The following is a 57,133-nucleotide window of genomic DNA, read 5'->3' on the forward strand; positions in this document are numbered from 1 at the left end:
TCGTAGAGGTCGCCGATGGCGATATCGTCCGCGTTGAGCAGGGTCGGGCCCGAGCGGGCGCCGCGGACGCTGTAGTTGTAGTGCTCCGCCACCGCCGTCAGGAACCGCAGCGTCTCCGGATCCTCGGACACCCGGGCCAGGCGCGCCGCTCCCACATAGAAGGTCGCGGCGACCCAGTTGGACGACATCTGCGACAGGTTGCTGCCGGTGGACAGGGCGATCGGTTCCCGGGCCATGGCGGCGATCTGCGACGAGGCGACATACTCCGCCGCAGCCAGGGCCTCGGCGCGGGAAGGCAGGCGCGCGGGATCGGTGTTGAGCGAGGGTCGGGGGCGGGGGGCCAGCCATTCGGCCTCGACACCGGGCGGCAGGGCGGACGTCGCCTGCGCCAGAACCGCCCCCTCCGGCAAGGCTGCCGCGATCGTAGTCGCCAGAGCGGCGGTGACGACGTATCTCAGGCCTTGGCGCATCAGTCCTCCACGGCGCAGGTCGCGCCTTTCATTATTTGCTCTCGCATACCATAAAATGGACTTGAGCTCGCCGCCAAGGTAACCGGTGTCTTTTTTGATGCGTCGGTTATATCCGGCAGTGTCGTAGAACAGCCGCCGGACAGGAGGGACCCATGCCCCAACCGCTCAAGCTCAATCCCGATCGGCTGTTTCCGTCCGATCCGGACACGCGCGCCGTGGCGCGGCGGCTCTACGCCGGGGTCAGGGACCTGCCGATCATCAGCCCGCACGGGCACACCGATCCGTCGTGGTTCGCGCTGAACGAGCCGTTCGCCAATCCGGCCGAGCTGCTGATCACGCCGGACCACTACGTCTTCCGCATGCTCTATAGCCAGGGGATGGCGATGGAGGACCTGGGCGTTCCACGCGCCGATGGCGGGCCCGTGGAGACCGATCCGCGCAGAATCTGGCGGCGCTTCGCCGAAAACTATCACCTGTTCCGGGGCACGCCGTCGCGGATGTGGCACGACTGGGTCTACGCCGAGGCCTTCGGCATCGACGTCCGCCTGTCGGCCGAAACGGCGGACCACTATTACGACGTCATCGACGCCGCGTTGAAGACCGCCGCCTTCCGGCCCCGGGCGCTGTTCGACCGCTTCAACATCGAGGTGCTGACCACGACGGAGTCGCCGCTCGACACGCTGGAGCATCACAAGACCATCCGGGACTCGGGTTGGAAGGGCCGGGTGCTGACCGCCTATCGCCCGGACCCGGTGCTGGATCCGGACTATGAGGGCTTCCGCGACAATCTGAAGGTCCTGGCCGACCAGACCGGTCGCGATACGCTGTCGTGGGACGGCTACCTGCAGGCCCTGCGCGACCGCCGCGCCGTCTTCGCGGAGATGGGGGCCACCTCCACCGATCATGGCCACCCGACGGCCTTCACCGCCGACCTGCCGAAGGCGGAGGCCGAGGCCCTGTTCCGGCGCGTCTCGACCGGTCCGGCGACGGCGGAGGACGCCGAGCTGTTCCGCGGCCAGATGCTGACCGAGATGGCCGCCATGTCCGTCGAGGACGGGCTGGTGATGCAGCTGCATCCCGGATCGTTCCGCAACCACAACGCCACGGTGTTCGACCGTTTCGGCCGCGACAAGGGCGCCGACATCCCGACCCGGACCGACTATGTCCGGGCGCTGAAGCCGTTGCTGGACCGGTTCGGTTCGGACACCCGCCTGACCCTGATCCTCTTCACCCTGGATGAGACCAGCTACAGCCGCGAACTGGCCCCGCTGGCCGGCCACTATCCGGCCCTGAAGCTGGGCCCGAGCTGGTGGTTCCACGACAGTCCCGAGGGCATGCGCCGCTTCCGCGAGCAGGCCACCGAGACGGCGGGCTTCTACAACACCGTCGGCTTCAACGACGACACCCGCGCCTTCCTGTCGATCCCGGCGCGGCATGACGTGGCCCGGCGCATGGACTGCGGTTTCCTGGCGAAGCTGGTGGTCGAGCACCGCATGGAGGAGGACGAGGCGCACGAGGTGGCCCGGGCCCTGACCTATGATCTGGTCAAGGCGGCCTACAGGCTGTGACCCGCCTGTCCGAAGCCGCCTTGCCCGGCCTTCCCGCCGATGTGGCCCATCCGGCCTATGACCGGGCGGCGGTGAAGACCGGCGTCGTCCACCTCGGCATCGGAGCGTTTCACCGCGCGCATCAGGCGGTGGTGTTCGACGACGCCCTGGCTGCCGGCGACCCGCGCTGGGGCGTGCTGGGCGCCTCGCTTCGATCACCGGGGGTGCGCGACCAGCTGGAGCCGCAGGACGGCCTCTACACCCTGGTCGTCCGCGACGGCGCCGGGGAGCATCTGCGCGTCATCGGCGCCTGCCGGGGTGTTCTGGTCGGGCCGGAAGACCCCGGCGCCCTGGTCGCGGCCATGGCCGACGCGGACGTGCACATCGTCACCCTGACCGTGACGGAGAAGGGCTATCGCCTCGACCCGGCGACGGGTGAACTGCTGGTCGACGACCCCGATGTCGCCGCCGACTTGGCGGACATCTCGGCGCCCCGCACCGCCCCGGGCTTCATCGTCGCGGCCCTGAACGTGCGTCGGGCGGCGGGCCTGAAGCCGTTCACCGTCATCAGCTGCGACAACCTTCCGCACAACGGCCGCCGCATTCGGGCCGCGGTGCTGGCCATGGCGCGGCGTGTGGAGCCGGCGCTGGCCGACTGGATCGCGGCTGAGGGCGCCTTTCCCCAGACCATGATCGACCGCATCGTCCCGGCGACGACATCGGAGGACATCTCGCGGCTCGAGGCGCGGCTGGGCGTCCGCGACGAGGGCATGGTCAAGGCCGAGCCCTTCACCCAGTGGGTCATCGAGAATCGCTTCGCCGGCGAGCGCCCGGACTTCGCCGCGCTCGGCGTCCAGCTGACCGACGCCGTGGAGCCGTGGGAGGACGCCAAGCTGCGCCTCTTGAACGGCGCGCATTCGGCCATCGCCTATCTCGGCGCCTTGTCGGGTCTTGAGCATGTGCACGAGGCCGTGGCCCGGCCCGCCCTCCGGGCCTATGTCGACGCCTTGTGGGACGAGGCGGAAACGACGCTGAACCCCCCGCCCGGGCTCGACATCGCCGCCTATCGCCGCGAGCTGATGGCGCGCTTTTCCAACCCGGCCCTGATGCACCGGACCCGGCAGATCGCCATGGACGGGTCGCAGAAGCTGCCGCAGCGGCTGCTGGCCGGGGCCGCCGAACGGCTGGCGGCGGGGCAGGGGATCGCGGCCATCGCGCTGGGCGTCGCCGCCTGGATGCGCTGGCAGTCGGGCGTCACCGAGAGCGGCGAGGTCTTCGTTGTCGACGATCCGCTCGCCGCCCGGACCGCGGAACTGCTGGCCGGCGCCGACAGCGATCAGGCCCGGGTCGCGGCCCTGCTCACGCTTTCTGCGGTGTTCCCGCCCGCTCTGGCGGCGGACCCTCGCTTTGTCACGGCGGTCACCGAGGCTTCCCTGTCGCTCACCATGCACGGCGCGGTCGGGGCCGCCCGCCGTGTGACGGAGAGTGCTCGATGAGCCGCGTGCTGATCCTGAACCCGATCGACGATGTCGCCATCGCCCTGGACGACATCACGGCCGGCGAAACGCCCGAAGGCATGGCGACGCCCGCCCGCGCCGACATCGCCACCGGCCACAAGATCGCGCGCCGGTCCGTGACGGCGGGCGGGGTTGTCCGCCGCTATGGCCAGGTGATCGGCCGCGCCAGCGCCGACATCACCGCCGGCGACCACGTCCACGTCCACAACCTGGCCATGGCCGACGACGGGCGCGAGGCCGAGGTCGGCGTTGACGCCCGTCCTCCCGCGCCCCTGACCGGAGCCACATTCCAGGGCATCGTCCGGCCGGACGGCCGCATCGGCACGCGCAACTTCATCGGCGTGCTGACCAGCGTGAACTGCTCGGCCACCGTGGCGCGCCGGATCGCCGACGCCTTCCCCGACTCCGGCCTGCCCGCCGGCGTGGACGGAGTGGTCGCCTTCACCCATCAGGGCGGTTGCGGCGGCTCGTCACTGTCCGGCGACGTGGAGGTGCTGCAGCGGACCTTGGCGGGCTATGCGCGGCATCCGAACTTCCATTCGATCCTGATCGTCGGTCTGGGCTGCGAGGCCAACCAGATCCCCGACTGGCTGTCCCGCTCCGGGCTGGCGGCGGGTCCGAACCTGCGCACCCTGACCATCCAGGAGGCCGGCGGCACCGCCCGCGCCATCGAGGCCGGCGTCGGCGTGGTCCGCGAACTGGTCGAGGAGGCCGCAAGGGTTCAGCGCCGGCCGGTCTCCGCCGCCCATCTGACGGTCGGCCTTCAGTGCGGCGGTTCGGAAGGCTGGTCCGGCGTCACGGCCAATCCGGCGCTGGGCGCGGCGGTCGACCTGCTGGTCGCCCACGGCGGCTCGGCCATGCTGTCGGAGACGCCGGAAATCTGGGGGGCCGAACACCTGTTGCTGCGCCGCGCGGCCTCGCAGGCGGTGGCGGACAGGCTCAACGCCCGCCTCGACTGGTGGCGGGATTACGCCGAACGCCACCAGATGGAGCTCAACAACAACCCGTCCCCCGGCAATCTGAAGGGCGGCCTGACCACCATCCTGGAGAAGTCGCTGGGCGCGGTCGCCAAGTCGGGCTCGACGCCGCTGAACGACGTGATCGGCTATGCCGAACCGCTGCGGGCCAGTGGTCTCAGCTTCATGGACAGTCCCGGCTATGATCCGTGCTCGGCGACCGGGCAGATCGCCTCGGGGGCCAATCTGATCGTCTTCACCACCGGGCGCGGCTCCGTCTTCGGCGCCAAGCCGGCCCCATCGATCAAGGTGGCGTCCAACGCCAGGTTGGCCAGCTGGATGGACGAGGACATGGACATCGACGCCTCGCCCGTCCTCACCGGCGCGACCGTGGCCGAGGTCGGCGAGGAGATCTTCCGCAAGATGCTGGCCGTCGCCTCGGGCGAACCCTCGAAGTCCGAGGCGCTCGGCATCGGCGACAACGAGTTCGTGCCCTGGGCGGTGGGCGCCTACCTCTAGCTGGGTCCGCGCGCTTGCTCTCGGCAACCCATCCGTTATCGTGGGATTGATAGGCACAATATGGAACGCCGCGCCCAGCGGCGGAGGACGCGCCCATGCATCGCCGGCACATGCTGCAACTCGGATTGACGGGCGCGCTCGCCTCGGCCGCCCCGGTCTGGGCCCAGGTTTCCGGCGCGACGCTGAACGCCTCGGACTTCGGCGCGGCCGGAGACGGCGCGACGATCGACACGCGCGCCATCCAGGCCGCCATCGACGCGGCGGCGGCGCAGGGCGGCGGCACGGTGGCCCTGAACCCGGGCCTCTATCTGTCCGGGTCTCTGTTCGTGAAGTCGGGCGTCACCCTGGCGATCGGCCGGGGCGCGATCCTCAGGGGTCTGCGCGACCTGTCCGCCTATCCGATGGTCCGCACGCGCGTGGCGGGCATCGAGATGGAGTGGCCCGCCGGGCTTCTCAACGTCTATCGCGAGCGCAACGCCCGGATCACCGGCGAGGGCACGGTGGACGGGGATGGCAAGGTATTCTGGGACAGCTACTGGGCCATGCGGCGCGACTACGACCCGCGCGACCTGCGCTGGGCGGCGGACTACGACTGCCGGCGTCCGCGCCTGATTCACGTCTATGACTCGGACCAGGTGGAGGTCTCGGGACTGAACCTGACGCGGTCGGGGTTCTGGACGGTGCACGTCTGCTATTCGCGCGACGTCACGGTGTCCGACCTGATCGTACGCAACAACATCGGCGGGCGGGGACCCTCGACCGACGGCATCGACATCGACTCGTCCGAGCGCGTGCTGGTCGAGCGTTGTGATCTGGCGGTCAACGACGACGCCATCTGCATCAAGGCCGGACGCGACTGGGATGGTTTGCGCGTGGCGCGGCCCTGTCGCGAGGTGCGCGTCCGCGACTGCGTGGTCCGCGACGCCCTGGCCGGCATGACCTTCGGCAGCGAGACGTCGGGCGGGTTCGAGGACATCGAGGTGTCCGGCCTGCGCATCGAATATCCGGTGCCGCTGGGCATATTCTTCAAGTCCGGCCACACCCGCGGCGGGACCATCTCGAACATCCGGCTGAACCGGATCCACCTGCAGGACGTGGCCACCCTGTTTCGCGTCAATCTCAACTGGTACCCGAGCTACAGCTACGCCCGGATCCCGCCGGAGATCACCGACGTGCCGGACTATTGGCGCGCCCTGGCGACTCCGGTGCCAAGAGAGCAGGGCATCCCGCACATCCACGATGTCCGTCTGTCGGACATCAAGGCGGTGGGCGGCAAGATCGGCTTTGAAGCGGCCGCCTATCCCGAAGCGCCGCTGCGCGATTTCACCTTCGAGCGGCTGGACTGGGATGTCCGCGAGGCCGGCTCGATCGCCAACGCCGAGAACTGGCGCTTCGTCGACTGCAATATCGACACCCTGGACGGGACCGGGCCGAAGATGACGGACTCGCGCAACGTGACCGGCCTGCGGACCCGCGCCGCCTGAGGCCAGCCAGAAAAAGAAGGCCCGGAGCTTTCGCTCCGGGCCAGTCAATCGCGCTGAAAGCATTCAGGGAGGGAAGGATCAGTACTTCCAGCGCAATCCCACGGCGACTTCGCGGCCGGTGTGACGGTAGTCCGACACGCGGTCCGTCGCATCGACGTAGCGGTCGACGTACTCGTCGGTCAGGTTGATGCCCTCGAGCGAGAAGGTCAGGTTGTCGGTGATGTCGTAGGACATCGAGAAGTCGACGTTGAGCGTGTCGTTGACGCCCTCTTCCGAGTTGCCGTTGCTGCCCGGGAAGGACAGCAGATACTGGCTGCGGTGCGCGGCCGAGACGCGAGCCTGGAACGGTCCGTCCTCGTAGTAGAGGGTCGCGTTGTAGGTGTTCTTCGACTGCCCCGTCAGACGGTTCTTGCCGGCCGTTCCATAGCTCACCTCGGAGTCGACGTAGGTGATGTTGCCGATGAAGCCGAAGTTCGACCAGAAGCCGGGCAGGAAGGTGAACGGCTGCTGGTACTGGATCTCGATGCCGTTCAGGGAGCCGCCTTCGCCGTTGAGCCTGCGGGTGACCTGGAAGACGTCGGTCGGCTGGGCCGCGCCCTGCAGCAGTTCGTTGGGCAGGCCCAGGTCGCTCCACACGACGGACTGCGTCACCGAGGTGATGAAGCTGGCGATGTCCTTGTGGAAGACCGCGACGGCCAGCAGGCCCTCGTTCTGGAAGTACCATTCGATCGAGGCGTCGTAGTTTGTGGCGCGGAAGGGCTGGAGGAGCGGGTTGCCGTAGGACACCGTGCGCGTCGTCGGGGACACGCCGCCGCCCGGGGTCAGGTCGCCCAGCGAGGGACGGGACATCACCTTGGCGGCGGCCAGGCGGATGAGCAGGTCGTCGCGCGGTTCAATCACCAGGTTGAAGGACGGCAGGAGATCGTCGTAGGCGTTCGTGGCCGTGACATAGTTGTAGCTCGGCGGGGCGCCCGCCTGGGTGACGGTCTGCCAGCCCCTCGATTCGACTTCGGTCCGGGCGTAGCGGAGGCCGAGGTTTCCGCGCACCGTCATGTTGGCCATGGTGGTGTTGAAATCGTTCTGGAAGAAGACGCCCTGGTCCGTCTCCTCGACTTCCCGTTCGCTGCGGTTGGCGACCAGCGGATCGTCGTAGATGCTCAGGAACTCGGCGATCTTGCCGATGTCGGGGATGATGTAGTTCAGGTTCGACCCCGCCGGCACGCCGATCCCGCCGTCGATGCTGACGACCCTGCCGATCGAGTCGACGTCGGTCAGCCGGTCCGCGCCCGAGGGGCTGGTGATCGCCCGCGCCAGGCCGAAGTTTTCGAAGCCGTAGGTGCGGTACTCGCCACCGAACTTGAACGTCAGCTCGGGCGTCGCGTCATAGGCCAGCGATCCGGCGGCGACATTGTTTTCGAAATTGCCGCCGCTGCTGCTGCGCGTGGCCTGGACCAGGGTGAACCGGTCGCCCGAGGTGACGTCGAAGCCGTAGTTGATCATCGGCAGGCGATCATTGTCACGGAAGTCGATGGTGTAGCCGTTCACGCCGCTGGCCTCGAAGGCATAGGCGACGTTGAGCGGCGTGCGCGCTTCCGATCGGTTGGCGCCGATTTTCAGATTGCCGTGCAGGCTGTCCGTGAAGTCGTGCCGGACGTTCAGCGACGCCTGGTAGAAGTTGCTCTCGTTACGCGTGAAGCCGTTTTCCGAGCGGACAAGGACGTTGTCGTAGACGCCGTAGGACAGGATGTTCTTTTCGGGATCGATCTCATAGTCGCGCAGGATGACGTTGTTCACGGCGGCGCGGCTGAAGGACCAGGCCTCGAGGTTGGGGCTCTCCAGTTCGGAGTTGAACCGCGACCACAGCATGTCCAGCACCACCTCGGTGCGGTCGCTGGGACGCCATTGCACCGAACTGGTCAGGCCCAGCCGATCCTCCTGGGTGTTGCCGAAGGTGTATCGCGGAATGCGCGGATAGAAGGCGTTCAGGACCTCGGTCCGTTCGGCGCTCGTCGTGCAGGGCGTGCATCCGCCGAAGTTCTGGCCGACGCCGTAGGCCTGGGCGGGATTGCCCTTCTGCCAGCGGGTGGTGTTGAAGCTTTCAAGGATCGGCGAGCGTTCGGAATAGGCGACCGACACCAGGGCCCCGAAGGTCTCGTCCTCGTTCGACCAGCTCAGCAGGCCGGCCAGGCGGGGGACGGTCGTTTCCGACAGGTCGTTGTATGAGCCCTGCACCGACATGGCGGCGTTCAGTCCGCCGCCGCCGAAGTCCAGCGGACGGCCGGTCTGCAGATCGACCGTCGAGCCCAGCGACCCTTCCTCGATTTCGGCCGACTGGGTCTTGCGGACCCTGATGCTGTTGAACAGCTCCGAGGCGAACATCGAGAAGTCGAAGCTGCGGTTACGGTTGCCGCCGGAGGCCGCCTGGGCCTCGAGGCCGTTGATCCGGGTCCGGGTAAAGTCCGCGCCCAGGCCGCGCACCGAGATCGTCGTGCCCTGGCCGTTGACCCGGTCGATGGTCACGCCCGGCAGGCGCTGGATGGCCTCGGCGAGGTTCTGGTCGGGGAAGTCGGCGATGTCCTCGGCGAGGATGGCGTCGACTGCGCCGGCCTCGCGCCGCTTGATGTTCAGCGCCTGCTGAAGGCTGGACCGGAAGCCGGTGACCACGATCTCCTCGACCTCGACCGCTTCGGCGTCCTGGGTCGGTTCGGCGACCGGGGCGGCGGGGGCCGTCGGCGGGGTTTGCGCCATGGCCGGCAGCGCGGCCGCCAGGGCGAACGCGGACACGCCGGCGGCGCACAGGGCTCGGGTAGTGATGGGTCGCATGCTGTTTCCTCTCCCCGACCCGGCGCTCTGGCACCGGTGTCATTTTTTGGTATTCTGTCGCGCATAATCGGATGCGGCGAGTTCCACTTCTTGCAACAGCTTCTCGCTTTTTGCAACATGGAGCCGGAGCTGCCGCGTGACGGTTGGCCGACGGGAGAGAAATATCGTGAAAATCAAAGCCTTGGGCGGCATCGCCCTGCTTGCCCTGATGAGCGCCTGCGCCACCGGATCGCAGGCGGGACTTCCGGCGGCCGGCGAAGAGGGGCGGCCGCTGGCCTTCCCGGGAGCCGAGGGCTTCGGTCGATTCACCACCGGCGGCCGCGGCGGTCGGGTCATCAAGGTCACCAATCTGAACGACGCCGGAGAGGGCAGCCTGAGAGCCGCTCTTGAAGCGTCAGGACCGCGGATCGTCGTCTTCGACGTCGACGGCACGATCCCGCTGACGACCGACATCATCGTGCGCAACGGCGACCTGACCATCGCCGGCCAGTCGGCGCCCGGCGGCGGGATCACGCTCAGGGATCACGCCATCCAGATCAACGCCGACAACGTCATCGCCCGCTACATCCGCGCGCGCATGGGCGATGAGGCGGGCGCCGAGAGCGACGCCTTCTCCCTGGGCGCGGGCGAGAACATCATCATCGACCATGTCTCGGCCAGCTGGGCGAACGACGAGACCCTGTCGGTGACCCAGCGCTACGTGCCCGGCGGCGAGATCCGGCATCTGACCAATGTGACCGTGCAGTGGTCGATCATCTCGGAGGCGTTGAACAACGCCGGTCACGAGAAGGGCGAGCACGGCTACGGCAGCCTGATCCAGGGCAGTTTCGGCGCGAAATACTCGTTCCACCACAATCTGTGGGCCCACCACCAGGCGCGCATGCCCCGCATCGGCAACTACGCGGCGGCGACCGAGGATCCTGAAGGCGTGATCTACGACTTCCGGAACAACGTCTTCTACAACTGGGGCGACGGGGCCACGACCGACTTCTACAACTGGCAGACCGGTCTGGACCGCGGCTACAACATGGATCCCTTCTACGGGCGGCCGGACAACCAGAGCCGCTGCGCCGCCGGGGCCAACCTGAATTCGAACTCGGTGACCAGGGCGAACCTGGTCAACAACGCCTACATCCAGGGCGCCAACACCTGCGCGCCCCTGACGATGTACCTGCGCAACCGGGGCGCGGCGGTCCATCTGTCCGGCAACACCATGGACGGGGTGGTCATGCCCGACCAGAACGCCTCGGTGATCTCGTCGATGGGCGAGGGGTGGAAACGCGACGAGCCGTTCGAGTTCGCCGGCGTCCGCACCCAGACCGCGGCCGAGGCCTTCGAGGCGGTGCTGGCCGGCGCCGGGGCGTCGAAATGGCGCGACCCGGTCGACGCGCGCGTGGTCCAGACCGTGCGGGACCGGTCGGGTCGCATCATCAACTCGCAAGCCGATGTGGGCGGCTGGCCCGAACTGCCGCGCGGCGAGGTCCAGCCCGACGGCGACGGCGACGGCATGCCGGACTCCTGGGAGCGGGTGAACGGGTTGAACCCCGCTGACGCCGCCGACGGTCCGGCCGACCGCGACGGCGACGGGATCACCCACGTCGAGGACTATCTGAACAGTCTGGTCAGCTGACCGCAGCGCGCGGTGAAGGTGAGGGGCTCCGGCGCAAGCCGGAGCCCTTTCCATACGGGCGCCCGTCAGGCGGTCCGCGCCACCTCCGCGGCGTAGACGTGGTTTCGGCCGTGCATGTTCGACACGAACAGCACCCATTTCCCATCGGGCGTGAAGGTCACATTGGGCTCGAGCCGGTAGTCGTGGCGGGCCATGTCGACCAGCCGTTCGGTGCGCAGATATTCGACCGAGATCAGGCCGTCCTGGTCGCTGTCGGGATCGCCGTCAATGACCGGTTCGGGACGCAGCAGCACCAGCCATTTGCCGTCGGGCGCATGGGCGACCATGTCCGCGTCGCCGCCGTCGCCGGCGAAGACGGTCCCGTCCGGCGCGCTGTTGAAGTGGACCGACCAGCTGTTCTGTTCGACCCGGCGATAGATGCGCTTGCCGGTCTCCAGATCGACCGAGGCGACCCAGAACACCTGGCCGCGCGGGGTCTGCAGGTCGTACATCACCGCCTTGCCGTCCGGGCTGAACCACTCGTGGCCGAAGATCTCGAAATTCATCGTCCGCCGGTGCAGCATCCGCAGGTCCGTGCCGTCGGTCCTGATCGTCCACATCCGGTCGACCCGGTGCCACGGGCCCTCGTGCGAGAAGATGATCCGGTCGGGATCGGTCGGCGAGAACTGCGGATGGTTCAGCCAGTCGGTCGCCGAGTGGATGACCCGGCGTTCGCCGGTGCGCAGGTCGACCACGAACAGCTCCATCGGCACGCGGGCGGCCCAGCGCTGGAGCATGCGCACGCCCTTGGCCTTGGCGAAGTTCAGCGGCTTCCCGTCGGGTCCCAGCGCCGCGTACTCGGCCTGACCGGCGCGGCGGTTGCGGGGATCGGCGGCGTCAGGCTGTAGCGGCGGGGCGCCATAGGCGACGGTGCCGACCACCAGCGTTTCATCCGCGTTGATCGAGCTGAACTGCCCCTGCTCGATACGGGCGACGCGGCGAGTCCGGCCGCTGTCGACGTCGACGGCGTAGAGGGTGCGGGACCGGTCGGTCGGCTGGCCCTCGCCGGGTTCGGAGACGGTGTACCAGGCGGTGCGGGTCTTGCGCCCGGTCACCATCAGGTCCGCGTTACCGTCTGGCACCAGCACGGAGCGGCGGAAGCCGTTGTTGAGCTCGACCTTGATGATCCCCTCGGAGGACGAGAAGACCAGCACGTCGCCCTCGGGCGTGAAGCTGTTGCGGTAGAAATAGAGCTTGTTGCCCCCCTCGTCGCCGGACAGACGCACAACGCGGTGGCCTGTCTTCGGATCGATCCAGTCGGCAGGAACCGGACCGTCCCAGGTCGGCCACGGCGGCGGCGCGTCGCCGACCTGATGGATCGGCGGTGCAGTGTTCGGGGCCGGAAAGACCGGCGCGCCCGTCGGCGAAGCGATCGGCGCCGTCTGGGCCTGGACCGCGCCCGCCAAGGCGCCGACGGCCGGGGCGGCGAGCAGCGCCTTGAGGGCGGTGCGGCGGGACGTCGTCGCGAACGTCATGGGGCGTTCCTCCGTGTTTCGTGGATCATGGCGCGGGCGTCAGACCTTCGACGCGGACGGTCCAGCCCTCCTTCGGAAAGCCCGGGGCGTGGCCGGTCGAGCCGTCCCAGCCGCCGGCCATCAGACCGACGGCCATCAGCAGCGAGCCATTGGACGGGAAGTAGGTCTCGGCGGCGCGGCGATAGCCCGGCCCGTCCGGATTGACCGCCATCTCGACCCCGCCGGCCCCGGCCGAGACCGGAACCAGTTCATCGGCATGCTCGTCCAGATGCACGCGCGGGGTCATGCCGGTCGGGCCCCACTGGTTGTTCTTCAGATCGGCGAACAGCCAGTCGACCGCCTTGTCCGGTTCGCCCAGCCGGGCAGCGGTCATGGCCATCATCGGGAAGTCCCAGCCCCAGGTCTGGCGGATGTCCCAGTTCGCCTCCACCGCCTCGAAGGTGCGGCGCATGGCGTCGGGATCGATCCGCGCGCCGGGGATGAAGCCGTAGGCCATCAGGAAGGAGGGATGATCGCGGTTCCTGCACTGCGGCTCGGCGGCGTGCCGGCGGCAGGCGTCGGAGGCGGCCGTCTCCCAGAAGTCGGGCACGTTCTCGACCGGCAGGTAGAGGCCGTCCTTCATGGGGGGCGGCGCGATCCTCGCCAGCGCCGCGTCCCAGTCGGCGCGACGGGGTTGACCCCTGCGCGCGCGCCAGGCCTGGGCGGTCTCCAGGGCCCAGCGGAAGTATTCGACCTCGAACGTCGGATTGGTCGTGGTCAGGGGATCGTAGTTTTCCTGCGCCGGGATCATTGGAGGGCCGAGGTTCAGCCGGCCGCCCTGGTCCAGCGGCCATGAGGCCAGCAGGTCCGCCGACGCCTCGACCAGTTCTCCATAGCGGTCCAGCAGGGCCAGATCCTTCTCCGCCCGCCAGACCAGTTCGGCCAGCAGGATCGGGTGCGGCTGCTGCCACATGATGAAGGGCGAGACGAGGCTGGGGCTGTTGCGTCCTTCTGGCCCGGCCATCTTGGGCCACCAGGCGCCTCTCACGCCGTGGCGCGCCGCCTCGGCCCGGGCGTTTTCGAGATTGCCCAGATACCAGGGCAGGCTGCGTTCCAGCAGATCGGCGTGACCCCACATGGCCTGCCAGCCCGAGTGCCACGGGTGCATCTCGAGATGGAATTTTCCGTACCAGCTGTTCGAGAACAGGCCTTCTTCCTGGGGCGGCAGCTCGCCGGCGCCGTTCACGGCCGAGAGGTACTGGGACAGCACCACGCGGCGCTCCAGCTCGGCCGCGCGCGGATCGGTGCTGCCCGAGAAGTCGACCGCGCCGCCCCGGCTCCAGAAGTCGCGCCAGTGCGCCGTCGTCGCCCGGACGCTATCGGCGAAGGCGGGCGTCGGGACGTTGCTGTTCTCCCGGTCGAAGCGGACCATGACCGTCAGGCGTCGCCCGTCTGTCGGGGTGACCTGGAAGTCGGTGTCGCCGGCCCGCCCGATGCGGCCGTCGGTCACGATGGCGGAGACGTAGTTCGTGTCGTCGATGGTGCGACGAATGCGCGTTTCCTGCGCCGTCTGCGAGACGATGGAGAGGCTTTGCGCGCCTGTACTCTCGAACGAGGTCGGGTCCGGATTGATGGCCGGATCGACCGCCGGATAGCGCACCTGCACGCCGAGACCCCGTTGCTCGACCAGCGTCGAGGCGATCTCGACCATGACCATGTCGAGGGTCGGGTGGACCCGCGTCGTCACCTCGACCGGCTGGCCGTCATAGCTGAACCGGCTGGTCAGGGCGCCGGTCCACATGTCCAGAGTCTGGCGCGTGTCCGCGACCCGGGCGAACTCCAGCGGCTGGCCGTTCGTGAACGTCAGTCCGATGCGGCTGAGCGAGAACCGGTGGGGATTGGCCCTCAGCCAGGTGAAAGCCGGATTGGTTTCAGCCTCGGCCCACGAGCGCATCCAGGCGTAGGGCTGCTCGCCCCGGTTAGGGACCGGCACATTCACCAGCCCGTCCTGCTCGATGTGGCCCTCCGGGTTCGGGAAGGTATGCCAGGCCCATTGGGCCATGGTCAGCAGCGGGGCGAGCTCGGAATACTGCTCCGGGAAGGTCTGCAGTCCGGTGATGTCGGCGGTGAAGCCGATGTCGCCATTGCCCAGCATAACCGGCGCGTGGCGGTCGATGGCCGTCAGCGTCGGATTGTGGCGCGTGACAAGGGCTTGCCGGTCGATCGGCGCGGCCGGCGCGATCGCCGCCGCTGGCTCGACCGTCTGCGCGCAGGCGGCGGTCGGTCCGGCCAGCAGGGTGAAGGCGAGCAGGGCGGTGCGCAGGCCCATCAGATCGCCTCCCTGCGGCCGAGGCCCGCGCCCTTCCAGCCGTACCAGGCCACGACCGCGAAACAGGCGGCCGGCAGCAGGAAGGCGACATTGGCGCCGTAGAGATCCGCGATCTTGCCCATCGGCCAGGGCAGCAGGACGCCGCCTCCGATAGCCATGACCATCAGCGAGGACGCCCGCTTCGTCGAGGCGCCCAGACCCGTGGTGCCGAGGGCGAAGGTCGTGGCGAACATGGTCGACATGAAGAAGAAGACCGCCACGAGCGCGATCGGCGAGACCTTCTCGATCCCCGCCGCCACGATCAGGGTCAGGACGACGTTGATGACGCCATAGGTGGTCAGCAGGACCCGCGGCCTGACCTTCAGCAGCAGCCCCGTCGCGGCGAAGCGTCCGACCAGATAACCGATCGCGGCGAGCGACAGCATGAAGGCCGCCTGCTGCGACGTCAGGCCTTCCCAGTTCTGCGTCGCCAGATTGAGGAAGTAGGCCCCGATGCCGACCTGGGCGCCGATGTAGAGCGCCTGGGTGATCACGCCGGCGATGAAGTGCGGCTGCCGCGACAGGGGCTTGGCGGGCGCGTCGCCGGGCATGGCGTCGCCGTGGTCGGACAAACCGGTCTCGGGCAGGCGCGCCCGCCAGACGGCGATGGCGAAGGCGACCACGCCGATGGCGATCAGGCCGTAGACGATCTGGATCGAGCGGGTCGCGCCGCCCAGGGCGGCCGTTGTGGTCGGGCTGAAGAAGACCGCGCCGCCGATCAGGGGTCCGAAGAAGACGCCCAGGGCGTTGAACGACTGCGCCAGATTCAGGCGTTGCGACGCCCTGGCCGGGTCGCCGAGCACGTTGACATAGGTGTCGGCCGAGGTCTCGAGCACGCACAGGCCGGCGGCCAGCACGAACATCGAGCCGACGAAGGGGACGAAGGCCCCGGCCGCGGCGGCCGGGATGAACAGCAGGGCGCCGACCGCGGTGACCACCAGGCCGGTGACGATGCCGACCTTGTAGCCGCGCGCGTGCAGCAGCATGCCGGCCGGGAAGGAGAGCAGCAGATAGGCCCCGAAATAGGCGATCTGCAGCCAGGCGCTGTCGGCCTGGCTGATCGAGAGCGTCTCCTGGAAATGCTTGTTCAGCACGTCGAGCAGACCGTAGGCCAGGCCCCAGATCAGGAAGCAGGCGATGGCGAAGGCGAGGGGGCCCTTCAGCGAACCGCCTGGCACGGCCAGGCCGCCGGGGGTGTGGGCCGCGTCGGTCTCGATGACCATGTAGTCTCTCCTGGTGTCCTCTGCGGCCTGTCCGTCTTGGCGCGGATTGCGGCGGGTGAAAGTCAGATGCGGTAGATCGCCTCGGCGTTGGCGGCGAAAAGGCGGTCGCGCTCGTCGGCGCTGAAGCTGGCGGTGATGGCGTCGAAGGCGGAATAGAAGGCGTCGAACGTTCCGTGGACGCTTTCGACCGGGAAGTCCGAGGCGAACATGGCGCGCCCGGTCCCGAAGGCGTCGATGCACTCCAGCACGACCGGGCGAAGGGACTCCCTCGTCCACGCGCGGTCGGTGATGCCCAGGCCCGAGATCTTGATCGAGACCTGCGGCTGGGCGGCGAGCAGGCGCAGGCCGCTCCGCCAGCGCGCCATGCCCGCCTCGTCGCGATCGGTCGGCAACCCGGCGTGATTGACGATCATCGGCACGTCCGGATGGTGCGCGGCGATCCCGGCGGCGGTCTCCATCTGCGACGGATAGAGCTGAAGATCGAAGGACAGGCCATGACGCGCCAGTTTCGAAAACCCGGCGACCCAGGCCGGATCGACGAGCAGGTCGCGGGCCATGTAGGTTTTCCGTGGGTTCTCGTGCCAGCAGACGATCTGGCGGACGCCCCGCACATTCGGCCGGGCGGCATGGGCTTCGAGCAGGGCCTCCAGATCGGGATCGAGCAGATCGGCGCCCGCGACGATCGCTTGCGGATAGCCACAGGCGTCGGCCATGGCCTGCAGCCAGTCGGTCTCGCCCAGCTGCTGGCCGCGCGGCATCCCGGCCTCGACGTGCACGATCTTCTCGACCCGCCAGCCGGCCGAGTCGGCGAGGTAGTCCTTCAGCAGATAGTCCCGGCCCGCGATGGGGCGCATGTCGCCGGCGGGATTGTTCGGCAGGGGATCGTCCTGCAGCCAGCCGTAACGCGCGCGGGAGAGGTCCCACAGGTGGACGTGCGGATCGACGATGCGAAGGTCCCTGCCCACCCGCCGGCTCCTAATAGGTCGTCCGCCCGCCCGACGTGTCGAAGGTCGAGGCGGTGGTGAAACTGCATTCCTCGGACGCCATGAAGCACACCATGGCGGCGCTCTCCTCGACCTCGCCCAGACGGCCCATCGGGATCCTGGAGCGCATGTAGTCGACCTGGCTCGGCGGCAACTGATCGAGGATCGGGCTTTCGAAGGTGGCGGGCGTCAGGCTGTTGGCGATGACGCCCCTGCCGGCCAGTTCCTTGCCCAGGGATTTGGTGAAGCCGATGACTCCGGCCTTGGAGGCGGAATAGGCGCTGGCGTTGGGATTGCCCTCCTTGCCCGCGACCGAGGCCACGTTGACGATCCGGCCGTAGCCGTTCGCCAGCATGTAGGGGACGATCGCCCGGCAGCAGTAGAAGACGCCGTTCAGATTGATGTCGACCACCCGTTTCCAGCTTTCGATCGGGAAGTCCTGCACGGCGGTGGTCGCGCCGGTGATGCCGGCCGAGGCGACCAGGACGTCGACGCGGCCCAGCGCCTCGTTCGACGCCCTGGCGGCGTCGGTCACCGCATCGGGGTCGGCGACGTCCAGCGCCACGAAATGGGTCGCGCCGATCTCGGCGGCGACGGCGGCGAGGGTCTCGGCGTTGAGGTCCCACAGCGTGACCTGGCCGCCCTCGGCGACGATGCGCGCGGCTGCGGCCTTGCCGAGGCCGGAGGCCCCGCCGGTGACGACCGCGGTGCGGCCGTTGAAGCGTCCCCGAAAAATGCTCACGCCGCCCCGTCCTTCGTCCAGGCGACGACCGGCTGGCGCTGCTGACCCAGTTTCTCGATGCCGAGGGCGATGACGTCGCCCGCCTTGAGGAAGACCTGCGGCGTCCTGCCCTCGCCGACGCCGGGCGGAGTGCCCGTAGTCAGGATGTCGCCGGGCTCGAGGGTGATGAATTCGCTGACGTAGCTGACCAGCTGTTTCACGTCGAAGATCATGGTCCGCGTATTGCCGGTCTGCATGCGCTGGCCGTTCAGGTCCAGCCACATGTCCAGGTCCTGCGGATCGCCGACCTCGTCGGCCGTGACCAGCCAGGGGCCGACCGGGCCGAACGTATCGCAGCCCTTGCCCTTGTCCCACTGGGTGCCCTTCTCCTTCTGGAAGGCCCGTTCGGAGACGTCGTTGACGAGGACGTAGCCGGCGACATGGTCCAGCGCCTCGGCCTCGCTGACGTAGCGGGCGCGGGTTCCGATCACGACGCCCAGTTCGACCTCCCAGTCCGACTTTTCCGACTCCCGCGGGATCATCACCGGATCGTCCGGGCCGCCCAGGCAGGAGATGGCCTTGGTGAACAGGATCGGCTCGGTCGGGATCGGCAGGTTCGATTCCGCGGCGTGGTCGGCGTAGTTGAGCCCGATGGCGAGGAATTTCCCCACGCCCGACACCGGCGCGCCGTAGCGGGGCTGACCGTCGACCAGCGGAAGGGAACCGGTGTCAATCTCGGCCAGCCGCTTCAGCCCCCCGGGCGAAAGATGATCGGGCGTCAGATCGGTGATCACGCCGGACAGATCCCGGATGCGGCCGTCCGCGTCCAGCAATCCGGGCTTCTCCTGGCCCCGGGGGCCGTAGCGCAGCAGTTTCATTCGAGGACCTTGTCTTTAGCGCGCGTAGGGACGGTGCAGGGCGATGTCGCGGTTCAGTTCGACGCCGAAGCCGGGCGTGTCCGGGACCTTCAGGCGGCCGTTCACGGGCACGGGCTCGCCGATCAGCTGGGGATGGAACATCGGCACGACCTCGTCGGCCCCGGGCGCCATCATCAGGAACTCGGCGAAGGGGCTGTTATGGCGGGTGACCACGAAGTGGTAGCTGTAGACCGACGAACCGTGCGGGATCATCAGCACGCCCTTGGCGTCCGCCAGGTCGGAGATCTTGATCAGTTCGGTGACCCCGCCGCACCAGCCCACGTCGGGCTGGATGATGTCGCAGCACTCCATCTCCAGCAGCATGCGGAACCCCCAGCGGGTCGCCTCGTGCTCGCCGGTGGTGACCAGCATTCCCGGCGGAGCCGCCTTCTTCAGCGCCTGATAGCCCCAGTAGTCGTCGGGGCTCAGGGCTTCCTCGATCCACTTCAGCCCGTAGTCGTGCGCGGCATGGGCCAGACGGGTGGCGTAGTTCAGGTCCAGCGCCATCCAGCAGTCGAACATCAGCCAGAAGTCCTCGCCGCAGGCGTTCCGCATTGTCTCCAGTTCGGCGAGATTCTTCCCCAGGCCCTCCTCGCCCTCGGCCGGGCCGTGGTGCAGGGGCATCTTGCCGCCGATGAAGCCCATCTGCTTCGCCAGATCCGGTCTGGCGCCGGTGGCGTAGAAGGTCAGTTCGTCGCGCACGGCGCCGCCCAGCATGGCGAACACCGGCTCCTGCCGCAGCCGGCCCAGCAGATCCCACAGCGCCAGATCGACGCCCGAGATGGCGTTCACCACCAGCCCCTTGCGGCCATAGTACTGGGTGGAGAAATACATCTGGTCCCAGATCTTCTCGACCTCGGACGGATCGCGGCCCTCGAGGAAGCGGGCCAGATGCTTCTCGACGATCCAGGCCGCCGGCTCGCCGCCGGTGGTCACCGCGAAGCCGACGACGCCGTTCTCGGCCTCGATCTCCACCACCAGGGTGCCGAGGACATTGATGCCGAAGCTGCGGCGGCTCTGGCGGTATTCGGGATACTTCGCCATCGGGGTGGCGATATGGTCGTCGATCCAGTGGCCGTCGGCCTGGTCGTGATAGTCGGCGCCGCCGCCGCGCACTACGAAGGCGCGCACATGCTTGATGCGGGGCAGTCGGCTCACGGGCGGCGTCCGGAAATCTGGCGATCCGCTCCCATCATGCGGGATATCACTGGCGTTCCTCCGTGCGCCGCGTCAATAATGTTGGCCGGCGACGGGCCCACTTGCGCGGTTTGCTACATTCTGAGAATGAGGATTACGAAATGGGACGGACGCCGTCAATCAAGACCGTGCAGGTCGAAGGGGAGGAGGAGGCCGGCGCCAAGGCGTCCGGCAGCCAGACGCTCTTGCGCGGCCTCGACGTCGTGGAGGCCCTGATCGAACGGCCGCTCCCGCTGGCCGAATTGTCCGAAAAGCTGGAACTGACCCGGAGCACCACCCACCGGCTGGCGTCGGCCCTCGTCGACCGTCGCCTGCTGTCGTTCCGTCCGCGCGAGGGCTACAGCCTGGGCCCCAAACTGCTGGAGCTCGGCCACGCCGCCAGCCAGCAGATGCACCTGCCGCGCGTGGCGCGGCCCTGGCTGGAGCAACTGTCGGCGGCGACGGAGGATACGGTCCATCTCGGGGTCCTGGACGGCCGTCAGGCGCTTTACCTGGACAAGGTGCCGGGGCGCCGGCGAATCAACATCGGCTCCCGGCTGGGCGAGCGGCATCCGATCGCCTCCACCGGGCTGGGCAAGGCGCTGATCCTCGACAAGACCGAACCCGAATGGATCGACTTCTACGCGCCTGAGGGCGCGCCGGTGGACACGGCCGCGCGCGCGGTCTGGCTTGAGCGGATGCGCAGCTACGCCCAGAAGGGCTACGCCTTCGACCTTGAGGAGAACGAGGATCAGATCCGCTGCGTCGCGGCGCCGATCCGGTCCGTCGACGGCAAGATCGTCGCGGCGCTCAGCGTGTCCTCGGCGGCCCAGTACATGTCCGATGCACGGATGGCCGAGTTGACGAAGACGGTCAGGGACGCCGCTGACGCGATCAGTTGCGACCTCGGCTGGATGCCCAAACCCTCGATCTGACCAAGGCTGGAGCCCGCATGCTGCTTGAAGACAAGGTCGTCCTGATAACCGGCGCATCGCGGGGGATCGGAAGGGCGACCGCGGTCGAGGCCGCGCGACAGGGGGCGAATGTCGCCCTCAACACCTTCAATGACGACGCGGCCGCCGCCGGGGTGGTTCGCGAGATCGAGGCCTTGGGACGCAGGGCGATCGTCGTCGACGGCGACGTGGCCCGGCCGGACAGCGCGACCACCTTCGTCAGCGCGGCGGTCGACGCCTTCGGCCGGGTCGACGTCTTCGTCTCCAACGCCGGCATATGCCCGTTCCATGCGTTCCTCGACATGCCGGTCGAGACCCTGCGGCGGACCATGGAGGTCAACCTGCACGGTGCGTACTTCATGACCCAGGCGGCCGCGAACCAGATGGTCCGTCAGGGGGAGGGGGGCTCGATCGTGGCGATCAGCTCGATCTCGGCCCTTGTCGGCGGCGCGATGCAGACCCACTACACGCCGACCAAGGCCGGGGTGCACAGCCTGATGCAGTCCTGCGCCGTGGCCCTCGGGCCGCACCGGATTCGATGCAACTCCGTGCTGCCGGGCACGGTCGCCACCGACATCAACAAGGATGATCTCGCCGACCCCGGGAAGCGGCGATACATGGAAGGGCGCATCCCCCTTGGCCGACTGGGGCAGCCGGAAGATATCGCCTCGGTCGTCGTCTTCCTGGCGTCGGACATGGCCGGCTACATGTCCGGCGCGGCGCTGCTGGTCGATGGCGGCGCCTTCGCCAACTTCCAGTAGGCCGCCGATGATCATCTCCTCACCCGACGACTATCGCGAGGCCGCGCAACGCCGCCTGCCGCCGTTCCTGTTCCACTATATCGACGGCGGGGCCTACGCCGAGCAGACCCTCAGGCGGAACGTCGAGGACTTTCAGGCCGTGGCCCTGCGCCAGCGCGTGCTGAAGAACATGGCCGACCTCAGTCTGGAGACGCGGCTGTTCGACGAGACCCTCCGGCTGCCGATCGTCCTGGCGCCGGTCGGTCTCACCGGCATGTTCGCCCGGCGCGGCGAGGTGCAGGCGGCCAGGGCCGCCGCGTCGCGCGGCATCCCCTTCACCCTGTCGACCGTCTCGGTCTGCCCCATCGAGGAGGTGGCGCCGGCCATCGACCGGCCGATGTGGTTCCAGCTCTACGTCCTGCGCGACCGGGGCTTCATGAAGGACGCGCTGGAGCGGGCGAAGGCGGCCGGGGTGAAGACGCTTGTGTTCACCGTCGACATGCCGGTGCCGGGCGCGCGTTACCGCGACGCCCGGTCGGGGATGAGTGGACCGAACGCGCCGGTGCGCCGGATGGTGCAGGCGATGACCCATCCCGGATGGGCCTGGGATGTCGGCGTGCGGGGCCTGCCGCACGATCTGGGCAACGTCTCGCGCTACCTCGGCAAGGCCACGGGCCTGGCCGACTACATCGGCTGGCTGGGCGCCAATTTCGATCCGTCGATCTCGTGGAAGGATCTGGAGTGGATCCGGGAGTTCTGGGACGGCCCCATGATCATCAAGGGGATTCTGGATCCGCAGGACGCCCGCGACGCCGTGACGTTCGGCGCCGACGGCATCGTGGTGTCGAACCATGGGGGGCGGCAACTCGACGGCGTGCTGTCCACGGCCCGCGCCCTGCCTGCGGTCGCCGGGGCCGTGAATGGTCGACTGCGCGTGCTCGTCGACTCCGGAATCCGCAACGGGCTGGACGTGGTCCGCGCCTTGGCGCTGGGGGCCGATGCGGCGATGATCGGCCGCCCGTTCGTCTACGCCCTGGCGGCGGGCGGGGAGGCGGGCGTCGCCAACCTGCTGGACCTCATCGAGACGGAGATCCGGGTCGCCATGACGCTGACGGGGGCGACGTCCATCTCCGCGATCGGGCGCGACCTGATCGCCGACGCCTGACCCCGGCATCCCTTCGGCATGTTCAAGAAGGGTATGAAAGGCGTCTATCAGCACTGCTCCGAGAAGCACCTGAACCGCTACGTCACCGAGTTCGGCTTCCGCCACAACACCCGCGCCCTGCTCGGCTTCAACGACACCATGCGCACCGATCTGGCCATCCTCGGCGCCGCCGGGAAGCGCCTGAACTATCGGCGGACGAAGCCTACGTTCAGGTTTCAGGCGCTCCGCCTCGCCCGCCTTCGCAAGAAGCGCGGCAAGGGCTAGGGTTCGCGCCTTATCGAGGGAGGGCGGAATGGCTGTTGAGGAAATCCGGTGCGCCGTGTGCGGCTTCACCGCGACTCACATTTCGGTCGGCGGGCGCGGGAAAATGGAGATCAACGCTATCGAACTTCTTCAAACCTGCCACCTCGCCAAGCAGGAATCGCCCTTCAATATGGACTGCAAGCACCTGAACGAAGCGCTTACTCGGCCCCGGCGGGCGTAAACGACCACGGCAGAACCTCGCGCCCGCCGACGTCGGTGTCGCGCGCCTCAATCGTTATCGTGCCGTCGAGCGCCGCCTTCGGCTTCGCAGCTTTCGGCTTGTGCGGCTTCGGCGGGGTGTTCAGCATCCGCTTGAGCACTTCGTCGCGGCGCTCGGCTACGGGATCTGGGTGATCTGTCATGCCTCAACCTCTGTCGCACTACGAGAAGCCTGGTAGCCAGCGCCCGCTCCTCTTTACTTCAGCCAGGGTCTCAATCCGAGAGCGGCCTGAGCACGCACTGCTGGCGATGACTATCGTGGCGAAAGCGGCTGAACTGGACGCCTACTTGTCCGGCCTGATGATTACTTTCCTCGGTGCCAAGGCAACGCCGGCCTTCGCAATGTTCGACGCCATCCACCAGACGGCTCAGAATGCTGGCCTTCGGGCGATCGCCAAAACCGTCCTCTCAAAGGAGGATCATGACCTTTTCAGCGCCCTTCTGCTACTCAGGAAAACCGCTGAGGGGCATCGCAACCGCCTAGCCCACTGGATATGGGCCTACTCCGAGGACATCGAAGACGGATTGCTCCTAATAGACCCGCCGGACAATTTTGCCTTTGCTGTCCGAAATTATGAGCGGCTATCGGCGGGTCAGCGGTTCTCGGGTGGGGGTGACGGGCCAGACCGCAGCAAAATACTAGTCTATACCAAACAAGACCTTCAAGACGCAGTCGAAATGTTTGATCGGGTTCAGAGTTGGTTCATGGTCTTTAAAACACATGTGGACCGACATCTGCAAACAGAGCCCCTGCTATATCGGGTGATGCTATCCGACACTGAGTTTCGTCAAGCACTCGCCCGTGTGCCGGGCGCAGCTCTTCCGCCAGCTCCGCTATCACCGCGAAAGAAGCGGCCTCGACCTGCTGACGAGTAAGGCGCTTCGACGCTGAGGCCGGGGCTGTCATAGGGTTATTCCTCGGTTTGCATAGTGCATGGCTAGGATTTTATTCGCATTGCGATCTTGACCGCTGGGCCTGTCGCTCCATTTCACACGGGCGTGGCCCATGGCCGCGCGGGGTCTTTGACAGGGGGAGCTACGGGCGCGGCGGGTCAGCGGCGCTTTCGCGGTGGAATTTCCGATAATCTGGCCGCGCGGCGCGTCCTCGCCCGCCATGGCGACGCCGCACCGCACGGAATTACCTGCGGTTTTTTCGGATTTGTCCGAAATGGCCGAAGTGTCCCACCAATTTTCGCGGACACTTTCCCGTGGCGGATCGGCGGCGCCGGCGGCTGGCTCGTGGCTACGGAACAGGGCCGGCCAGCGCCTCGATCAGGTCGCCCATGTTGCGCACGAAGGCGGCGGTGGAGATCACCTCGACCGGATAGTCGGTGCGCCAGGGCGAGGTGTCGTAGATGTCCCCGACATTGGTGGATTGGTACTCGCCGCCGGTCACGGCGGCCGGCGCCTCGCCGATCCAGGGGTTCGAGACGTTGGTCATCGGCGTCGGCCAGTAGCCGCGCGCGTTCAGGCCCGAGACCAGTTCTGCCGAGCGGCCCGCCGAGGGCGCCTGCGGCCGGCGACCCTCGGTTCCCATGTCGCGGAAATTGACGTCCCGGAGCGTGAAGTATTTCGGCAGGGTGTTTGTCCGCGGCCGCGCCAGCAGGGGCGAGGTGCGCCGGATCTCTTCGCTCGACAGCGCCTGGACCTCGGCCAGTTCGGCGCGAAGGGCGGCGGTGTCGAGGTTCCGGAACGAGCCGTAGTGGCCGATGACGCGGTCGGGGTTGGCGTCGGCGTAGTATTCGCCGTTGGTCGCGTTGGAGCCGCGCCGGTGGATATAGACGGGGGTGTTGGAGCCCTCGAGGATGAAGGTCGGATGGGTCCGTCCCGGCGCCCGCAGGGCCGGCGGAACAGCCACCTCGTCCAGCCAGTCCAGCGCTTCCGGCAGGCGCGCGAGGTATTTCCGGTCGCCCGTCAGGCGATAGAAGCCGATCATCGAACGGATGTTGCTGGCGGTGGTGTGGGTCGCGAAGCCCCTGGGTTCGTAGGTGCGCGCCCCGGCCGGCTTCAGCGTGTCGGGGAAATGCTGCAGGCCCCAGGCGGGCTGCGGCGCCGGCTGCTGGGTCTCGACGAAGATGTCCATGCCGCGACGGATGGCGGCGGGCAGGCGGGCGTCCCCGAGCGCCTGATACGCGTAGAGCAGAAACTCGATGTTCTCGCCGGCGACGTCGTCGTTGAAGGTGATGTAGCCGGTGTAGTCCTCGTGCCCGTGCAAGCCGGCGTTGGCGACCCGCGGGAAGCGCTGCGGCCAGCCGCCGTTCGGGTACTGGCTGTCGAGGACGAAGGCGATGGCCTTGTCCAGGGGCGCCTTGAAGCGCCGGTCGCGCTTCGCGAGGTACATGCGCAGCATGAGCTGGGAGGCCTCGGCCGTGCCGGCGTCGTCGAAGGTGGCGTTGCCGTAGTAGCGCTGGAATTCCTCCAGCCGCCAGGCGTTCTTGCCCACCGTCTCGTACCAGCGGCGCAGCGAGTCCTCGCCGGCGGTGTCGATGACGTAGTTCCACCCGCCGGCCGGGTGCTGGCCGCGGATCAGGGCCCCGGCCGCGGCGACGGCCGCGTCGTAGAACTGTTCATCCCCGGTGGCGTGCCAGGCGTCGAGGAAGAGGTGCCCCACCGTCGCCGTGCCGGGAGGCTGGACCCAGATCATGGTCGGCAGGGCCTCCAACTCGCCCCAGCGGCGCGAGAAGTCGGGCAGGACATTCCAGACGTAGCCGCCGCCGACCGCGACCTCGTCGGTCATGAAGGCCGTCGCCCGCTTCATGGTCGCCAGGATGCTGGCCCTGTCGGGCGCGGACCGGGCGAGCGAGGGCGCGGCGGTGGCGGCGAAGGCCGTCGCGGCGGCGGCCGAGAGCAGGGCGCGGCGGTTCATGGACGACGACATGGCGACCTTCCCGAAGAATGTTCCCACGATACGGCTCTGCGGCCGCCTCAGCGAGACTGAAGCACGATTGACACCGGTTTCCTAGTCGCGGGAACCCATCGCGTCCGACGGATCGTTCGGAGGCTTGCGCCACCGTCGTCAGCGCTTGATGTCGAAGCCATCCGCGGACATGGCGGCGCGAACCTCGTCGGCGGTGAAGAGGTTGAAGTCGCCATGGACCGAGTGTTTGAGCCCGGCGGCGGCCAGGCCGAAATCCAGCGCGTCCTGGTCGGACCAGCCGTTCCACAGGCCGAACAGGACGCCCGAGGCGAAGGCGTCGCCGCCCCCGACCCGGTCGACCACGCCGGTCATGTGGATCGCCTCGGCCGTGGTCTCGCGCACCTCCGCGCCGTCCCGGGTCAGCATGACCGCGGACAGGGCCTGATCGGCGACGCTTTCCTGGACGCGCAGGGTGCAGGCGATGCGCTGGAGCGAGGGGAAGGCCGCGAAGGCCGCTGCGGCGGCGCTGCGGCGGCGGACGGCCGGATCGGCGTCGTCGAAGGTCCGGCCCAGCACGAGGGCGAAGTCGCGATCGTCGGCGAAGGCCAGGGTGGATGACGAGAGCATGCGGCCCAGGGTGGCCGGCGGATCGCCCTTCCACTCCGCCCACAGCTTGCCGCGGAAATTGCCGTCGAAGCTGATCTTGACCCCGGCCGCTTCGGCCGCGGCGCAGGCCGCCAGCGCCGCGGCCGTGCCGGTCGGCCCGATGGCCGGCGTGACGCCGGAGACGTGCAGCCATTCGGTCCCGTCCAGCAGACCCGGCCAGTCGAAGGCGCCGTCGACGTGCTGGACGAAGGCGGAGCCGGCCCGGTCGTAGAGCACGTCCGCCGGCCGCCGCACGGCGCCGGGGGTCATGAAGTAGAGGCCGAGGCGGCCCGGGCGGAACTGGACAGGGGAGGTGTCGACGCCGTGCCGGCGGGCCTCGTCGCGGACGGCGCGGCCGAGGGCGTTGTCCGGAAGCACGGTGGCGATGGCCGCCGGCGCGCCGAAACGGGCGAGCGACACCGCCACATTGGCCTCGGCCCCGCCGGGGCGGATGGCGAGCCGGGGCGACTGCATCAACAGTTCGCCTTCCGGCGGGCTGAGCCGCGCCAGCATTTCGCCGAAGCAGAGGATGCGGCCGCGCGTCGAGGTCGTCATGCGGCGGAGCCTAGAGGGAGATCAACGGGCGAGCCAGCCGCCATCGACCGGCAGGATCGCGCCCTGGACATAGTCCGACGCCCGGCTGGCCAGGAAGACGGCGGCGCCGCCCAGGTCCGACGGGTCGCCCCAGCGTCCGGCCGGGATGCGGCCGAGGATCTCCGCCGAGCGCACCGGATCGTCGCGCAGCTGCTGGGTGTTGGCGGTAGCGAAATAGCCCGGAGCGATGGCGTTGGCGGTGATGCGGTGTTTGGCCCACTCGTTGGCCATGAGCTTGGTCAGCCCGGCGACGCCGGATTTCGAGGCCGTGTACGACGGCACCCGGATGCCGCCCTGGAAGCTGAGCATGGAGGCGATGTTGATGATCTTGCCGCCGTCGCCCTGTTCGATGAACCGGCGGGCGACCACCTGGCTCATGAAGAAGACGGTCTTCAGGTTGATGTTCATCACCAGGTCCCAGTCGGCTTCGGTGAAGTCGACGGCGTCGGCGCGGCGGATCAGGCCGGCGTTGTTGACCAGGATGTCGACCCGGCCGAAGGCGGCGAGCGTCTCGTCCAGCACCCGCTGGACCGGCTCGATCGAGGTCAGGTCGGCCTGGATGCTGACCGCCTTGCGGCCGAGCGCCTGAACCTTGTCCACCGTTTCGTCGGAGTCGGACAGGGCGACCGAGGCGATGTCGGCCCCGGCCTCGGCAAGGGCGAGGGCGATGCCCTGGCCGAGTCCGACGTTGCCGCCGGTGATCAGGGCGACCTTGCCGGTCAGATCAAACGGGTTGCTCATGACGGTCTTTCCCTCGCGCCCTATTTCAGCTGACAGATGTCGAGCTTGTGCATGTCGGTGTAGTCGAGGTTCTCGCCGCCCATCCCCCAGATGAAGGTGTAGTTGGACGTGCCCGAGCCCATGTGGATCGACCACGGCGGGCTGATCACGGCCTCGCCGTCCTGGACCACGATGTGGCGCGCCTTGTCCGGTTCGCCCATGAAGTGGAAGACCCGGTCGTTCTCGCCCAGGCCGAAGTAGAGGTAGGCCTCCGAGCGCCGGTCATGCAGGTGCGGCGGCATGGTGTTCCAGACGCTGCCGGTTTTCAGCACGGTCACGCCGAGCAGGAGCTGGCAGGACTTCACCTTGGCCGGGACGATGTACTGGTAGATCGTCCGCTCGTTGGACGTTTCCAGCGCGCCCATCTCGATCGGCACGGCCTCGTTGATCGAGATTTTGGCCAGCTCGTAACGGGCGTGGGCGGGCGTGGCGATCAGATAGAATTTCGCCGGGTTGGCCGGATCGGCCGAGGCGAACGCGACCTCGCCCGAGCCCATCGGCACATACAGGCCGTCGCGGAAGCCGAGGTCGATCCTCTCGCCGTCGACGATGACCGTGCCGGCCCCGCCGATGTTGACCACGCCCAGCTCGCGGGCGTGCAGGAAGGGCTTGCCTTCAAGGGACGGCGGCTCGGAATGGGTCGGAAGGCTCAGGACGCCATTTGTCGGCTCGGCCCCGCCGATGATCATCCGCTCGTTGTGCGAATAGTTCAGGCTGACCTTGCCCGGCTGGAACAACCCGCTGACCAGGTAGCGGTCGCGCAGCTGGTCGTTGGTCGCCCCCTCCATCATGTCGGGATGGGTGCCGTGATAAATCTTGTCGTACATGCCGAGTCTCCCTGGGCTCGCGGCCAGCATTCCGGGCGGGTCGCGGCCCGCGGTTGCCGACTAGGTAACCGGTGTCAGAGTCCACCGCAAGCGACTTCGAGACCCCCAGGCTAGGCGAACGGTATGGCGGATTTGCGAATCACCAGGGCCGGATGCACCTCCGGCTGTTCCAGCTTCGCCGGATCGACGCCACGCATCGGCGCCAGCAGCTTCTCGGCTGCCATCCGTCCCATGTCGCGAATCGGCAGGCGCACGGAGGTGAGATTCGGCCACACCCGCGCCGCCATGGGCAGGTCATCGTAGCCGACCACAGACAAGTCCCGCGGCAACTCGAGCCCGCGATCGCGGGCGGCCTGCATCACCCCCAGGGCCATGTCGTCATTGAGGGTAAAGATCGCAGTCGGCGGCTCAGGCAGGGAGAGCAGGGCGTGCCCCGCCTCGACGCCCGATTCGAAGGTGTAGCCCCCCTGGATGTCATAGGCCGGATCCATGGGGATGCCGCAGGCGGCCAGTGCGTCGACGAAGCCCTTGCCGCGCACGCTTGAGGACCGGAAGGACGTCAGGCCGCGGACCATGGCGATGCGACGGTGGCCCAGATCGGCGAGGTATCGCGCGGCCTCCGCGGCGCCGATCCAGTCGTTGGTCACGATCATGGAGCCGGGTTCGTCCAGCGCTACCGAGGCGATCCGCACATAGGGGCAGTCGAGCTCCCGCAACAAGGCGATGACGCGCTCGTCCTCGGACACAGAGGGCGGCATGATCACCCCGAACAGCCGCTGGCGCTCGACGAAGTTGCGGATGTCTTCCAGCAGGGTCCCGGAGTCGCGGTTGCACGGATGCACGACCAGCTCCAGGCCTGAGCCGCGCAGCGCGTCCAGCACGCCCTGTTGCATGTTGACCACATAGGTCGGGCTGGGCTGGTCGTAGATCAGGCCCACCAGGAATGAGCGTCGGAAGGCCAGACCCCGCGCCTGCGGGTCCGGGACGAAGCCCAGTTCCTTGATAACCGCGTTGACGCGATCGCGCGTGTCCTGCCGGACGAACGGCGCCTGGTTGATGACGCGCGACACGGTCTTCTTCGAGACCTGCGCCTCCCGGGCCACGTCGTTGATCGTAGACCGTTTCCCCGGCTTGGTTGAGCGCGGATCGTCCTGAGCCAAGGCGGCCCTCCTCCTGTGGACGCTAAGGCATAGCTGGTCGTCGCGACCGGCGCCATGGGGTCATGAAGCGCATTGACACCGGTTTCCCCAGCCGCCCATTATCATCGCAGCGTGTGGGGCCCTCCTTGACCGAGTTTGAGACGACAGTGACGCGATCATGAGCCTGGCCCCGATCGAGTCCAATCCGACGGCGCGAGCGATCGCCGAACGTTTCGTGTCCGCCCGCCTGGCGGCGCGGGCCACGGCCGATTATCCGGGTTCCGTTCCCGCGACGCTGGCTGAGGCCTACGCCATCCAGGAAGAGGCGATCGGCCTCTATCGTGACCGCATTGTGGGTTGGAAGGTCGGCGGCGTCCCGCCGGCCCAGCAGCCGGCGTTGGGCGTTCACCGCGTGGCCGGTCCTGTCTTTGCAGGCAGGCTGTGGGCGGCGGCCGACGGCGGGCGAACGCCGCTCCCGGCCATTGCCGGCGGTTTCGCGGCGGTTGAATCGGAGTTCGTGGCGCGCATCGGCCGAGACGCCGATCCGGCCCGGCTGGAATGGACGCTGGCGGACGCCATGGCACAGGTCGACAGCGTCTTCGTCGGCGTCGAGCTGGCAGGCAGTCCGCTGCCGACGATCAACGATCTCGGCTCCGTGGTCGTGGCCTCGGATTTCGGCAACAATGCCGGCCTCGTGCTGGGACCGGAGGTGATCGACTGGCGGGACCGTCTGGATCACCTTGAGGTCGAAACCGTGATCAACGGCCAGAGCCTTGGTGTGGCCCGCCACACCGCGCTGGCCGGCGGAGCGATGGAATCCGTGCGCTTCCTGCTTGAGCATTGTGCACAAAGGGGCCGCCCGCTGCAGGCGGGGGCCCTGGTCTCGACGGGGGCGGTCACCGGCGTGCACCGGGTGGACGCCGGCGACGAGGCGGTCTGTATCTTCAGGGGTGTCGCGGAGCTTTACTGTCCGATCGTTCGGGCCGCGGCGGGATATTAAAATCTGGCGTCAACCCGCCCGTCGTTCAGACGACCCAGAAGCGGAAGGCGCCGAGGAACACAGGAACGGGTCTGAACCATGTCTGACGCCACCACCGCGCCAATCCAGGTCACGGCGCCCCCACCGGGCAAGTACCGCTGGGTCATCATGTGGCTGCTGTTTGCGGCCATGGTCATCAACTACGTCGACCGCCAGATGATCGGCGTGCTGAAGCCGACGCTGCAGACCGAGTTCGGCTGGAGCGAGACCGACTACGCCAACATCATCTTCTGGTTCCAGGCCGCCTACGCCGTCTCCTATCTGGTCTTCGGCCGGATCATGGACCGGGTAGGCGCGCGATGGGGCTTCGGCGTCGCCTTCCTGATCTGGCAGATCGGCCACATCGCGCATGGCGCCGCGCGCGACCTGAGCCACTTCATCATGGCGCGGGTGGTGCTGGGCGTCGGCGAGGCCGGTGGCTTCCCGGGCGGGATCAAGGCGGTCGCCGAGTGGTTCCCCAAGAAGGAGCGCGCTTTCGCGACCGGCCTGTTCAACGCCGGCACCAATATCGGGGCCATCGTCACGCCGCTGGTCGTGCCATGGCTGGTGTTGGCCTTCGGCTGGCAGGCGGCGTTCGTCGTCACCGGCCTGCTGGGTCTGATCTGGCTGCCCATCTGGCTGCTGGTCTATCGCCGGCCACGTGAGCAGAAGCGGGTTACGCCCGCCGAACTGGCCTGGATCGAACAGGACCCGGCCGACCCGGTCGAAAAGATCGGCTGGCGCAAGCTGCTGACGGTCAAGGAGACCTGGGCCTACGCCGGGGGCAAATTCCTGATCGACCCGATCTGGTGGATGTTCCTGTTCTGGCTTCCCGACTTTCTCGGCAAGCGCTACGGCCTCGACCTCAAGACCTTCGGTCCGCCGCTGGTCGCCATCTACCTGCTGTCGGACCTCGGGTCTGTAGGCGGCGGCTGGCTGTCGTCGCGGATGATGCACCGGGGCATGAGTCTGAACATGGCCCGCAAGACGACCATGCTGATCTGCGCCCTGTGCGCCGTGCCGGTGGCCTTCGCCGCCTTCGCCTCGAATGTCTGGCTGGCGGTGGGGATCATCGGTCTGGCGACCGCGGCCCACCAAGGCTTTTCGGCCAACCTCTATGCCTTCCCCGGCGACGTCTTCCCACGCTCCGCCGTTGGCTCGGTCGTCGGCATCGGGGGGATGTTGGGCGGGATCGGCGGCATGATCATGGCCAAATACGCCGGTTTCGTGCTGGACAGCATCGGCACCTATACGCCGATCTTTGTGGTCGCGGCCTCGGCCTATCTGCTGGCGTTGCTGCTCATCCACCTGATCTCGCCGAAATACGAGCTGGCGAAGGTCTGACGGAGGACGGGCCGGGCGAGCGATCGTCCGGCCGGGTCCATTTTCGCGACGCGTGGCCCTCAGGTCACAGGACAGGCACGCCCAGGGATGGCGCTCTGGCCCGCCTGTGGTCCTCCACGGCGGGCCTTTTTGTGGCCGGCAAGCGCCGACGGGGGCGGTTCGGGAAGATGAACGCCGGTCTTGCCATGCCCCGAGACCTGTGCCTAACCTTGTCATGACACCGGTAGCACAACTTGATCAACAAGTGATGACACCGGTGTCTCTTGCGAGCAGCGAGAGGCCTGAACGGGGGCGACGGATCTCCGACAGACCACATTTGGGAGGAGACAACATGACCCGACGTAACCAATTCGCCCGCCGCGCGTGGGCCGCGACCGCGTCTTTCGGCGCATTGGCGCTCGCTCTGGCCGCCCATGACGCGGCGGCGCAGACCGCCGCGGCGCCGCAGGACCCCTCGCAGGAAGACGGGACCCAGGTCGAGGAAGTGGTCGTGACCGGCTTTCGCGCCAGTCTGGCGAGCGCCCTGAACATCAAGCGGCGCGAGGCCGGCGTGGTCGACGCCATCTCGGCGGAGGATATCGCCGACTTCCCGGACACCAACCTGGCCGAATCCATCCAGCGGATTCCCGGCGTGTCGATCGATCGCGACGCGGGTGAGGGCCGTTCGATTACGGTGCGCGGGCTCAGTTCCGAATTCACGCGGACCCGTATCAACGGCATTGAGGCGCAGGCGTCGACCGGCGCGACGGACTCCTCCGGCGGCGTGAACCGCGGCCGCGGTTTCGATTTCAACGTCTTCGCGTCCGAACTCTTCAACAACATCACCGTTCGCAAGACAGCGTCCGCCGAGGTCGAGGAAGGCTCGCTCGGCGCCACGGTCGACCTGCGCACGACCCGGCCGTTCGACTATCGGGGCTTCACCGCCGCCGCCTCGGTACAGGGCGGGTACAATGATCTGTCGGAAAGCTGGAGCCCGCGCTTTGCCGGCCTGATCTCCAACACCTGGATGGACGGCAAGTTCGGGGCGCTGTTATCAGTCGCCTACAGCGACAAGGATTCGATCGAGGAAGGCTTCAGCTCGGTCCGCTGGGGTCCGGCCAACGGCGACAACGGCTTCCAGAACCCCGGCGCCTTGCCCGGCGGCGCCGGCGCGGCCGGGGGACTGTTCCACCCCCGTATTCCTCGCTACGGCCGACTGATCCATGAACAGGAACGACTGGGCGCGACCCTCTCGCTGCAATGGCGCCCGTCCGATGCAACCACGCTGAGCCTCGACGGCCTCTATTCGAAGCTGGACTCGACCCGGAGCGAGAACTTCCTGGAGGCCTGGTCGCTCAGCCGCAACGCCACGCAAGGCGGCAAGCCGCAGGTCGACATCATCGACGCGGAGGTGGATCCGGAAACCGGCGAGCTGATCTATCTGCGGCTCGACGACATGGACATGCGGACCGAGCAACGTCTCGACATCCTCGAGACCGAGTTCACCCAGTACACGCTGGAACTGGACCACCGGTTCAATGACACGGTCAGCTTCAACGGCACGGTCGGCCGGTCGAAGTCCGAGTTCGGCAACCCGTCCCAGATCAACGCCATCATCGACCATCAGAACGCTGACGGCTGGTCGATCGATTTCCGCGACAACCGCGACCTGCCGCTGATCGTCTACGGCTTCGACGTCACGGATCCCAATCAGTGGAGCTTCACCGGACCGGCGGCCGCCCAGCCCCGATCTGAGCTGCGCATCAGCTCCAGCTTCCAGACCAACACCTATACGACCGCCGACGGGGCCTTCCGGTTCGAGCTCAGCGACGAAGTCACCTTCAAGGCGGGCGCCAGCTACAAGGAATATGAGTCGGTGGGCACCGGATACGCCCGGGTCAGCAACTCCGCGCCGGCGCTGCCGGGCGGCACGTCCATGGCCGACGTCACCGAACTGCTGACCGGTTTCGGCAGCGGTCTCGATCTGCCGGCCGGCTCGGCCACGTCGTGGGTGACGCCGAATCTGGACGCCATCATCGATGTCTTCGGCGCCGGCTGCCTCTGCGACACCGGGGTTGCGGGCGGGGATTTCCGCCTGCTGGGACTGGAAAACGGCTCCACGGCGCTGGGCAGCTGGCGCGAGGTCACGGAAACCGACACCGGCGCCTGGGTTCAGGCTGACTGGGACGCCGAACTCTATGGCATGCCGTTCCGGGGCAATCTCGGCTACCGCTGGGTCAAGACCGAGGTCGAGGCGCTCGGCTACTCGGCGCTGAGCGGCGTGACGACGGCGGTGACCGGAGAGAATGAGTACGACGACTTCCTGCCCTCGATGAACCTGGCGCTGGAGCCGGTGGAGGATCTGATCATCCGCTTCGGCGCCGCCAAGGTCATGGCCCGCCCGCCGGTGACCAACCTGGTGCCGGTGTTCGCGCTCAGCGCGCCTCTGGCGGCCAACCGCACCGCCTCGCTCGGCAACGTCAAGCTGGAGCCGTACCGCGCCGACACCGTCGATCTGTCGATCGAATGGTATTTCGCTCCGGAATCGCTGCTGTCTTTCGCGTGGTTCTACAAGGACATCTCGACCTATGTTCAGACCACCCAGCAAACGCTGACCTATGCCGAGCTGACGGCGCTCAACCCCGAGGCCTTCCCGGCCGCCGCGGATCGTCCGCCGTCGGATCAGTATGTCTTCAGCACGCCCGCCAACACCCCGGGTGGTCCGCTGAAGGGCTTCGAGATCAGCTATCAGCAGCCGTTCACCTTCCTGCCGGGGGCGTTCTCGAACCTGGGCGTCCAGGCGAACTACACCCATGTCGAGTCGGAGATCGACTACTGCACCACGGCCGCCTGCAGCGCGTTCGTGACAGCCAATCTGGTGAATCTGTCGCCCGAGGCCTGGAACGCCACCCTCTATTACGATGACGGCCGCCTGAACGCCCGCGTCTCCGCGGCCTATCGGGACAGCTATTACCAGCAGGTGCCGGGCGCCAACGGCGGCACGCGCGGCATCGTGGCGACGGGCAAGACCGAGACGACGAGCATCGACGCCTCGGCCTCCTATGACGTCACCGACCACCTGACGCTGACGCTGGAAGGGATCAATCTGACCGACGAGGCGAACCGCCAGAACCATGGCGAGCTCGATGGCGTTCGCGACAGCACCTACGTCTACCACCACACCGGCCGGCAGGTTTACGTCGGCGCGCGGTACAAGTTCTAGGAACGCCGCGAAAGCCGGGGACGCCGACGATCCGGTCGGCGTCCCCGACCTTCCTACAGCAGGCTGAAGCGTGAAGGTGGCAGGGCGGTTCGGCTGAACCGCGCCTCGGCCACCGCGCCGTTGAAATAGTCCACGCGGTTCAGGCGGCATCCGACCGATGACCGGCCCGGTCCCTGCGGCGCGAAGGCGATCTCGGCCTCGCCCTGCAGCACGCCGTCGACATAGCTCCGGTACATCCGGCCGTCGCAGGTCTGGGCGACGTGATGCCACCGCCCCACCGGATGCAGCTTGTCCGGAAATAGCAGGGTGTGGTTGTAGCCGGGTCCCTTGACGAAGGCGTCGAGCGTCCATTGCCGGCCGTAGACACGGATCTCGAAAAGCATCCGGGTGCCGCCCGAAGGCGCGTCCGGGAGAGCCGGATCCTCCTGCAGGTGGAACCAGCGTTGTTCCTCCGCCCCACCGTCAGGTCTGAACAGGGCCTCGAAGGTGAAGGCCGACGCGCCCGCCAGGGGGTGGCCGGCGATGAAGACGGCGTCGGTGCTCCCGTTGAACTGGAGGGCCCGCCCCCGGGGACCCTCAATGATCGCTGGAGCGCCCTCGACGCTGGCGGGAAAGCCTCCGATCCGGTCCAGGCGATCGAATGACCAGACGGTCTGGCCGGCAGCGGGCAGGGGAGGCGCGGTGACGCAGCCTCCCAGCGCCACGGCTCCGGCTCCCCGCAGGATGTCTCTCCGTCTCATGGCTTTCTATACCCCTTCCCAAGACCTCGACTACCCGCGGCATCGGTCAACTGAGGATAGGCGACGAGGAGGACCGGGTCTTTATCGTCGCGTCACGGGCAGGGTGATATCCCCAGGTCCCGGCGCAGCCCTCCCGCTGATGGCCGTCACGCCCGGGCTGTTCTAGGCTTCGCCGGGAATCGCGGCGATCGACCGCGCAGGGGGACTGCCATGGCCCGCACGCCAACGACGCCGAGGTCCGCGCGAGGCGCCTCTCCGAAGCCCGTCAAGGCCGCGCCCGGCGTCGCCGTTCCGGACCCGGCCGCCCCCCCGCCCCCGCCGCCGGCGAGGAAGCCGCTGTGGACCCACCTCTATTTCCAGGTGCTGCTCGCCATCGTGCTGGGCGCGCTGATCGGGCATTTCTGGCCGACGTTCGGGGAAGGCCTGAAGCCGCTGGGCGACGCCTTCATCCGGCTGGTGAAGATGATCATCGCGCCGGTGATCTTCCTGACCGTGGCCACCGGCATCGCCCACCTGCGCGACCTCGGCAAGCTGGGCAAGGTGGTCGGCAAGGCCTTCGCCTACTTCCTGACCTTCTCGACCCTGGCCCTGGTCGTCGGCCTGGTCGTCGCCAATGTGGTGCGGCCCGGCGCGGGCATGAACGTCGACCCGGCCACGCTCGATCCGGCGGCCGTCGCCCAATACGCCTCGAAGGCCCACGAGACCTCCATCGTCGGCTTCCTGATGAACATCATTCCCGAGACCGTGGTCGGCGCCTTCGCCGGCGGCGAGATCCTGCAGGTGCTGTTCTTCGCCATCCTGTTCGGCGTTTCGCTGGCCGTCATCGGCGACCGCGCCCAGCCGGTCATGACCGTGCTGGAAAGCGTGTCCGAGGCCTTCTTCAAACTGGTGGCCATCCTGATGAAGGCGGCCCCCATCGGCGCCTTCGGGGCCTTCGCCTTCACCATCGGCCGGTACGGCATCGAGTCGGTGATCAACCTGGCGGCCCTGGTCGGCACCTTCTACCTGACCTCGGCCCTGTTCGTGGTCGTGGTGCTCGGCGCCGTGGCCCGGTTCAACGGTTTCTCGATCTTCAGGCTGATCCGTTACCTGAAGGAGGAGCTGCTGCTGGTCCTCGGCACCTCCTCGTCCGAGGCCGCCCTGCCCAGCCTGATCGAGAAGATGGGCCGCGCCGGCTGCGACAAGTCCGTCGTCGGGCTGGTCGTGCCGACCGGCTATTCCTTCAACCTCGACGGCACCAACATCTACATGACCCTGGCGGCCCTGTTCATCGCCCAGGCCTGCGGGGTCGACCTGTCCATCGGCGATCAGCTGCTGCTGCTGGCCGTGGCCATGCTCAGTTCCAAGGGGGCGGCGGGCGTCACGGGCGCGGGCTTCATCACCCTGGCCGCCACCCTGGCCGTGGTGCCTTCGGTGCCCGTGGCCGGCATGGCCCTGATCCTCGGCGTCGACCGGTTCATGAGCGAATGCCGGGCCCTGACCAACTTCATCGGCAACGCCGTCGCCACCATCGTGGTGGCGAAATGGGAGAAGGGGCTGGACCGCGAGGCGCTGGACCGCGCGTTGTCGGGAGCGCCCGGCCCGGTGACGGCCGGTTCAAGCGAGGCCGACGACGACTAGCCCCGCCCTGCCGCACGTCGCGGTTCAGACTCAAAACAGGGTCTGAACAGTCTGAAGAGTCTGAACGAATGTGCGGGAAAACAACGGGTTGAGGTTCCGATCGGTCAAGCGGCCGGACCCTCGGAAAAGCCCTGTCGGACGCGGCTGGAGCCGCCGCGTCGATCAACTGATTTTCAAAGACCCCGCGCCGGGACGCGCCACCGCATGTGAGGCGTCCCCGCGGGAGATCAAGAGCGGGGCAGGAAAATATTCCTGTCCGTGGCGCGGCGGCGGCCCGGCCTAGCCGCGCGCGGCGCGCTCCAGCTCGGCGATGTTCAGCCGCTTCATCTGCATCATGGCCTCGAACACCCGCTTGCGGACGCCCTCGTCCGGGTCGGACAGGAAGCGGGTCATCGCATGGGGCACGATCTGCCACGACAGGCCGTAACGGTCCTTGACCCAGCCGCATTGCTCGGCCTCGGGCACGGCGGACAGGGCCTCGGTCGGCCGGTCGACCTCGGCCTGGTCCTCGCAGTCGATCTGCAGCGAAATGGCCTCGTTGAACTTGAAGTGCGGGCCGCCGTTCAGGGCGGTGTAGCGGCTGCCGGCGAGGGTGAACTCGACCACCAGCACGTCGCCGGCCTTGCCGTCGGGATAGTCGCCCGGCGACCGGATCACGGCGTCGACCCGCGAGTCGGGGAACAGCGACACATAGAAGTTCGCGGCTTCCTCGCCCTGCTTGTCGAACCACAGGCAGGGGGTGACTTTCTGGCGTGGGGGGAGGGCGGTCATGGGGTTTCTCCTCTGCTGTCGGTGATCCCTATATTAAACCGAACGGTTAAATGCAAGCTCTCGCGACTGCGGCCCGGGGGCGGCTCGCCAGCGGGCGAAATGATCCCGATCCTCAACGGATTCCCAAGGCCCCGCCCGCGTTCGGCGCTCCGAATGAGACTGCCGGCTCACGCCGCAGGAACAGGGACGGACCTTCTGCGCCTGCGAGGAAGCAGGTCCAGGGGGGCGATAGCCGACTTCTCGCCGAACTAGATGACTAGCATTCTCTGGGGCAGCAGCGCCTCGGCTTCAGCCGGACTGCGCGCGGCCAAATAGCGTCTGTGGGGAAATTTGCGCCCCAGCAGAGCACAGAGATCGTAGGCAGAGGTGTCGTTGCTGACGAAAATAGTAAAGTGTCCCTCCTCACCCTTCGCACTGAACGCGGAGAATACTGAATCCATCTGCTTGGGCGTCGCCTTTGCGTGTGGATTGCGAATGTCGATGATCCAGTCCCAGCTGGCGACGGCGGGATGCTGCTTCACCAGCTGAACGGTCGTCTCCGCGACCGTGGTCGTCTGGGGCTCCGCGAGAACAGTGAGCCAAACCCGGCGTATTCCCCGGTCCAGTTTGATATCGATGGACATGCTTCCATTTGGGCGAGCGGGGGGAAACAAGAACTTAATTCCGGCTGCTGGACGACCGACCGGTCACCGAAAGGCCACGGTTCCGCTTGTTACGGTAATGGACATTCGCCATTGTCCGCGGCCATCGCACTGGCGGGGTCCGGACGGCCATGGGCGACTACACGCTGAAAATCGTTCCACAGGGTCAGTCGGAACCGACCGAAACGGTCATCTTGAGCCGCCCGGGCGAGGTTCTGGACGCCATCCCCGCGCTGCTGGACGCGAACCCCGACTGTTATCGCATCCACGTATATCTCGGGCAGGCCCGGCTCTTCTCCGTCGACTGCACAGGGAAGAACGTGGATGACGTGGAGTAGACGTCGGCCGCGGCCTGATCCGGCTTGAGCGCATAGCCGCCACCTTCCCCACCCCGGTCGTCGAGCCGGCGGTCGCAACGTCCGCAACGGTCGAAGGCCGACCTCCACAGTCCGCCAGCGGGGCCATGTCGCCGTCCGTTGTGCCCGGCAGGCCTCCACTTCGTGTCCGGCCGCGCCTCGCGCGGAGGAGTTTTCAAGGCTGTCAGCCTCGTCTAGATTCCGCGGATGGGCGGACCCGACATGCGGATTATCATACTGGCGTCATCGGCGTTGATGCTGGCGGCGTGCAACCCTTCCAACGGCCGTGATGCGGAAGGCGTTCGGGACCCGGAGATCGCGACGGCGAACCGGATCGAACCGGATGACATCGTGACCTTCCCCAAGGGACCCGTAGTCTGCCGCACGGAACGGGCGCTGAGGGCAGCCTTCATCGACACGCTCGCGGGAAACGAGCCTGAACTCGGCACGCGATTCGAGGGCGACGCCCAGTGCATTACGCTTGATCCGGCTTCGCGGTACAAGGTCGTCGGCACGGATCAGCTGGGCCATGAAATGCCCGAGGCCGTCATCCTCAGGGTCGTTGAGGACAAGGCGGCCGCGGGCGGGCAGGAGATGTTTGTGCTCGTCCTCGACCGCAGCTTCGTCAGGGTGGAGGCGCGGCCGGACCGCTGATCCCCGGGAGGCCCGGCTGGCCGCAACGGGTCCGAAGCCGACGGTCAGCACATGCCTGGATCGAACATCGACGCGGGCGCGCCCCAAGGCGAACCGACCGAACGTCGGCAAGGGGTAGGAAGCGGAAGTTCAGTTGATGTTTGACCCGCAGACCCAACGGGTCATTCGACGCGCGCCAACGTCATATGTGCCGAATACGACCAGCATGTTCGAGTCATCCAGACCGAAGTTGTCCTGATCGGCCCGAAGAAGGTGCCGTCCAGGCGGATAGTGCGCCGCCCCAGGCCCTTGGTAGAAACGGATGCTGACCTTCGACGTGTCCGACCCAAGCCATGGGGCGGTGAGAAACCACAGTAAATACCAATCATTACGCCAGGACGCTGCTGACCAAGCATAGTGCCGAGAGTCCCAGTTCTGGACCGAGCCCACGCATGGGTCCTGCTCGACTAGCCGATCGATCTCATTGGCCAATGCGGAGGAGGGGCGAGGAGTAATAGTCAAGCCGAGGATAAGCAGACCCGTGAGGATGATGCCGCTGGCTAGCAGCAGTCTGCCTTTCCGTCTTCTGGGGCGCGCGCGCATAGCCTCACGGTAACCCCCGGAGCGAAGTCCGAAAAGGGTCGGGAGCTGACGTTGGTTCGGAAACGTGAGAGACGCTCCCGCCAGCCAACGAAGGAGCGCCCATGCCGCCGACGATGTTCGGAATTCCCAACTGCGACACCGTCAAGAAGGCGCGCGTCTGGCTCGACCGGCATGGCGTCGCCTACGCCTTCCACGACTACAAGAAGGCGGGAATCGACCGCGCGCGGCTGGAGGGCTGGGTCGCGGCGCATGGCTGGGAGGTCGTGCTGAACCGCGCCGGCACGACCTTCCGCGCCCTGCCCGAGGCGGACAAGGCGGCTCTCGACGCCGACAAGGCCATCGGCCTGATGCTGGCGCAGCCGTCGATGATCAAACGCCCGGTGCTGGACCTCGGCGACCGCACGCTGGTGGGGTTCAAGCCGGAGGCCTACGCGGCCGCCTTCGCCTGATCAGCGCGTCAGGGTGAACCGCGCGGGCTCGCCCGACTGGGCGTCCGGGCTCAGCCAGACGTCGAACAGCCCCGGCTCGACCGTCGGCCGCAGGTCGCGGCCGAGGAACAGCAGGTCGGCGAAGGCCAGCGGGATCGACACCTCGACCGAACCGCCGGCCGGCACGGTCACGCGCCGGAAGCCCTTCAGCAGCCGGCCGGGCTGGGTCACCGAGGCGGCGCGGTCGCGGATGTAGAGCTGGACCACCTCCGAGGCGTCGCGCGCGCCGGAGTTGGTCAGGGTGACCGAGGCCGCGATCTCGCCGTCCCACGCCATCGTCGGCGCCGACAGCCGCACGGCCGAATACTGCACCGGCGCATAGGTCAGGCCGTGGCCGAACGGATAGAGGGCGGTGTTCGACGTTTCGCGGAACTGGGCCTTGAAGCCCTCGCTGCGCGACGCGGCCGGGCGGCCGGTGGTCTTGTGCGCGTAGTAGAAGGGCGACTGGCCCGAGAAGTGCGGGAAGCTGACCGGCAGCCGGCCGGTCGGGGCGTGGTCGCCGAACAGCACGTCGGCGACGGCGTTGCCGGTTTCGGACCCCAGGAACCAGGTGGCGAGGATCGCCCGGGCGTCCTTGACGGCCCCGGTCAGCTCCATCGCCCGGCCGTGACGGAGCAGCACCACCACCGGCTTGCCGGTCGCGGCGACGGCCTCGGCCAGCGCCAGCTGCGGTTCGGGAATGCCGATGTCCACGCGGGACTGCGATTCCGCCGACATGTTCTGGCTCTCGCCGATGGCCAGCAGCACCACGTCGGCCTGGGAGGCGGCGATCACCGCGGCCTCGACGCCGCCTTCCAGCGGGGCTTCGACGTCCGAGCCCTTGACCACGCTCAGCGAGGCGCCGGGGCCCATGGCCGCGCGCAGGCCTTCTTCCAGCGACACCGCCAGCTTCGGGTCCTTGAAGATCGACCAGGGGCCGAACAGGTCGACCTTGTCCGCCCCGAACGGGCCGATCAGGGCGATGCGCTGGCCGGTCTTCGGCAGGGGCAGCAGGCCGCCGTCGTTCTTCAGCATCACGATCGACTTGCGGCCGGCCTCGCGGGCCAGGGCCAGATGCTCGCGGCTGCCGCTCACCCGACGCTCGATGCGCACGTCCGAGCCGCGGTAGGGGGTCTCGAACAGGCCGAGCGCCGCCTTGGTCATCAGCACCCGCCGCACCGCCTCGTCGACGCGCGTGAGGGGCACGTCGCCCGACTGCACTAGCTCGGGGATGTGCTTCATGTACAGGCCGCTCTTCATCGACATGTCGACGCCGGCCATCAGGGCGATCCGCGCCGCGTCGCGGCCGTCGGCGGCGAAGCCGTGGGCGATCAGCTCCTCCTCGGAGGTGTAGTCCGAGACCACGAAGCCGGCGAAGCCCCATTCGCCGCGCAGGATGTCGGTCAGCAGCTGTTCGTTGCCGCTGGTCGGCACGCCGTTCAGGTCGTTGAAGGCGCTCATGGTCGACAGGGCGCCGGCGTCGAAGGCGGCCTTGAACGGCGGCAGATAGACCGAGCGCAGCTCCAGTTCGCTCATGTCGGTCGAGTTGTAGTCCAGGCCGGACTCGGCGGCGCCGTAGGCGGCGAAATGCTTGGGACAGGCCAGCAGGGACGACCACGCCTTCAGGTCGTCGCCCTGGAAGCCCCGCGTCCGCGCCGCGGCGAAGAGCTTGCCCAGCAGCACGTCCTCGCCGGCGCCCTCGACGACCCGGCCCCAGCGCTGGTCGCGGCCGATGTCGACCATGGGGGCGTAGGTCTGGTGCACGCCCGCGGCGCCGCCCTCGACCGCCGCCGCCCGCGCCGTGCGCAGGGCCAGGTCCGGATCCCAGCTGGCCGCCTCGCCGAGCGGGACGGGGAAGGTGGTGCGCAGGCCGTGGACGATGTCGGCGGCGAACAGCAGGGGAATGCCCAGCCGGCTGTCGCGGACCGCCATGTCCTGCACCAGCCGGGTCGAGGCCGCGCCGACGCCGTTGAACAGGGCCCCGATGCGGCCGGCGCGGATGTCGGCGGCGGTCTGTTCCTGGTTGGGGTCGAGCGTATCCCCCGGGTTGACGCCTTCGGGCCGCCAGCGGAACGGATCGTTCTGCAGGTTCAGCTGACCGGCCTTCTCCTCGATGGTCATGCGGGCGATCAGGGCGTTGACCCGCTCCAGATTGGCCTGCGCCTGCGCCGCCGCGATGCGGGGCGCCATCATCATCCCGGCCGCCAGGGCGCCTCCGGCCAGAAGGGTGCGGCGGGTCGGGGCGGGGAGAGGCAGGTGACGCATGTAACCGGTTCCATCTGACAGAGACGCAGGACTAACGGTCGCGCCGCGTCCCGCCTACCCTCGATCGATCACAAGGCGTTGCGTGGCGGCTATCGGTCAGCGGCGCCGGCGCAGCCATTCGATCACCGCGGCCCGTTCGGCGGCGCTTCCGCCCTGATACGGCATGTCCGTGCCGGGCACGACCGCTTCGGGATCGGCCAGGAACCGCTCCAGCGTGGCCTCGTCCCAGACCAGCCCCCGCCGTCCGGCCGCCCGCATCGCGTCCGAATAGGCGAAACTCTCCACGGCCCCGGCGCGCCGTCCGATCACGCCGCCGAGACCGGGCGCGGGGCTCCGGGCGTCCTCCCGCAGCGAATGGCAGGCCGCGCAACGCTGGAAGGCGCGCGCTCCGGGCTCGGGCGCGGCCTGGGGAGCGGGCGGGGCGAGGGCGAGAATCAGGAGCCAGATCACCGGCGGCTCTCAGCCGCCGCGCCGGATGACCACCAGCCGGTCCGCGCCGGACTCCGCGCCCCAGACCTCGCCCGGCCGGCCCAGCATCTGGCGCACGTTCGCGCCGGGCCGGTCGCTGGGGAAGCTCTCGAAGGCCTCGGTGACCGGATCGAAGCGGACGATGGCGTTGGCGGCGAAGTCGGTCAGCCAGACCTTGTCGGTCTCGTCGACATAGACGGAATAGGCCTTCGGGGCCTCGCCCGGCAGTTTCCAGGTGCGCCAGCTGCCGTCCCGGGGGTCGTGGACGCTGACATTGCCGCTGTTCCACTCGCTGACCCACAGCCGGCCCTGGCTGTCGGACCAGATGCGCCGCGCGCCCTGGTTCGGGGTCGGCGGCTCGACGATGGTGGCGGCGCCGGTGTCGAGATCGACCTTCGCGATGTGGCTGCCGGCGAGGGAGGCGTACCAGATGTCGCCCGAGGGCGTCGCGGTGATGCCGTAGGGGCCGCGGCCGCGCGGCGCCGCCCACACCTTCATGTCATCGGTGGCCGGGTCGAGGCGGCCGTAGAAGCCGGTCTGGCCGGTGAACCAGATGCGGCCCCGTCCGTCGAAGGCGGCGGTGTTCAGGTTGACCGGCCCGGTCTCCGGCGGCAGCGGCCAGACCCTGACCTCCCGCGTGCGCCGGTCGACGCGGACGATGGCGTTCTGGCCGCCGTCGGTGATCCAGGCGTTTCCGTCCGGGCCGACGATGACGCCGTGCGGGGCCGAGCCCTCGCCCAGCGGCACGATGACCGTCTCGCCCGTTTCGGGGTTCAGGATGCCGTGGCCGCCGCGCTGGACGGTCCACCAGACCTCCTGGCCGTCGGCGGTGACGGCGACGTCGTGGGCGCGGCCGCCGGGCGGCAGCTCATAGTAGCGGACCTCCTGCGCCGTCGCCGGAGCGGGCAGGGTGCAGGCGCCGACGGTGCAGGCCGCCACGGGGACGGCGAGGGCGATCCAGAAACGGTTCACGGCGCTGACCTCCTCGGTTCGACGGAGGGATCATAGCGCAAATCGGGGTGGGTTCAGCCCTCGACCTCGGTCTCCGGCCGGTCGTGGCCGTCGGCCCGCTCGGTGATCCAGCGACCCGACGTATCGGCGTATTCGATCAGGGCGTCCTCGTCCGGCACCTTCTGCTCCCGCGCGGCCGCCGCCGCCGCCGCCCGGGCCGAGGCGTGGTCGGGATAGGTTTCGGAGAAGGTGTCGCCCAGCCGGTAGGCCCAGCCTCCGTCGTGTTCGACGATGCGATAGGTGATCTGGACCATGGGCGGTTCTCCGGGGCGGGGGCGGGTTCAGGCGGCCGTTACGGCGAACGCGAAACAGGCGTCGCCAGTTGCAGGCCAAGGGTACGCAGGCGAACAGAACGCCATCTTGCCGCCTTCCGCGGTGAAGTCGACACCGGCCGTCGGCGGCTCCGCCGTTTCAGCGCAGTCTGACGGTCGCCGCCACGCCGAAGTGATCCGAGGGATATTCGCCGTTGACCGGCGTGGCGCCGATGACCGAGGCGCCGCCCGGGCTGAAATACGCCGTCTCCGCGAAGATGTGGTCGATGACCCTTGGCGCGTGGCCCCTGGCGGGGCTCAGCGTCGTCTCCGCCGAGCCGCGGGGCAGGGCGCTGAAGAAGCGGGGGCCGGTCAGGGCGGTCAGCCCGGCGTCCTCCTGCGTCGCGTTGAAGTCGCCCATGACGACCAGCGGCGTCCCGTCCTGCGGCAGCCAGGCCATCAGGTCGGCGATCTGCTGCGCCCGCACCGGGGCGGCCTCGGGCTGCCAGGCCAGGTGGGTGTTGACGATGTCGACCGCCCGCCCGTCCACCGAGACCCGGATCCGGATGGCGGTGCGGTAGTCGTTCAGCGGCTCCAGCTTCCTCGACTCCTGCGCCAGCACCGGCAGTCGGCTCAGGATGGCGTTGCCGTAGCGGCGCGGCGCCCCCTCCAGATCGGTCGAGACGAAATGCATCTCATAGCCGCCCAGGGCGTCGGCGATGGTCCGCGCCTGGTTGGGCAGTCCGACGGCGGCGTCCTCCAGCACCTCCTGCAGGGCGATGACCTCAGGGTCCGCGGCCCGGATCGCCTCGACCAGCAGCGGCAGCCGCGCGGCCCAGTCGCCCTGGTTGTGCCAGATGTTGAAGCAGACCAGCTTCAAGGTCCGGCTCGCGGTCGGCGCCGGAACCGTGGCGCAGGCGGCCATCGACGCGGCCATTGGCGCTCCCGCGAGTCCGGCGAGCAGGATGCGGCGGTTCAACATGGGCGATTCGTCCGGTTTCGGCTGATGTAATCGGTTTCATTCGCCTTACGAAAGTTTCACCTCGCCAATCGCATCCGTACGCCGCCCCCACCGCCTCTTGTCGTCAGAAGGCCGAAGCATCAGGCTCCGGTTTCGAGAAAGAGGGGATACCCATGGAAGACTTCATCCCGCTGTTCGCGATCTTCGCGGTCTTCGGCACCATCACCGCCATCATTGTCGGACCGACGTATCTGAAGTCGCGCGAGAAACGCGAAATGCAGACGACGATCCGCCACGCCATCGACAAGGGCCAGGATCTGCCGCCGGACCTCATCGACGCCATGACCAAGGACGTCGCCAGCAAACTGCCCTCCCGCACCCGGGACCTTCGCCGCGGCGTCATCTGGCTGGCGGTCGGCATCGGCATCGCCGCCTTCGGAACCGTCAGCGAAATGGGCGGAAACCACTGGAACGAGGGCTTCGACAACGGTCTGCTGGGGATCGCGTGCATCCCGGTCACCATCGGCCTGGCCTTCATCGTCCTCAGCTTCTTCAACCCGAACAAGGAGTAGGGCCGCGAGGACAGGGGGAACAATCATGACCCAGCCTCTGGTCGATCGACACGACGTCGAGCTCGCCGCCCTCGCGGCGGCGGGCGGGCGGCGGGAGTTCGGTGAACTGGTGCGCCGCCACGGTTCGGCGGTGCGCGCCCTTCTGCGGCGGATGGGGGCCCAGTCCTCCCTCGCCGACGACATCGCCCAGGACGCCTTCATCCAGGCGTTCCAGCGGTGCGGCGAGTTTCGCGGCGAAGGGACGTTCGCGGCCTGGGTCAAGCGGATCGCGGCGCGTCTCTACATCAAGCGGGTCGCTAAAGAATCCCGCTATGTCGCTGAAATCGAGACCGAAGACGCCGCGCCCGTGACCGATCATGCGGGCCTGGTCGATCTCGATGAAGCCCTGAAGGCGCTCAGCGAACCCGAACGTCTCTGTGTCTCCCTCTGTCACGGAGCGGGCATGGCGCATCCCGAGATCGCCTCCGCCCTGAATTTGCCACTCGGCACGGTGAAGTCTCATGTCAAACGTGGTCTGGATAAACTCCGCGCGCGGCTCCAGCCGGAACCCGCGCAGTCCCTGGGGAGAACGCAGCATGTCGGCTGACGAGTTCGATCCCTTCGTGGAGCGTCTGTTCGCGCGGACGCCCGCCATGCCCGACGCCGCCCTGTTCACCGCCCGGGTCGAGCAGCGCCTGCAGAAAGGCTCCCGCGTCCGCTTTCTCGCCCTGTCGCTGGCCGGCCTGATCGGCGGCGCGGTGGCGGTGCGCGAGACCATGAACGTCGATATCGACCTCGGCGCCCGTGACGGCGTGGTGGCCGGCGATGCGCTCGGCCAGGGCATCCAGTCCGCCTCGCTGAACATCCAGAGCTCGGTCCAGTACGGCCTCGAGCAGGTTGGCCTGGCCAATCTGGAATTGGGATCGATGGGCGGCATGCAACTGTTCTGGATCGCCGCCGGGGTTCTGATCGTCGCCGCCGCCGCCGGGGTGATGAAGCTGTCGCAGGAAGTGTGATCCCCCGTCATCCCTGATTGGCGATCAGGGATGACGGGGCGGCCGCAGGCTCCTATCTAGTCTCCGAACAGGAGGCCCGTCCCATGTCCAGCCAGAAGCAGGAGGCCGTCCGGCGCATCGCCGCCCCGGATATCCGGGCCCGGAAGGGCGGCGAGCCGATCGTCTGCCTGACCGCCTATGACGCGCCGACGGCCGCGCTCCTCGACGACCACTGCGACCTGCTGCTGGTCGGCGACAGTGTCGGCATGGTCGTGCACGGCATGCCCAACACGGTCGGCGTCACCCTGGAGATGATGATCCTGCATGGCCAGGCGGTGATGCGCGGCTCGAAGCGGGCCATGGTCGTCATCGACATGCCGTTCGGCTCCTACGAGGGCGGCAAGGAACAGGCCTACGAGAACTGCGCCCGGGTTATGAAGGAGACCGGGGCCCAGGGCGTGAAGCTGGAAAGCGGCCCCACCGTCGCGGAGACCATCGCCTATCTGGTCCAGCGCGGCATTCCGGTCATGGGCCATGTCGGTCTGCGTCCGCAGGCGGTGCTGACCGATGGCGCGTTCAAGGCCAGGGGCCGCACGGACGAGGAGCGGCTGCGGGTCATGTCGGAGGCCGAGGCCACCGCCGACGCCGGCGCCTTCGCCATCGTCATCGAGGGAGTCGCTGAGGGGCTGGCCCGCGACATCACCGAGGCGGTGGACAAGCCCACCATCGGGATCGGCGCCTCGGCCGCCTGCGACGGTCAGATCCTCGTCACGCCCGACATGCTGGGCCTGTTCGACTGGACCCCGAAATTCGTCCGCCGCTACGCCGATCTGCGCACGGACATCGATCGGGCGGTCGCGGCCTATGCCGAAGACGTCAAGGCCCGCCGTTTTCCTGCCGAAGTCGAGACCTACTTCTCGAAAAAGCCGGTTTCGCCATAACGGCCGCGTTGCGGTGCGTTGAGTGAGCCTCTAGGGTCCGGCCGGTTGGATTTTCTGCGACTTTTGGGGCGACGCTACCGTGGTTGATGTCTTCGATCAGGTCGAGGAGGAGCTTCGCTCCGATCGATACAAGCGGCTGGCCCGCACCTGGCTGCCCGTTGTCGGCGGCGTGCTTCTGGTCGCGTTGATCGCCGCCCTGGCGTGGTGGGGCTGGCAGAAGATGGAGACGTCGAAAGCCGACAAGGCCTCCATCGCCTATCAGCGCGGTCTCGAATCGCTCGAGGCGAACAACCCGGTCGGGGCCGACGCCGCCTTCACCCAGGCCGCCGACGAAGGCAACGCCGCCTACAAGGCCCTGGCGCTTCAGCACCGCGCCGGCATCGCCGTCCAGGCCAACCGCATCCCGGACGCCGTCGAACTGTTCGACGAGGCCGCCAGGGCCTCCCGCGATCCGCTGCTGGCCGACGGCGCCGCCTGGAAGGCCGCCCTGCTTCTGATGGACACGGCGCCGCTCGCGGACATCCAGGCCCGGCTGGAGCCGCTGGCCGAGGAAGGCCGGCCGTTCCGCGCCTTCGCCCGCGAAGCCCTGGCCATGGCCCAGTTGCAGCACGGCAAGGCCGCCGAGGCCCGTTCGACCCTGGTGGTGCTCAAGAACAGTCTCGATACGCCGCGGGAGATCAGCCAGCGCGCCGATCTGACCATCTCCGCGATCGACGCCGGCATGGCCCCGAACCTCAAGCCCATCACCGACGCCATGGCCGCGGCCGAGGCGTCCGCCGCCCGCGCCGGGGCCGCGCGTCCGCAGGGCGGCCAGGCCGCTCCGACCGCTCCGGCCCGCCCGTGAACCCCGCCTTCAGGACGTCCGCCATGAACCGCGTGCTTAAAGTCGCCCTGCTCTGCGGCCTCGCCGCCACCGTCGCCTCCTGCGGCACGGTCCGCAAGGTCCTGCCCTTCGGCCTCGGCGGTTCCGACGAGCCCCAGGCCACGGCGACCGAGGGCCAGCGCATTTCGGTGCTCGAGTTCGAACAGCAACTGGCGCCGTCCGCCGCCCTGTCCGGCCGTGACTTCTTCCTGCCCGGTCCCCAGCCGGCGACCGCCTGGACCCAGCCCGGCGGCAATCCCGAGAACGCCGTTGAGCACGTGGCCGCGGCCGCCGAGTTCGCCGTCGGCTGGCGCCGCGACATCGGCGCGGGCTCCTCGGACAGCCGCCAGGTCATGGCCCCCGTCGTGGCCGACAACGGCCGCGTCTTCGTCATGGACGGCGAGGCCACGGTCACGGCCGTCGATTCCTCCAGCGGCGCGGTCGCCTGGAAGGTCAGCGTCAAGCCGGACGAGAAGGAGTTCCAGCGCAGCTTCTTCAGCTTCGGCATGGGCGGCAGTTCCACCGGCGGCGGCTTTGGCGGCGGGGTCGCGGTCGGCGGCGGCAAGGTCTTCATCTCGTCCGGCTACCGCACGATCAGCGCCGTCGACCAGGCCACCGGCGCCGTGCTCTGGACCACCCCGGTCGACGTGCCGGTCCACGGCGCGCCCACCGTCTCCGGCTCGCGGGTCTATGTCGTCGATGTCGAGAACCAGATCTTCGCCTTCGACGTGAACACGGGCCAGCAGGCCTGGACCTATCGCGGCATTCCCGAGCCCGCCCGGCTCATGCGGGCGTCCAGCCCGGCCGTGACCGGTGAAACCGTGATCGCGCCCTTCTCGTCCGGCGAAGTGGTGGCCCTGCGGGCCGCCACCGGCCAGCCGGTCTGGCAGCAGGTGCTGTCGCGCGCCAGCCGGACCAGCGCCCTGTCCGAAATCCGTGACATCGCCGGCCGTCCGGTGGTCAGCCGCGGGGTCGTCTACGCCGTCGGCCATTCCGGCGTGATGTCGGCCATCGACGTGCGCACCGGCCAGCCGAAGTGGCAACTGCCGATCGCCGGCGTCAACGCGCCCCTGCCGGTCGGCGACGTGATCTATGTCGTGTCCAAGAGCGGCGAGCTGACGGTGATCAACCGCGAGACGGGGCAGGTCTACTGGACCCGCGACCTTAACGAGGGCCGCGTCCGCCAGGAAGGCGGCTTCTTCGGCATGTTCGACCGCACCGTGCGTCCGGTCTGGTCGGGGCCGTTGCTCGCCTCGAACCGGCTGGTGCTGGCCAATTCGGACGGCGAACTGGTCGCCTTCGATCCGAAGACCGGCCTGCAGACCGCCTCGATCAATCTGGGCGGTCCCGCCTTCATCGCCCCGGCCGCCTACAACGGCGCCCTCTATGTGCTCACCGACCGGGGACAGCTGGTCAGCATTCGCTGACCCCATGGCTCCCGATCTGCGTTAGAAGGCCGACATGGCTCTCAAAGTCGCCATCGTCGGCCGCCCCAATGTGGGCAAGTCGACATTGTTCAACCGCCTCGTCGGCAAGCGCCTCGCGCTGGTCGATGACCGCCCGGGCGTGACCCGGGACCGGCGCTACGCCGACGGCAACATCGGCGACATCGACCTGACGCTGATCGACACGGCCGGCTACGAGGACGTCACCGACGAGAGCCTCGAATCGCGGATGCGCGAACAGACCGAGGCGGCGCTCGAAGACGCCGACCTGATCCTGTTCATGATGGACGCGCGCGAGGGCGTCACCGCCCTGGACCGCATCTTCGCCGACCGCCTGCGCCATCAGCACAAGCCCGTCGTCCTGCTGGCCAACAAGTCCGAGAGCCGCGAGAGCGGCGGCGGCATCGGCGAGGCCTACGCCCTCGGCTTCGGCGAGCCGGTCGCCATCTCGGCCGAGCACGGCGAGGGCATGGCCGACCTCTACGCCGCCATCGTCGCCGCCAGCGCCGACATCTTCATCGAGGAGATCGACGAGCCCGACAAGCCGATCCGCATCGCCATCATCGGCCGGCCCAACGCCGGCAAGTCGACCCTGATCAACCGCCTGATCGGCGAGGACCGCATGCTGACCGGCCCCGAGGCCGGCATCACCCGCGACTCAATCTCCGTCGACTGGGAATACGAAGGCCACAACATCCGCCTGGTCGACACCGCCGGCATGCGTCGCAAGGCCCGGGTGCAGGAGAAGCTGGAGAAGCTGTCGGTCGCCGACACCATCCGCGCCATCACCTTCGCCGAGGTCGTCGTGCTGGTCATGGACAAGGACGACGCCTTCGACACCCAGGACCTGCAGTTGGCCGACCTGGTCGAGCGCGAGGGCCGGGCCCTGGTCTACGTCGCCGCCAAATGGGACCTCGAGACCGAGCCCCAGGCGAAGCTCGCCAAGCTCAGCCAGATGGCCGAGGACAAGCTGCCCCAGCTGAAGGGCTCGCCCTTCGTGGCCCTGTCGTCGCACAGCGGCCGGGGCGTCGAGCGGCTGATGCCCGCCGTGCTGCAGGCGCACGCCACCTGGTCGGTCAAGGTCAAGACCAAGGACCTCAACACCTGGCTGGCCATGGCCACCCAGAGGCACCCGCCGCCCGCCGTCGACGGCAAGCGGATCAAGCCCAAATACATGGCCCAGACCAAAGCCCGCCCGCCGACCTTCGTGCTGATGGCCAGCCGCGCCGAGGCCATGCCGGAGCAGTACAAGCGCTATCTGATCAACAATCTGCGCGAGTCCTTCGACCTGCCGGGCACGCCGATCCGCCTGATCGTCAAGGCCGGGAGCGAGAACCCCTATGCGCCGGGCGGCTCCAGGTCGGGGCCTGAACGCTACAAGGGTGACGCCAAGACCGCGCCGCGCCGGGTGCTCAAGAAGGCCGAGAAGGCCGACCGGCTGTCCAATCTGCCCGGCAAGGCGCTGGAGCAGAAGAAGGCCGGCAAGGGCAAGACCAGGCCGCTGGCGGGTCTGAAGTCGAGCGCCAACAAGAAGGCCGGCTCGTCCGTCGCCGTTCAGAAGGGTGCGCGGGGCGGGGCCCGCCAGGTCTCCCGATCGGGCCGCGTCCGCACCGGCCAGAAGCACCTGCCGAAGAAGTAGCCGCGGCCGTTGACCGCGGCGTCCGGCATGGCAGACTGGTCGCCGGTCGGGGAACAAACGCCATGAAACTCATCGCCTGCCTTGCGGGATCGCTGCTGCTGATGGGCGCGGCCGCGCCGCAGAACGCCGGGACGACGTGCCCTCTCGCCCGGGTCCCCGAGGTGGAACGGCCGGTCAAGCCGACCCGGCCGCCCGTTCCGGGATGCGTCAACGAGGCCCGGGGCACCCACACCTGCCGGAACAATGCGCTGAACGCCTACCAGGCGTCGCTCCGCGACTACGAGGAGGCCTTCACCGCCTACGTCAGCGCGGTGAACGCCTACATTTCCAGGCTCGACGACTATACCCAGGAAGCGGTCCGCTACGCGGAGTGCGAACGCCGGACGGTGGCCCCCACGGCCTTCATCTCGGGCTGAACCGGCGATCGGTCGGGCGCCCCGGATCACTGGCGCTCCGGGCGAGGGAGGCGTCCCCGATGCGCGCTTGCCGTGTCCGTCTTCTGCTGTCACCTTGCATGACGCTGTTCCGTGGGAGAGGCCGTTCCGATGCTGCTGGAGATTCTCGTCGCCCTGACCCTGTTCCAGGAGCCCGCGGCCCCGGCGGCCGTCGCCCCGTCCGGACAGGAAGCCGCCGCCGCCCCCGCGCCCGAGGCCGCGCCTCCCGCGCAAAGCCGTCGCGAACGCCGGGCCGAGATGGTTTGCGAGAACCGGGCGCCGACCGGCTCGGTGATGTCGCGACGGATGTGCCGTTCGCCGCGTCGCGCGGCGGCGGAGCAGTCCGCGGCCCGGGTCTACGTCGATCAGGTCACCGCGGGCACGGCCAACGAGCCCCCTCCGCAGTGAAGCGTTTCGCCGGCGGTCAGCGACCGGCGTAGAGGCGATCGTCGACGTCCTGTGCGCCGCTCAGCCCGCTGAGCGCTTCCTCCACGGCCGCCAGCAGCCGGCTGGCCGTGATCGGCTTCGGGATATGGCCGTCGGCCCCCGCCTCGATCCCGGCCGCGACATGTTCGGGCATGGTGTTGGCCGTCAGCATCATCACCAGCGTCGGCGGCCGGCCATGCGCGGCTTCCCAGGCGCGAATGGCGCGCACCGCCGAGAGGCCGTCGAGCACCGGCATCTGCATGTCCATCAGCACCAGGTCGAAGACCTCGGCGTGGAACGCTTCCAGCGCCTGGGCTCCATCCTCCACGCAGGTGGTGTCGGCTCCGGCCCCCGTGAGGATCAGATCGACGACCTTGCGGTTGGTGGCGTGGTCGTCGGCGACCAGCACCCGGAGCGTCCCGTCGAACTCCGCCGGCTTCGGGTCGCCGCCGGGCGCAGCGAGGGCCGCCTCCGCCAGGGTGAGCGGGAGATCGGCCCAGAACATCGAACCCTCGCCGGGCGCACTGGTGCAGTCCAGGTCGCCGCCCATCAGGTGCGCCAGCTGCTGGCAGATGGCCAGGCCCAGCCCGGATCCGCCGAACCGGCGCGTGATCGAGCCATCGGCCTGTTCGAAGCGGCGGAACAGGCGCGCCTTGTCGGCGGCGTCGAAACCCGCGCCGCTGTCCCGCACCGACAGCCGCATCACGCCCTCGCGCACGATCGAGGCGCCGACTTCCACGACGCCCGTCTCGGTGAACTTGATCGCGTTGGACAGAAGGTTGGTCAGGATCTGACGGATCCGGGTCGGGTCGCCCTCGATCTGTCGGTCCAGCGCGGGGTCGATGGCCAGGCGAAGGTCCAGGCCCTTCTCCTCCGCCTTCAGGCGCGACAGGGCGGCCGTGTTGCGGATCGCGTCGCCGAGGTGGAAGGCCGTCCGTTCCAGGGTGATGCCGCCGGATTCGACCCGGGCGAGATCGAGGATATCGGACAGCAGCCGCTCCAGCGTCTCCCCGGAGGCCCGGATGATCCCGGCGATCTCGTGTTCCCTGGGTGGTAATTTGGCGCGGCAGAGCAGGTCGGCCATGCCGACGACGCCGTTCAGCGGCGTGCGGATTTCGTGGCTCATATTGGCGAGAAACTCGCTCTTGGCCTGGTTCGCGGTCTCCGCGGCCGCCTTGGCTCCGGCCAGTTCGACCGCCGACCGTTCGAGGTCGGTCTCCCGGCGCTTCAGGGCCGTTATGTCGACGGCGATCGAGACGGTCCCGCCGTCCGACAATCGCTGGTCCTCGAACCGGTAGCACCGGCCGTTGGACAGCTCCTGCTCGCGGGGGCCCTGCGCCAGCCGCCGGGTCTCGAGGCGATCGGCGAGCCACTCTTCCTCCCGGCCGGACGCCTCGGGGTGGCGACCGGCGGCGAGGTCCCGCCGGAGCAGGTCAGAGAAGCTCAGCCCGACCTCCAGGCTGCTGCTCGCCTCGTCCGTGCCGCCCGCCGCAACATATTGCCGGTTCCAGATCACCAGCCGATCGTCGGGGTCGTAGAAGGCGAGGCCGGCGGGGAGGACGTCCAGCGCCTCCTTCAGATACATCAGGTACGAATCCTTGGCCGCCTCGGCCTCGCGCGCGCGCCTCAGCGCCAGTTCAAGCCGGGCCTCGCGGCGGTGCTCGGCCGTGATGTCCCGTGACGTGGCCAGCAGGCGCACCACGGAACCGTCGGCGTCCCGGACAGGCGACACCACCGTGTGCCACCACCGCGGCCGGCCCCTGGCGGTCGGGCAGTAGGCGGTGAAGCTCGTGGCATGACCTTTTCGCGCCTGATCGAGGGCGGCGATGAGCTCGGCCCGGGTTTTCTCTGGCCAAAGGTCCTGCCAGGGCTTGCCCCGGTTGCTCTCGAAGCGATCGATCTCGAGCAGTTCCAGCCCGCGCTCGTTCATATATTCGACAGAGCCGTCCAGATTCAGGATGCGCATGACATCCTGGCTGGCGCGCGCCACCGCCGCGAAATAGCCCTCGCTGAATTCTGACGCCACGATGTCGCTCCGATCGGGGACAATCGCGCAAAAATCGCAAAGGTTTCCTGAACACGCGGCGAATGAACGCGATTCGATTCGAGGCTGCCCGCCGGCCGACCGTCTCAGATCAGGGCGGCGACCCCCGGTCCCTGGCTCCAGTCCTTGAAGCTGACCTCCAGCGGCGGCTCCAGATCGCCGCGCGCCAGCTCGACCATCAGCGGGCCGATGGCCGACGGATGCACGACCGTTTCCGGGTCCTCGCCCGGATAGGCCTGGGCCCGTAACTGGGTGCGCATCCGGCCCGGGTCGACGATCGAGGCGCGAACCGGCGTCGACTCGATCTCGTCGGCCCAGCATTTGACCAGGGCCTCCGCCCCCGCCTTGGTCGCCGCATAGGCGCCCCAGAAGGCCTTTGGCGCATGCGCGACGCTGGTCGTCACATAGATGGCGCGGCCGGCGTCGGACGCCCTCAGCAGCGGCTCCAGCGAGCGGATCAGACGGTAGACGGCGGTGAAATTGGTCTTCTCCACCTTGGCGAAGCCGCGCGGGTCGGCGTGGCTGACAGGCGTCAGGCCCTCGGCCCCCATGGTCGCCGCCGCCTGCACCCAGATGTCCAGCCGCCCGAAACGCTCGTGGATCGCCCCGCCCAGCCGGTCGATCGCGCCGCCGTCGACCAGGTCGAACGGGATCAGGGTCGCGTGGCGGCCCGTGGCCGCGAAGATCGCGTCGTCCAGCTCCTCCAGACCGCCCTGGGTGCGGGCGGTGGCGATGACGTGCGCCCCGGCCTTCGCCAGAGCCAGCGCGGTCTCGTAGCCGATGCCGCGCGAGGCGCCGACGACGAGGGCGATGCGGTCTTTCAGGGGAAGCTCTGACATGGCGGCCTGATAGCGCGCCGTCCCGTCCGCCGAAAGCGAAACCGCCTCAGAAGCCCGGCGCGGGCTGCCACAGGCTGAAGCTGACGCCCTGGTCGTCGCTGACCACGGCGGTCAGCCCCGACCGCGTTTCCGACGGCACCGCCGCCTTGCCGCCGAGCGCCGTCACTCGGGCGCACAGGGCCGCCACGTCATCGACGCGGAAATACAGGTGCGGGAAATCCCTGGCCCTCTCCACCTTGGTGAAGCCGAACGGCGGATCGCTGTCGGCCACATGGGCGTAGGTCGGGTGCGACTGCGTCTCGTCGAAGGTCCAGCCGAACGCCTCGCCGTAGAAGGCGCGGGCCTTGTCGATATCCGGGGTGTCGATCGTGAAGTAGCCGAGCTGGATCATGACTTCCTGCGCTGCGAGGATCCGGGCCGGATGCCGGGCATCCGCCCGATTTCGCAGATGTTAAGCGCTGACCAGCAGGGAAAGTTGCCGCGCCGCCACCTCGCGGCCGCCTTCCTCGATCTCGCGATCGAGCAGCCGGGTCGGGTATTCGCCGGTGAAATAGTGG

The 57,133-nt window shown here is 68.3% G+C and carries 52 protein-coding genes and 1 pseudogene (2 of these 53 cut by a window edge); 26 read left to right on the forward strand and 27 right to left on the reverse strand.

From position 1 onward, the window contains the following. On the reverse strand, positions 1-470 hold the beginning of the coding sequence (locus VEB62_RS12170) for a glycoside hydrolase family 88 protein (RefSeq protein WP_324799909.1). The gene continues 1,768 nt to the left of window position 1, outside the view; 470 of the gene's 2,238 nt are visible here — the first part of the coding sequence; its start codon is at positions 468-470; its stop codon lies beyond the left edge, outside the window. Between the two features lie 152 nt (positions 471-622). Here VEB62_RS12170 and uxaC point away from each other — a divergent pair, with 152 nt between their 5' ends. From uxaC to VEB62_RS12190, 4 genes are all read left to right on the forward strand, one after another. Then, positions 623-2,038 carry a glucuronate isomerase gene (gene uxaC, locus VEB62_RS12175; protein ID WP_324799912.1) on the forward strand — a complete coding sequence of 472 codons (1,416 nt, stop codon included), beginning with the start codon at positions 623-625 and terminating at the stop codon, positions 2,036-2,038. Between the two features lie 20 nt (positions 2,039-2,058). After that, entirely contained in the window at positions 2,059-3,513 is a 1,455-nt protein-coding gene (locus VEB62_RS12180) for a mannitol dehydrogenase family protein (RefSeq protein WP_324799914.1), read from the forward strand. After that, complete coding sequence (locus VEB62_RS12185; RefSeq protein ID WP_324799915.1) at positions 3,510-5,009, forward strand: UxaA family hydrolase; 1,500 nt, start codon at positions 3,510-3,512, stop codon at positions 5,007-5,009. The genes VEB62_RS12180 and VEB62_RS12185 overlap by 4 nt, the downstream gene beginning before the upstream one ends. A gap of 95 nt (positions 5,010-5,104) precedes the next feature. Continuing rightward, a complete protein-coding gene (locus VEB62_RS12190; RefSeq protein ID WP_324799919.1) occupies positions 5,105-6,493 on the forward strand; it encodes a glycoside hydrolase family 28 protein in 1,389 nt (462 codons plus the stop codon). Between the two features lie 78 nt (positions 6,494-6,571). Here the strand turns inward: VEB62_RS12190 and VEB62_RS12195 are convergent, their stop codons facing one another. Further along, on the reverse strand, positions 6,572-9,316 hold the full coding sequence (locus tag VEB62_RS12195) for a TonB-dependent receptor (protein ID WP_324799922.1): 2,745 nt from the start codon (positions 9,314-9,316) through the stop codon (positions 6,572-6,574). 166 nt (positions 9,317-9,482) lie between these two features. Here VEB62_RS12195 and VEB62_RS12200 point away from each other — a divergent pair, with 166 nt between their 5' ends. After that, a complete protein-coding gene (locus tag VEB62_RS12200; protein WP_324799925.1) occupies positions 9,483-10,946 on the forward strand; it encodes a pectate lyase family protein in 1,464 nt (487 codons plus the stop codon). Between the two features lie 65 nt (positions 10,947-11,011). Here VEB62_RS12200 and VEB62_RS12205 read toward each other — a convergent pair whose 3' ends face one another. The 7 genes from VEB62_RS12205 to rhmD form a co-directional block, all read right to left on the reverse strand. Then, positions 11,012-12,460, reverse strand: a complete 1,449-nt coding sequence (locus VEB62_RS12205; RefSeq protein ID WP_324799928.1) for an oligogalacturonate lyase family protein — start codon at positions 12,458-12,460, stop codon at positions 11,012-11,014. Positions 12,461-12,485: 25 nt separating this feature from the next. Continuing rightward, positions 12,486-14,768, reverse strand: coding sequence for a hypothetical protein (locus VEB62_RS12210; protein ID WP_324799931.1), 2,283 nt, complete (start codon positions 14,766-14,768; stop codon positions 12,486-12,488). After that, positions 14,768-16,030: a sugar MFS transporter gene (locus tag VEB62_RS12215; RefSeq protein WP_324799934.1), complete on the reverse strand. Its 1,263-nt coding sequence runs from the start codon at positions 16,028-16,030 to the stop codon at positions 14,768-14,770. The genes VEB62_RS12210 and VEB62_RS12215 overlap by 1 nt, the downstream gene beginning before the upstream one ends. Before the next feature lie 62 nt (positions 16,031-16,092). Beyond that, complete coding sequence (locus VEB62_RS12220; RefSeq protein ID WP_324799937.1) at positions 16,093-16,995, reverse strand: amidohydrolase family protein; 903 nt, start codon at positions 16,993-16,995, stop codon at positions 16,093-16,095. A gap of 10 nt (positions 16,996-17,005) precedes the next feature. Beyond that, entirely contained in the window at positions 17,006-17,755 is a 750-nt protein-coding gene (locus VEB62_RS12225; RefSeq protein WP_324799940.1) for an SDR family NAD(P)-dependent oxidoreductase, read from the reverse strand. Then, on the reverse strand, positions 17,752-18,612 hold the full coding sequence (locus tag VEB62_RS12230; protein ID WP_324799943.1) for a 2,4-didehydro-3-deoxy-L-rhamnonate hydrolase: 861 nt from the start codon (positions 18,610-18,612) through the stop codon (positions 17,752-17,754). The genes VEB62_RS12225 and VEB62_RS12230 overlap by 4 nt, the downstream gene beginning before the upstream one ends. Before the next feature lie 15 nt (positions 18,613-18,627). Next, positions 18,628-19,809: an L-rhamnonate dehydratase gene (rhmD, locus tag VEB62_RS12235; protein WP_324799944.1), complete on the reverse strand. Its 1,182-nt coding sequence runs from the start codon at positions 19,807-19,809 to the stop codon at positions 18,628-18,630. Between the two features lie 140 nt (positions 19,810-19,949). Here rhmD and VEB62_RS12240 point away from each other — a divergent pair, with 140 nt between their 5' ends. The 4 genes and pseudogenes from VEB62_RS12240 to VEB62_RS12255 form a co-directional block, all read left to right on the forward strand. Further along, on the forward strand, positions 19,950-20,762 hold the full coding sequence (locus VEB62_RS12240; RefSeq protein ID WP_324799947.1) for an IclR family transcriptional regulator: 813 nt from the start codon (positions 19,950-19,952) through the stop codon (positions 20,760-20,762). 17 nt (positions 20,763-20,779) lie between these two features. Further along, positions 20,780-21,541: an L-rhamnose 1-dehydrogenase Lra1 gene (lra1, locus tag VEB62_RS12245; RefSeq protein ID WP_324799950.1), complete on the forward strand. Its 762-nt coding sequence runs from the start codon at positions 20,780-20,782 to the stop codon at positions 21,539-21,541. 7 nt (positions 21,542-21,548) lie between these two features. Next, a complete protein-coding gene (gene lldD, locus VEB62_RS12250; RefSeq protein WP_324799953.1) occupies positions 21,549-22,685 on the forward strand; it encodes an FMN-dependent L-lactate dehydrogenase LldD in 1,137 nt (378 codons plus the stop codon). A gap of 12 nt (positions 22,686-22,697) precedes the next feature. Further along, positions 22,698-22,949 (forward strand): annotated as a pseudogene (locus VEB62_RS12255) (transposase); the annotation flags it as partial. A gap of 197 nt (positions 22,950-23,146) precedes the next feature. On the opposite strand, the gene VEB62_RS12260 reads toward VEB62_RS12255, so the two are convergent. Then, on the reverse strand, positions 23,147-23,350 hold the full coding sequence (locus VEB62_RS12260) for a hypothetical protein (protein ID WP_324799956.1): 204 nt from the start codon (positions 23,348-23,350) through the stop codon (positions 23,147-23,149). 106 nt (positions 23,351-23,456) lie between these two features. Between VEB62_RS12260 and VEB62_RS12265 the strand changes: the two genes are divergently transcribed. Next, on the forward strand, positions 23,457-24,083 hold the full coding sequence (locus VEB62_RS12265) for a hypothetical protein (RefSeq protein ID WP_324799959.1): 627 nt from the start codon (positions 23,457-23,459) through the stop codon (positions 24,081-24,083). 367 nt (positions 24,084-24,450) lie between these two features. Here VEB62_RS12265 and VEB62_RS12270 read toward each other — a convergent pair whose 3' ends face one another. From VEB62_RS12270 to VEB62_RS12290, 5 genes are all read right to left on the reverse strand, one after another. After that, on the reverse strand, positions 24,451-26,073 hold the full coding sequence (locus VEB62_RS12270; RefSeq protein ID WP_324799963.1) for a pectate lyase: 1,623 nt from the start codon (positions 26,071-26,073) through the stop codon (positions 24,451-24,453). Positions 26,074-26,223: 150 nt separating this feature from the next. Continuing rightward, entirely contained in the window at positions 26,224-27,264 is a 1,041-nt protein-coding gene (locus tag VEB62_RS12275; protein ID WP_324799965.1) for a PfkB family carbohydrate kinase, read from the reverse strand. A gap of 21 nt (positions 27,265-27,285) precedes the next feature. After that, positions 27,286-28,044: a 2-dehydro-3-deoxy-D-gluconate 5-dehydrogenase KduD gene (gene kduD / locus VEB62_RS12280; protein ID WP_324799968.1), complete on the reverse strand. Its 759-nt coding sequence runs from the start codon at positions 28,042-28,044 to the stop codon at positions 27,286-27,288. Between the two features lie 20 nt (positions 28,045-28,064). Beyond that, complete coding sequence (gene kduI, locus VEB62_RS12285; protein ID WP_324799972.1) at positions 28,065-28,910, reverse strand: 5-dehydro-4-deoxy-D-glucuronate isomerase; 846 nt, start codon at positions 28,908-28,910, stop codon at positions 28,065-28,067. Between the two features lie 110 nt (positions 28,911-29,020). Then, on the reverse strand, positions 29,021-30,070 hold the full coding sequence (locus VEB62_RS12290) for a LacI family DNA-binding transcriptional regulator (protein WP_324799976.1): 1,050 nt from the start codon (positions 30,068-30,070) through the stop codon (positions 29,021-29,023). 157 nt (positions 30,071-30,227) lie between these two features. On the opposite strand from VEB62_RS12290, the gene VEB62_RS12295 reads away from it, so the two are divergent. The 3 genes from VEB62_RS12295 to VEB62_RS12305 all read left to right on the forward strand — a co-directional run bounded on the left by VEB62_RS12295 (position 30,228) and on the right by VEB62_RS12305 (position 35,613). After that, positions 30,228-31,049, forward strand: coding sequence for a 2-keto-4-pentenoate hydratase (locus tag VEB62_RS12295; protein ID WP_324799979.1), 822 nt, complete (start codon positions 30,228-30,230; stop codon positions 31,047-31,049). Between the two features lie 78 nt (positions 31,050-31,127). Then, positions 31,128-32,411 carry an MFS transporter gene (locus VEB62_RS12300; protein ID WP_324799982.1) on the forward strand — a complete coding sequence of 428 codons (1,284 nt, stop codon included), beginning with the start codon at positions 31,128-31,130 and terminating at the stop codon, positions 32,409-32,411. 331 nt (positions 32,412-32,742) lie between these two features. Further along, complete coding sequence (locus VEB62_RS12305) at positions 32,743-35,613, forward strand: TonB-dependent receptor (RefSeq protein ID WP_324799985.1); 2,871 nt, start codon at positions 32,743-32,745, stop codon at positions 35,611-35,613. A 53-nt stretch (positions 35,614-35,666) separates the two neighbouring features. Here the strand turns inward: VEB62_RS12305 and VEB62_RS12310 are convergent, their stop codons facing one another. Then, positions 35,667-36,353: a LamG domain-containing protein gene (locus tag VEB62_RS12310; protein ID WP_324799988.1), complete on the reverse strand. Its 687-nt coding sequence runs from the start codon at positions 36,351-36,353 to the stop codon at positions 35,667-35,669. Positions 36,354-36,563: 210 nt separating this feature from the next. Between VEB62_RS12310 and VEB62_RS12315 the strand changes: the two genes are divergently transcribed. Further along, on the forward strand, positions 36,564-37,973 hold the full coding sequence (locus tag VEB62_RS12315) for a dicarboxylate/amino acid:cation symporter (RefSeq protein WP_324799990.1): 1,410 nt from the start codon (positions 36,564-36,566) through the stop codon (positions 37,971-37,973). A gap of 279 nt (positions 37,974-38,252) precedes the next feature. On the opposite strand, the gene VEB62_RS12320 is transcribed toward VEB62_RS12315, so the two are convergent. Then, positions 38,253-38,744 carry a VOC family protein gene (locus VEB62_RS12320; RefSeq protein WP_324799994.1) on the reverse strand — a complete coding sequence of 164 codons (492 nt, stop codon included), beginning with the start codon at positions 38,742-38,744 and terminating at the stop codon, positions 38,253-38,255. Between the two features lie 248 nt (positions 38,745-38,992). After that, complete coding sequence (locus VEB62_RS12325) at positions 38,993-39,367, reverse strand: hypothetical protein (protein WP_324799996.1); 375 nt, start codon at positions 39,365-39,367, stop codon at positions 38,993-38,995. Between the two features lie 149 nt (positions 39,368-39,516). Between VEB62_RS12325 and VEB62_RS12330 the strand changes: the two genes are divergently transcribed. The 3 genes from VEB62_RS12330 to VEB62_RS12340 all read left to right on the forward strand — a co-directional run bounded on the left by VEB62_RS12330 (position 39,517) and on the right by VEB62_RS12340 (position 41,426). Continuing rightward, complete coding sequence (locus tag VEB62_RS12330) at positions 39,517-39,723, forward strand: hypothetical protein (RefSeq protein ID WP_324799998.1); 207 nt, start codon at positions 39,517-39,519, stop codon at positions 39,721-39,723. Positions 39,724-39,963: 240 nt separating this feature from the next. Beyond that, positions 39,964-40,395, forward strand: coding sequence for a hypothetical protein (locus VEB62_RS12335; protein WP_324800000.1), 432 nt, complete (start codon positions 39,964-39,966; stop codon positions 40,393-40,395). Between the two features lie 683 nt (positions 40,396-41,078). Beyond that, positions 41,079-41,426 carry an arsenate reductase gene (locus tag VEB62_RS12340; protein WP_324800003.1) on the forward strand — a complete coding sequence of 116 codons (348 nt, stop codon included), beginning with the start codon at positions 41,079-41,081 and terminating at the stop codon, positions 41,424-41,426. On the opposite strand, the gene VEB62_RS12345 is transcribed toward VEB62_RS12340, so the two are convergent. From VEB62_RS12345 to VEB62_RS12365, 5 genes are all read right to left on the reverse strand, one after another. Beyond that, a complete protein-coding gene (locus tag VEB62_RS12345) occupies positions 41,427-43,709 on the reverse strand; it encodes a glycoside hydrolase family 3 N-terminal domain-containing protein (protein ID WP_324800006.1) in 2,283 nt (760 codons plus the stop codon). Between the two features lie 96 nt (positions 43,710-43,805). Beyond that, complete coding sequence (locus tag VEB62_RS12350) at positions 43,806-44,159, reverse strand: c-type cytochrome (protein WP_324800009.1); 354 nt, start codon at positions 44,157-44,159, stop codon at positions 43,806-43,808. 9 nt (positions 44,160-44,168) lie between these two features. Next, complete coding sequence (locus tag VEB62_RS12355) at positions 44,169-45,149, reverse strand: Vgb family protein (protein WP_324800012.1); 981 nt, start codon at positions 45,147-45,149, stop codon at positions 44,169-44,171. Between the two features lie 53 nt (positions 45,150-45,202). Beyond that, entirely contained in the window at positions 45,203-45,442 is a 240-nt protein-coding gene (locus VEB62_RS12360; protein ID WP_324800015.1) for a hypothetical protein, read from the reverse strand. Positions 45,443-45,599: 157 nt separating this feature from the next. Then, entirely contained in the window at positions 45,600-46,418 is an 819-nt protein-coding gene (locus VEB62_RS12365) for an endonuclease/exonuclease/phosphatase family protein (RefSeq protein WP_324800017.1), read from the reverse strand. A gap of 155 nt (positions 46,419-46,573) precedes the next feature. Between VEB62_RS12365 and VEB62_RS12370 the strand changes: the two genes are divergently transcribed. From VEB62_RS12370 to VEB62_RS12410, 9 genes are all read left to right on the forward strand, one after another. Beyond that, positions 46,574-46,972 carry a DUF6249 domain-containing protein gene (locus VEB62_RS12370; RefSeq protein WP_324800021.1) on the forward strand — a complete coding sequence of 133 codons (399 nt, stop codon included), beginning with the start codon at positions 46,574-46,576 and terminating at the stop codon, positions 46,970-46,972. Positions 46,973-46,997: 25 nt separating this feature from the next. Further along, positions 46,998-47,558, forward strand: coding sequence for an RNA polymerase sigma factor (locus VEB62_RS12375; RefSeq protein WP_324800024.1), 561 nt, complete (start codon positions 46,998-47,000; stop codon positions 47,556-47,558). Continuing rightward, complete coding sequence (locus VEB62_RS12380) at positions 47,548-47,967, forward strand: hypothetical protein (protein WP_324800027.1); 420 nt, start codon at positions 47,548-47,550, stop codon at positions 47,965-47,967. Before VEB62_RS12375 ends, VEB62_RS12380 begins: the two co-directional genes overlap by 11 nt. Before the next feature lie 83 nt (positions 47,968-48,050). Beyond that, the gene (gene panB / locus VEB62_RS12385) at positions 48,051-48,887 is read left to right on the forward strand and encodes a 3-methyl-2-oxobutanoate hydroxymethyltransferase (RefSeq protein WP_324800030.1); all 837 of its coding nucleotides are present in this window, start codon (positions 48,051-48,053) and stop codon (positions 48,885-48,887) included. A gap of 79 nt (positions 48,888-48,966) precedes the next feature. Next, positions 48,967-49,731, forward strand: coding sequence for a tetratricopeptide repeat protein (locus VEB62_RS12390; protein ID WP_324800033.1), 765 nt, complete (start codon positions 48,967-48,969; stop codon positions 49,729-49,731). A gap of 23 nt (positions 49,732-49,754) precedes the next feature. Continuing rightward, entirely contained in the window at positions 49,755-51,176 is a 1,422-nt protein-coding gene (locus VEB62_RS12395; protein ID WP_324800036.1) for a PQQ-like beta-propeller repeat protein, read from the forward strand. 34 nt (positions 51,177-51,210) lie between these two features. Then, a complete protein-coding gene (gene der / locus VEB62_RS12400) occupies positions 51,211-52,833 on the forward strand; it encodes a ribosome biogenesis GTPase Der (RefSeq protein WP_324800039.1) in 1,623 nt (540 codons plus the stop codon). Between the two features lie 62 nt (positions 52,834-52,895). Beyond that, entirely contained in the window at positions 52,896-53,249 is a 354-nt protein-coding gene (locus VEB62_RS12405; RefSeq protein WP_324800041.1) for a hypothetical protein, read from the forward strand. 111 nt (positions 53,250-53,360) lie between these two features. Further along, positions 53,361-53,675 (forward strand): hypothetical protein, encoded by a 315-nt coding sequence (locus tag VEB62_RS12410; protein WP_324800044.1) that lies wholly within the window; start codon positions 53,361-53,363, stop codon positions 53,673-53,675. Between the two features lie 16 nt (positions 53,676-53,691). Here VEB62_RS12410 and VEB62_RS12415 read toward each other — a convergent pair whose 3' ends face one another. From VEB62_RS12415 to purF, 4 genes are all read right to left on the reverse strand, one after another. Continuing rightward, positions 53,692-55,719 (reverse strand): hybrid sensor histidine kinase/response regulator, encoded by a 2,028-nt coding sequence (locus VEB62_RS12415; RefSeq protein ID WP_324800046.1) that lies wholly within the window; start codon positions 55,717-55,719, stop codon positions 53,692-53,694. 104 nt (positions 55,720-55,823) lie between these two features. Beyond that, positions 55,824-56,576 carry an SDR family NAD(P)-dependent oxidoreductase gene (locus VEB62_RS12420; RefSeq protein ID WP_324800049.1) on the reverse strand — a complete coding sequence of 251 codons (753 nt, stop codon included), beginning with the start codon at positions 56,574-56,576 and terminating at the stop codon, positions 55,824-55,826. Between the two features lie 46 nt (positions 56,577-56,622). After that, positions 56,623-56,967, reverse strand: coding sequence for a VOC family protein (locus VEB62_RS12425; protein WP_324800051.1), 345 nt, complete (start codon positions 56,965-56,967; stop codon positions 56,623-56,625). 60 nt (positions 56,968-57,027) lie between these two features. Continuing rightward, positions 57,028-57,133, reverse strand: partial view of an amidophosphoribosyltransferase gene (purF, locus tag VEB62_RS12430; protein ID WP_324800054.1) — the 3' end only. The gene runs 1,400 nt beyond the window's last position; the window shows 106 of its 1,506 coding nt (coding positions 1,401-1,506); its start codon lies off the right edge, out of view; the stop codon is at positions 57,028-57,030.

The organism is Brevundimonas sp., assembly GCF_035626975.1.
GTDB lineage: Bacteria > Pseudomonadota > Alphaproteobacteria > Caulobacterales > Caulobacteraceae > Brevundimonas.

Excerpts from the sequence above, each read along its gene's own strand:
- VEB62_RS12320 (WP_324799994.1), bottom strand. The coding sequence starts at position 38,744 with ATGACCGCCCTCCCCCCACGCCAGAAAGTCACCCCCTGCCTGTGGTTC.
- VEB62_RS12425 (WP_324800051.1), bottom strand. The coding sequence starts at position 56,967 with ATGATCCAGCTCGGCTACTTCACGATCGACACCCCGGATATCGACAAG.
- VEB62_RS12325 (WP_324799996.1), bottom strand. The coding sequence starts at position 39,367 with ATGTCCATCGATATCAAACTGGACCGGGGAATACGCCGGGTTTGGCTC.
- VEB62_RS12360 (WP_324800015.1), bottom strand. The coding sequence starts at position 45,442 with ATGGTCCAGATCACCTATCGCATCGTCGAACACGACGGAGGCTGGGCC.
- VEB62_RS12405 (WP_324800041.1), top strand. The coding sequence starts at position 52,896 with ATGAAACTCATCGCCTGCCTTGCGGGATCGCTGCTGCTGATGGGCGCG.
- VEB62_RS12300 (WP_324799982.1), top strand. The coding sequence starts at position 31,128 with ATGTCTGACGCCACCACCGCGCCAATCCAGGTCACGGCGCCCCCACCG.
- panB (WP_324800030.1), top strand. The coding sequence starts at position 48,051 with ATGTCCAGCCAGAAGCAGGAGGCCGTCCGGCGCATCGCCGCCCCGGAT.
- VEB62_RS12315 (WP_324799990.1), top strand. The coding sequence starts at position 36,564 with ATGGCCCGCACGCCAACGACGCCGAGGTCCGCGCGAGGCGCCTCTCCG.
- uxaC (WP_324799912.1), top strand. The coding sequence starts at position 623 with ATGCCCCAACCGCTCAAGCTCAATCCCGATCGGCTGTTTCCGTCCGAT.
- lldD (WP_324799953.1), top strand. The coding sequence starts at position 21,549 with ATGATCATCTCCTCACCCGACGACTATCGCGAGGCCGCGCAACGCCGC.
- VEB62_RS12185 (WP_324799915.1), top strand. The coding sequence starts at position 3,510 with ATGAGCCGCGTGCTGATCCTGAACCCGATCGACGATGTCGCCATCGCC.
- VEB62_RS12395 (WP_324800036.1), top strand. The coding sequence starts at position 49,755 with ATGAACCGCGTGCTTAAAGTCGCCCTGCTCTGCGGCCTCGCCGCCACC.
- VEB62_RS12380 (WP_324800027.1), top strand. The coding sequence starts at position 47,548 with ATGTCGGCTGACGAGTTCGATCCCTTCGTGGAGCGTCTGTTCGCGCGG.
- VEB62_RS12275 (WP_324799965.1), bottom strand. The coding sequence starts at position 27,264 with ATGACGACCTCGACGCGCGGCCGCATCCTCTGCTTCGGCGAAATGCTG.
- VEB62_RS12265 (WP_324799959.1), top strand. The coding sequence starts at position 23,457 with ATGACTATCGTGGCGAAAGCGGCTGAACTGGACGCCTACTTGTCCGGC.
- VEB62_RS12310 (WP_324799988.1), bottom strand. The coding sequence starts at position 36,353 with ATGAGACGGAGAGACATCCTGCGGGGAGCCGGAGCCGTGGCGCTGGGA.
- VEB62_RS12240 (WP_324799947.1), top strand. The coding sequence starts at position 19,950 with ATGGGACGGACGCCGTCAATCAAGACCGTGCAGGTCGAAGGGGAGGAG.
- VEB62_RS12270 (WP_324799963.1), bottom strand. The coding sequence starts at position 26,073 with ATGAACCGCCGCGCCCTGCTCTCGGCCGCCGCCGCGACGGCCTTCGCC.
- VEB62_RS12335 (WP_324800000.1), top strand. The coding sequence starts at position 39,964 with ATGCGGATTATCATACTGGCGTCATCGGCGTTGATGCTGGCGGCGTGC.
- VEB62_RS12230 (WP_324799943.1), bottom strand. The coding sequence starts at position 18,612 with ATGAAACTGCTGCGCTACGGCCCCCGGGGCCAGGAGAAGCCCGGATTG.
- VEB62_RS12345 (WP_324800006.1), bottom strand. The coding sequence starts at position 43,709 with ATGCGTCACCTGCCTCTCCCCGCCCCGACCCGCCGCACCCTTCTGGCC.
- VEB62_RS12370 (WP_324800021.1), top strand. The coding sequence starts at position 46,574 with ATGGAAGACTTCATCCCGCTGTTCGCGATCTTCGCGGTCTTCGGCACC.
- VEB62_RS12260 (WP_324799956.1), bottom strand. The coding sequence starts at position 23,350 with ATGACAGATCACCCAGATCCCGTAGCCGAGCGCCGCGACGAAGTGCTC.
- lra1 (WP_324799950.1), top strand. The coding sequence starts at position 20,780 with ATGCTGCTTGAAGACAAGGTCGTCCTGATAACCGGCGCATCGCGGGGG.
- kduD (WP_324799968.1), bottom strand. The coding sequence starts at position 28,044 with ATGAGCAACCCGTTTGATCTGACCGGCAAGGTCGCCCTGATCACCGGC.
- der (WP_324800039.1), top strand. The coding sequence starts at position 51,211 with ATGGCTCTCAAAGTCGCCATCGTCGGCCGCCCCAATGTGGGCAAGTCG.
- VEB62_RS12330 (WP_324799998.1), top strand. The coding sequence starts at position 39,517 with ATGGGCGACTACACGCTGAAAATCGTTCCACAGGGTCAGTCGGAACCG.
- VEB62_RS12295 (WP_324799979.1), top strand. The coding sequence starts at position 30,228 with ATGAGCCTGGCCCCGATCGAGTCCAATCCGACGGCGCGAGCGATCGCC.
- VEB62_RS12340 (WP_324800003.1), top strand. The coding sequence starts at position 41,079 with ATGCCGCCGACGATGTTCGGAATTCCCAACTGCGACACCGTCAAGAAG.
- VEB62_RS12375 (WP_324800024.1), top strand. The coding sequence starts at position 46,998 with ATGACCCAGCCTCTGGTCGATCGACACGACGTCGAGCTCGCCGCCCTC.
- VEB62_RS12215 (WP_324799934.1), bottom strand. The coding sequence starts at position 16,030 with ATGGTCATCGAGACCGACGCGGCCCACACCCCCGGCGGCCTGGCCGTG.
- VEB62_RS12305 (WP_324799985.1), top strand. The coding sequence starts at position 32,743 with ATGACCCGACGTAACCAATTCGCCCGCCGCGCGTGGGCCGCGACCGCG.
- kduI (WP_324799972.1), bottom strand. The coding sequence starts at position 28,910 with ATGTACGACAAGATTTATCACGGCACCCATCCCGACATGATGGAGGGG.
- VEB62_RS12420 (WP_324800049.1), bottom strand. The coding sequence starts at position 56,576 with ATGTCAGAGCTTCCCCTGAAAGACCGCATCGCCCTCGTCGTCGGCGCC.
- VEB62_RS12210 (WP_324799931.1), bottom strand. The coding sequence starts at position 14,768 with ATGGGCCTGCGCACCGCCCTGCTCGCCTTCACCCTGCTGGCCGGACCG.
- VEB62_RS12190 (WP_324799919.1), top strand. The coding sequence starts at position 5,105 with ATGCATCGCCGGCACATGCTGCAACTCGGATTGACGGGCGCGCTCGCC.
- VEB62_RS12195 (WP_324799922.1), bottom strand. The coding sequence starts at position 9,316 with ATGCGACCCATCACTACCCGAGCCCTGTGCGCCGCCGGCGTGTCCGCG.
- VEB62_RS12205 (WP_324799928.1), bottom strand. The coding sequence starts at position 12,460 with ATGACGTTCGCGACGACGTCCCGCCGCACCGCCCTCAAGGCGCTGCTC.